This window comes from Streptomyces corynorhini, assembly GCF_003346515.1.
In the GTDB taxonomy this organism is placed as follows: domain Bacteria; phylum Actinomycetota; class Actinomycetes; order Streptomycetales; family Streptomycetaceae; genus Streptomyces; species Streptomyces corynorhini.
This window is the reverse complement of record NZ_QQNA01000140.1, coordinates 1-57,671: the sequence shown is the minus strand read 5'-3', so window position 1 is coordinate 57,671 and position 57,671 is coordinate 1. Positions and strand designations below refer to the sequence as shown.

Sequence of the window (57,671 nt, the reverse complement as noted above, 5' to 3'; positions counted from 1 at the left end):
ACGGCCGGAGTACCACGATCCGGCCAACGGCAAAGACTTCACCAACCGGTACGAACGACGCAGCGGCCCGTACGGCGGATGTGCCGTACGGACCGCTGCTGATCGGTACCGGAGCGCTGCTGATCCGGTACCGGAGCGCTGCTGGGGGTGGTGCCGGGCCAGTGCCGGGGGTGGTATCGGAGCGCTGCTGGGGGGAGTGGTGCCGGAGCGCTGCCGGGGGTGGTGCCGGGCCGGTGCCGGAGCGCTGCCGAGTCGGGCGCTCCCCCGGGGTGTCTCGTCCTCGGGTCAGTGGTTGCGCGGGAAGCCCAGGTCGACCCCCGCCGACGTGTCGGAGGGGTCGGGCCAGCGCGTGGTGACGACCTTGCCGCGCGTGTAGAAGTGCACGCCGTCATTGCCGTAGATGTGGTGGTCCCCGAAGAGGGAGTCCTTCCAACCGCCGAACGAGTGGTAGCCGACGGGGACGGGGATCGGCACGTTCACGCCGACCATCCCCGCCTCGATCTCCAGCTGGAAGCGGCGGGCGGCGCCGCCGTCGCGGGTGAAGATGGCCGTACCGTTGCCGAACGGCGAGGCGTTGATGAGACCGACGCCCTCCTCGTACGTCTCCGTACGGAGCACGCAGAGCACCGGTCCGAAGATCTCGTCGCGGTACGCGTCGGAGTCGGTGGAGACCTTGTCCAGCAGGGACAGGCCGATCCAGTGGCCGTCCTCGTGGCCCTCGACCGTGTATCCCGTGCCGTCCAGGACGACTTCGGCGCCTTGGGCCGCCGCGCCCGTGACATAGCCGGCCACCTTGTCACGGTGGGCCTTGGTGATGAGCGGGCCCATCTCCGAGGCGGGGTCGGCGCCGGGGCCGATCTTGATCTTCTCCGCGCGCTCGCGGATCTTGGCGACCAGTTCGTCGCCGATGGCGCCGACCGCGACCACGGCCGAGATCGCCATGCACCGCTCCCCCGCCGAGCCGTACGCGGCCGAGACCGCCGCGTCCGCCGCCGCGTCGAGGTCGGCGTCCGGCAGGACCAGCATGTGGTTCTTGGCGCCGCCGAGGGCCTGCACGCGCTTGCCGTTGGCCGAGGCCGTCGTGTGGATGTAGCGGGCGATCGGCGTGGAGCCGACGAAGGAGACCGCCGCCACGTCCGGGTGCGCGAGGAGCGCGTCCACCGCCACCTTGTCGCCGTGCACGACGTTGAGCACCCCGTCCGGCAGTCCGGCCTCCGCCGCCAGCTCCGCCAGCAGGTTGGCCGCCGACGGGTCCTTCTCGCTGGGCTTGAGTACGAAGGTGTTGCCGCACGCGACGGCCAGCGGGAACATCCACATCGGCACCATCGCCGGGAAGTTGAACGGGGTGATGCCCGCGACGACGCCCAACGGCTGGCGGATCGAGGAGACATCGACCCTGCTGGAGACCTGGGTGGACAGCTCGCCCTTGAGCTGGGTGGTGATCCCGCAGGCCAGCTCGACGATTTCGAGACCGCGCGCCACCTCGCCCAGCGCGTCCGAGTGCACCTTGCCGTGCTCGGCGGTGATCAGCGCGGCGATGTCGTCACGGCGCGCGTCGAGCAGCGCCCGGTACCGGAAGAGGACCGCCGTGCGCTGGGCGAGCGAGGAGGTCCCCCAGGTCGCGTACGCGGCCTTCGCGGCGGACACCGCGCTGTCGACCTCCTCGGTGGACGCGAGGGCGACCTGGGTGGTGACCGCGCCCGTCGCCGGGTCGGTGACCGGCCCCCAGTTGCCCGACGCGCCCTCGACGCTCTTGCCACCGATCCAGTGATTGACGGTCTTCATTCTTCGTTCTCCCTCACAGATGGCGGCGACGGGCTGCTGCGAACCGTTCGTACTCCTCGCGGGCCGAGACGGCGGACGTACGCGTCGCGGTCTCGGCCACGGGAACATCCCACCACGCCTGGGCCGGCGGGACGCCCGACACTGTGTCTGCCGTTTCGGTCTCCACGTAGACACATGTGGGACCGTCGTGGGCGCGCGCCTCCGCCAGGGCTTCGCGCAGGTCATCGACGGTCTTCGCGCGGATCGTCCGCAGGCCGAGCGAGGCGGCGTTGGCCGCGAGGTCGACGGGCAGCGGGGCGCCGGTGTACGTGGCGTCGGCGGCGCGGAACCGGTAGGCCGTCCCGAAGCGTTCGGCGCCGACCGTCTCGGACAGGCCGCCGATGCTGGCGTAGCCGTGGTTCTGGAGGATCACGACGTTGACGGGCAGCCCCTCCTGGACCGCCGTGACGATCTCGGTGGGGTTCATCAGATACGTACCGTCCCCGACGAGCGCCCAGACCGGCCGGTCCGGCGCCGCGAGCTGGACGCCGATGGCCGCCGGAATCTCGTATCCCATGCAGGAGTAGCCGTATTCGACGTGGTACTGGTCGCGCGAGCGGGCCCGCCACAGCTTGTGGAGATCGCCCGGGAGCGATCCGGCGGCGTTGATGAGGATGTCCTCGTCGGTGACGAGCCCGTCGAGCACGCCGAGGACCTGGGCCTGGGTGGGCCGTACGGCATCCCGCCGTTCCTGGGCGGGCCGTACGAGATCCCCGGCGCCGCCGCCCCCGGTCTTCCCGTCCCCGGCCCTGACGTCGGCGGCCTTCTCGTCCCCGGCCCCGCCGCTCCCGGCCTTCTCGTGCCCGGTCCCGCTACCCCCGGCCCGGCCGTCGGCGGGCTCTGCCGCACTGCCGGTGAACGCGGTCCGGACTCGTTCCTCCCAACGGGCCTTGCCCTCGCGGAACTCCGCCGTGTAGGCGGAATCGACCCGATGGCCGGTCAGTCCCGCGGCGAGCTGCTGGAGGGCGGTACGGGCGTCCGCCACCAGGGGGTGGGCGGCGAGTTTGTGGGCGTCGAAGCCGGTGACGTTGAGGTTGAGGAAGCGGACCGCCGGATTCTGGAACAGCGTGGCCGAGGCGGTGGAGAAGTCGGACCAGCGTGTGCCGACGCCGATCACCAGGTCCGCCGTCCTGGCCAGATCGTCCGCGGTGGCGCTGCCGGTGTGGCCGATGCCGCCGACATCGGCGGGATGGTCGTGGCGCAGCGACCCCTTGCCCGCCTGCGTGGAGGCGACCGGCATACCGGTCGTCTCGGCGAACGCGGCCAGCGCTTCCTCGGCCGCGCTGTAATGGACGCCGCCGCCCGCGACGATCAGCGGACGGCGCGCCGCCCGTACCAGCCGTACCGCGTCCGCCAGTTCGTCCGGGTCCGGCGCCTGCCGCCGGACCCGCCAGATCCGCTCGGCGAAGAACTCCTCGGGCCAGTCGTACGCCTCCGCCTGTACGTCCTGCGGCAGGGCGAGGGTGACGGCTCCGGTCTCGGCGGGGTCGCCGAGCACCCGCATCGCCGCCAGCGCGGCCGGGATCAGGGCCTCGGGGCGGCTGACCCGGTCGAAGTACGCGGAGACGGGCCGCAGCGCGTCGTTGACGGACACGTCCCCCGCGGACCGGACTTCGAGCTGCTGGAGCACCGGATCGGCGGGGCGGGTGGCGAAGGTGTCGCCGGGGAGCAGCAGCACGGGGAGGCGGTTGATGGTGGCGAGAGCGGCGCCGGTGACGAGGTTGGTGGCGCCCGGACCGATGGAGGTGGTCACGGCGTGGGCGGAGAGACGAGTGCTCTGGCGGGCGTAGCCCACGGCCGCGTGGACCATGGACTGTTCGTTTCGTCCTTGCAGGTACCGCATGTCCGGGGCGGCCTCCACCAGGGCCTGGCCGATGCCCGCCACGTTCCCGTGCCCGAAGATGCCCCAGGTGGCGGCGATGAGCCGCTGCCTGTGGCCGTCGCGTTCCGTGTACTGCCGGGAGAGGAAACGGATCAGCGCCTGGGCGACGGTCAGTCGGCGGGTGGCGGGGCGGAGGCCGTCGGCGCGGCGGGCATCAGGGCGGCGGGCATCGGAGCCGAGGGCGTCCGCGGCGTTGTCGGGGGCGCCGGGGCCGGTGAGGTCGGGGTCCGTGGTCATCGTGCGCTCGCCTCCGCTCCGTACAGCGGGAGTCTCGGATCGACGCCGAGCGCGGGCCAGGTGTCCCTGATCCATCCGTGCTCGGGGTGGTCGCTGATGAGCCACTCCCGGGTCCGCCCGGGGCCCGCCATCACATTGAGGTAGTACATGTCGCGGCCGGGCGGGGCGATGGACGGGCCGTGCCAGCCGTCCGGGATGAGGACGGTGTCCCCCGTTCGGACCTCGGCGAGCAGGTCCGTGCCGCCGGGGCGGGACGGCGAGACCCGGTGGTAGCCGACGCCGCCGTCCTCGACCTCGAAGTAGTAGATCTCCTCCAGCTCGGACTCGACGCCGGGGAGGTCCTCGTCGTGTTTGTGCGGCGGGTAGGAGGACCAGTTGCCGCCGGGCGTCAGCACCTCGACCGCGATGAGCCGGTCGCACGCGAAGACTCCGGCGGCGGCGAAGTTGTTGACCTGCCGGGAGCAGTCGCCCGCGCCCCGCAGCTCGACGGGAACCTCCGGCGCGGGGCCGTAGCGAGCGGGGAGCTTTCGCTCGCACTTCGCTCCTGCCAGGGCGAAACGGCCTCCCGCACCGGAGGCGATCTGCGCATGGGCGTCGCGCGGTAGATAGGCGAAGTCGGTGACTCCGCCGAAAACGCTTTCTCTGCCCTGCAGTTCAAAGGATTCACCTTGGGTGTGCACGGTGCAACCACCCGTGAGCGGAAGCACGATCCACTCGCTGTCCCCCGTGTCCAGCGAGTGGGCGGCGCCCGGCGCCAGTTCCAGTACGCGCAGACCGCTGTGCGACCAGCCGGCCCGTTCGGGGCCGATGTCCAGCGCGTAGGGCCCGGCGGCGGAGGCTCCCGCGGGCACGTGGCCCTCGTACGGTTTCGTTGTCATGAGGTCTCCGTACCCTTCAGAGGAGTCCGACCGCAGTGTCGACGGCCCCGGCCACGTCCCCGTCCGCCGGATAGAGCAGTGAGCGGCCCACGACGAGCCCCTGGACGGTGGGCAGCCGCAGCGCCGTGCGCCATTTCTCGTACGCGCCTTCCTGGTCGTCCCCGATCTCGCCGCCCAGCAGGACGGCCGGCAGGGTCGAGGTCTCCATCACCCGCGCCATGTCGTCGGGGTCCCGGGTGACGGGAACCTTCAGCCAGGTGTACGCCGAGGTACCGCCGAGCCCCGAGGCGACGGCGATCGAGCGCGTCACGGCTTCGGCACTCAGGTCGGTACGGAGGCGGCCCTCGACGCGGCGGCACAGGAACGGCTCGACGAAGAGGGGCAGTCGGCGCTCCGCCATGGCGTCGACGGCGCGGGCCGCCGTGTGGAGGGTGTCGAGGGAGCCGGGGTCGTCGTAGTCGATACGGAGCAGCAGCTTGCCCGCGTCGAAGCCGAGCCGGGCGAGGTCTTCGGGGCGGTGCCCGGTGAACCGGTCGTCCAGCTCGAAGGAGGCTCCGGCGAGGCCGCCGCGGTTCATCGAGCCGACGACGACACGGTCCTCCAGGGCGCCGAGGAGCAGCAGGTCGTCCAGGATGTCGGCGGTGGCCAGGACGCCGTCGACGCCGGGGCGCGACAGGGCGAGACAGAGCCGTTCCAGCAGGTCGTGACGGTTGGCCATGGCCAGCGGGCTGTTGCCGACGGCGAGGGCGCCGCGCGCCGGATGGTCGGCGGCGATGATCATCAACCGGCCGGTGGACCCACCGGTGGAGCGCAGCAGCGGCCGTCGCACGCGGCGGGCGGCGGCCTCGGCGACGGCCTCGGGGTGGTGCGTACGGAGCCGGACCAGCTCGGTCACGTCGACGCGGCTCACCGGAGGCTCCCGGTGTCCTGCTCCGGGACGCGGCCCGCCGCGAGGACTTCCGTGACCTCGCTGTCGTACGGCATCGCGGAGGAGCAGGCGAGCCGGCCCGCGACGAGGGCGCCCGCCGCGTTGGCGTACCGCATGAGGCGCTCCAGGTCCCAGCCTGCCAGCAGCCCGTGGCAGAGGGCGCCGCCGAACGCGTCCCCCGCGCCCAGTCCGTTGACGACATCGACGGGCACGGGCGGCACTTCGGCGCGCGTGCCGTCCCGGTGGAGGGCGAGCACGCCCTTGGGGCCCTGCTTGACCACGGCCAGCTCGACCCCGGCGGCCAGCAGCGCCCGCGCGGCGGCCTCGGGGTCGCGCTCGCCGACGGCGACCTCGCACTCGTCCAGGTTTCCGACGGCGACGGTGGCGTGCCGCAGGGCCCGCGCGTACAGCTCGCGCGGGTCGGGGGTGTCGGGCGCGGCGGGAGCGGCGGAACCAGCGGCAGGGGCGGCGGGCGCGGCGGAACCAGCGGGAGCGGCGGAACCAGCGGGAGCGGCGGGAGCGGCGGTGGGCCGTTCTGGCCAGAACATGGGGCGCCAGTCGAGGTCGAAGACCGTGATCCCCGATTTCGCGCGCGCCTCCAGGGCGGCGAGCGTGGCGGAACGGCTGGGGTCGACGCAGAGCCCGGTACCGGTCATCCAGAAGATCCGGGCGGACCTGATCGCGTCGAAGTCCAGTTCACGCGGGTGGATCTCCAGGTCGGGAGCCTTGGGCTGCCGGTAGAAGTAGAGCGGGAAGTCGTCCGGGGGAAAGATCTCGCAGAAGGTGACGGGGGTCGGATACCGCTCGACGCCGGTCACCCAGCGGTCGTCGACCTCGAACTCGCGCAGCGCCTGATGGACGTAGTCACCGAAGGCGTCCTGGCCGGTACGGCTGATGACGGCGGCGCGGCGCCCCAGTCTCGCGGACGCGACAGCGACATTCGTCGCGGAGCCGCCGAGGAACTTGCCGAAGGTCTCGACCTGCGCCAACGGGACCCCGATCCGCAGTGGATAGAGGTCGACGCCGATCCGGCCCATGGTGATCACGTCGTACGGCACGGGCATACGTGTCCCTTCGGATGCGACGGTCGGCCCCATTCCAGCACCCGGGTCCAGGCCGGAGCCGGGGCCGGAGCCGGAGCCGGGCAGAGCGGCCCGGCAGGACCGCGCACGGGTCCGGTACGGGTGCCGGTCCGGGGCAGGGTCCGGTGCCGAACACCACCTTGCTGGTCTCGCCGGAGCCCTGTCAATATTTTGTCCTTACATCCGGACGAAGTCTTGACACTGTTTCCTGACGGCCGGAAAGCTGACCGGTATGACCTCCTCCGTGCCCACGTTGAGCCGTATCCGGGTCGGGTCGGCCCCCGACTCCTGGGGTGTGTGGTTTCCCGACGATCCCCAGCAGGTCCCCTGGCACCGCTTCCTCGACGAGGTCGCCGCGGCCGGGTACGAGTGGATCGAGCTGGGGCCCTACGGCTATCTCCCCTCCGATCCCGGGCGGCTGGGCGAGGAGACCGCCCGGCGCGGGCTCAAGGTCTCCGCCGGGACGGTCTTCACCGGGCTGCACCACGGCCCCGCCGTCTGGGAGAAGACCTGGGACCATGTCGCGGACATCGCCGCGCTCACCCGGGCGATGGGCGCGGAGCATCTGGTGGTGATCCCGTCCTTCTGGCGGGACGACAAGAGCGGCGAGGTCCTGGAGGACCGCACGCTCACCGCCGGTCAGTGGCGTGACCTGACGGCCCAGACCGAGCGCCTCGGCCGCGAGGTACGGGACCGGTACGGGCTGAGCGTCGTCGTCCACCCGCATGCCGACACCCATATCGACAGCGAGGAGAACGTCAGCCGTTTCCTCGACGCGACCGATCCCGAGCTGGTCTCGCTCTGTCTGGACACCGGGCACTACGCGTACTGCGGCGGCGACAGCGTCAAGCTGATCGAGACGTACGGTGAGCGGATCGGCTACCTCCATCTCAAGCAGGTGGACCCGGAGATCCTGGCGGGTGTCGTGGCGAACGGGGTGCCGTTCGGACCGGCCGTCGGCCGTGGCGTGATGTGCGAGCCGCCGTCCGGCGTTCCCGCGCTGGAGCCGGTCCTGGCGGCGGCGCAGCGGCTCGGCGTGGATCTGTTCGCCATCGTCGAGCAGGACATGTACCCGTGCCCGCCCGACAAGCCGCTGCCCATCGCCACCCGCACCCGCCGCTTCCTGCGCGGCTGCGGCGCGTAGGCCCGCAGAGCGGCCCCCGCGCCGGCCGACGTCGTCAGCGCCCCCTGGCCCTGCCCCTGTCCTCCGTCGTCAGACCCGCGCCCGGTCCCGGTCGGGGTCCGCGTCCCGGTCGGAGTCCACGTTCCGGTCGGAGTCCGCGTCCCGGTCCGGTTCGCCGACCGGAGGGTCCCGGGGCGCTTCGGGCGCGGGCGCCGGGCCGCCGCTCTCGCTCAGGCCGAACCGGTCGTGGAAGCGGCGCAGCGGCCCCGGCGCCCACCAGGTCGCCTTCCCTGTCAGCTTCATGACGGAGGGGACCAGCAGACTGCGCACCACCATCGCGTCCATGAGGACCGCCAGGGCGAGGCCGAGGCCCAGCATCTTGGTGTTGGTCACCCGTGAGGTGCCTATCGCCACCATGACGACGGCGAGGATGACCGCCGCGGCCGTGATCAGTCCGCCGGTCCGGCTGACGCCGAAGACCACCGCGCCTTCCTGGTCACCGCTCCGGTCGTACTCCTCCTTGATCCGGGAGAGCAGGAAGACCCCGTAGTCCATGGAGAGCCCGAAGGCGACACAGAACATCACGACCGGCACGGTCGTCTCTATGTCTCCGGTGGACGTGAATCCGAGCGGTCCGGAGAGATGGCCCTCCTGGAAGACCCACACCATGGCGCCGAACATGGCCGTGAGGCTCAGCGCGTTGAGGACGACCGCCTGGATCGGTATCAGCACGCTGCCGGTGAGCAGGAAGACCAGCACGAGGGTGACCACCACGATGATGCCCAGCGCCCACGGCAGCCGGTCGGCGATGGCTCGCTGGGAGTCGACCAGCATGGCGGCGGTGCCCGTGACCGAGGTGTCGAAGGGCGCGGGCTCCGCGCGGATGTCCTTGACGAGCTGCTGGGTGTCCTGGCTGACCGCCTCCCCCTTCGGCAGCACCGTGAAATATCCGTGCGCGCCGGAGGTGACGGGCCCGTCGACGCGCAGTACGTCGGGCAGGGCCGCTATCCGGGTGCGGTAGTCGGCGTATTGGGCAGCGGTGGCCGAGCCCTCCGTGAACACTTCGAGTCCGCCGCCGGGGTTGCCGGGGAAGCCGTCCCTGATCTCTTCCTGAACCATCCGGGAGTTGGCGCTCGCGGGAAGCTGCCGGTAGTCGGCGGTGCCGAATTCGGCCCCGAGGAAGGGCAGTCCCAGCAGGACGAGGACGGCGGTCGTACCGAGGGCGAAGAACGGCGCCCTGCGCATCACGAGCTTCGCCACACGCCCCCAGCCGGCTCCTTCCTCGGCGGCGGCCCGCTCCGTCGACTCCGCCGTACGCCGGCCCCGGCGCAGCAGCCGCCGCAGGTCCAGGGCGTTGACCCGGTGGCCCAGCAGCATCAGTGCGGCCGGCAGCAGAATCAGCGCGGCGGCCGCGGCCAGCAGGACCACGGCTATCCCCGCGTAGGCGAAGGAGCGCAGGAAGTACTGGGGGAAGACCATCATGGCGGCCAGGGAGACCGCCACGGTCAGCGCCGAGAACAGCACCGTGCGGCCGGCGGTGCGCAGTGTGATCCCCAGGGCGTCCCGCACCTCCGCGCCCCCGGCCAGCTCCTCGCGGAATCTGCGCACGATGAACAGGGCGTAGTCGATGGCCAGTCCGAGCCCGAGGGCCGTGGTGAGGTTCTGCGCGAAGATCGAGACATCGGTGATCTCGGTGAGCCCGCGCAGCACCGCGTTCGTCCCCAGGATGGCGACGATGCCGACGCCCAGGGGCAGCAGGGCGGCGATCGCGCTGCCGAAGACCATCACCAGCAGTACCAGCGTGACCGGGAGGGCGATCATCTCGGCCCGCAGGAGGTCCTCCTGGATGGTCTCCTGCATCTCGTGCTGGACGGCGATGGGCCCGCCGACCGCGACCTTCAGGACTCCCTGCGTTCCGCGGTAGTCGGGGGCTATCCGGTCCAGGACCGCCGCCGCGCTCTTCTCGTCCCCCTGGATCCTCGCCGCGATCAGTGCCTCCCGCCCGTCCTCGGCGCGCAGCGCGGGAGCCTTGGTCTGCCAGTAGGACCCGACTCCGGTGATCCCCTTCTCCGCCGCGAGCCGCTCGGTGAGCCGCCCCGCCGCCGCGGCCACGGCGGGGTCGTCGACACCGCGGCTTCCGCTGTCGACCAGGAGCAGCAGATTGGGCTGGGAGGCGGGGAACTCGCGTTCCAGCGCCTTGGTCGCGTAGGTCGACTCGGCGTCCGGGGCCGCCCAGCCACCGCTGCCCATACGATCGGCGACGCCGCTTCCCGCGAACACGGCGAGTGCCGTGATGACCAGGGTGAGCAGCAGGGACAACCTCGGGCGCGCGGTGACGAACCGGGTCCAGCCCCCCAGACGCGATCCCGTGTTGACTTCGGACATCGTGCGGTGTCCCCTTCACCGTGACCCGTTGCACGGGTCGGCCATTGTCATAGAATTGAAAACACGAGCGACCGCTCGCATAACTAGAATGCGAGCGACCCCTCGTGTTTGTCAACCGATCCAGGAAAGCCGGGGACCGACATGCCGGAGGAGAAGAGCGGCGGCGGCACATCGACGGTCAGACCACGCCGCCGCCAGGCACGCGGCGAGCGCCGGATCGCCCAACTCCTGGAAGCCGCCGCCCGCGTCTTCTGCACCTCCGGCTACACGGCGGCGAGCACCAGCTCCATCGCCCGGGAGGCGGGCGTCTCCCCCGGCACCCTCTACCAGTTCTTCCCGAACAAGGAGGCCATCGCCATCGAGTTGGGCGACCACCTCCTGGCCCGCTGGCACACCACCTACGGCGAAGCGCTCACACAGGCCCATCTCGAACTGCCCCTGGCCGAGCTGCTGGACGCCGTCCTCGACCCGCTGATCCAGTTCAACTTCGAGAACCCGGCCTTCGGCGTCCTGATGCAGTGCACCGACGTCCCCGGCAAGGTCACGCTGGAGCACGAGAACCTCCACACCTCCGCGCTCGCCCGGGTCGAGGAGATCCTCCGCGGCCGCCTTCCCGACGCGGAGGAGGCCGACATCAAGCGGATCGTGCGGATGACCTTCTCCATCTTCAAGGGCGGCCTGGACCTGACCCTCGCCGCCGCACCCGAGGAGCGGGACACGTACAGCGCCGAGCTGAAGACCGTCCTCCACCGCTACCTCGACCCGATCATCGGATCCGCCTGAGGCCGGGGCATGGACTCCCAGGATTCACTCCATACCCCCTAGGGGTACAGTCGAGGATGCGCCGGCGGAATGCGCCCCACGCACCCCCGGCGAACCATGGAAAGCGCGTCGATCGCGCCAAATCCCCGACAAGGAGAACGCCATGACCGCCGAGACGAAGAGCCAGTCCACCGAGGCCACCGACTCCCGCCCCTCCACGCCCGACGGCACGGAGGGGATCACCACCGTCTACCAGGTCACCGGCATGACGTGCGGACACTGCGAAACCGCCGTCACCAGCGAGATCTCCGGCATCGAGGGCGTCACCTCCGTCCGGGCGTCGGCCGCGACCGGCGACGTGACCGTCACCTCCCGGTCCCCCCTGGACGAGACGGCCGTACGCGCCGCCGTCGACGAGGCGGGATACGAGCTGGCGAGCCAATCTTGATTCGACCAGGCAATCCCAGGCCCAACCCGGCCCAGCCCTGCGTTTGCCTGGTTACCACCCCACCCCACCTTCGTTCCTCCACATGACCCACAAGTCCTTCACAAAGAGATCTAGATCACATAGATTGTGGGGTAACCATTAGGCCATCTCGCGTGTCTAAGAGGACGATGCCGGAAGAACGTCTTGGGGGACGTTCGACGGGATCGCTGGGGATGTCTTGGGGGACATCCCAGGCAAGCGATTGGCCGGGGCACGTGCACGGGGAGCTTTGAGCGGCCCTCCCGTACGTACCCCGGTCCGACCGCGAGTAGCCGTTCTGGTTACGGCAGACGCCCGGCCCGGATCCCGTGGGGGGAATCCGCTCCGGGGATATGGAAAGCGCCCCGCTCGCCGACCCGTGGGGGGATCGGTGGGCGGGGCGCTTTTCGCCTTCGTCGCTCCGGACTCCGGCGTCAGCGGCCTTCGACCGGAACGAAGTCGCGCAGGACCTCGCCGGTGTAGATCTGGCGCGGGCGGCCGATACGGGAGCCGGGCTCCTTGATCATCTCGTGCCACTGGGCGATCCAGCCGGGCAGCCGGCCGAGCGCGAACAGCACGGTGAACATCTCGGTCGGGAAGCCCATGGCCCGGTAGATCAGACCGGTGTAGAAGTCCACGTTCGGGTAGAGCTTGCGCTCGACGAAGTAGTCGTCGGCCAGCGCGTGCTCCTCGAGCTTGAGCGCGATGTCGAGCAGCTCGTCGGACTTGCCGAGCGCCGAGAGGACATCGTGCGCCGCCGCCTTGATGATCTTCGCCCGGGGGTCGAAGTTCTTGTAGACGCGGTGCCCGAAGCCCATGAGCTTCACGCCGTCTTCCTTGTTCTTCACCTTGCGGATGAAGGTGTCGACATCGCCGCCGGACGCCTGGATGCCTTCCAGCATCTCCAGCACCGACTGGTTGGCGCCACCGTGCAGCGGGCCCCACAGGGCGCTGATGCCGGCGGAGATCGAGGCGAACATGTTCGCCTGCGACGAGCCGACCAGCCGCACGGTGGAGGTCGAACAGTTCTGCTCGTGGTCCGCGTGCAGGATGAGCAGCTTGTCGAGCGCGGAGACCACGACGGGGTCCGGCTCGTACTCCTGCGCGGGGACCGAGAAGGTCATGCGCAGGAAGTTCTCGACGTACCCGAGGTCGTTGCGCGGGTAGACGAAGGGGTGACCGATCGACTTCTTGTACGCGAACGCCGCGATGGTCGGCAGCTTGGCGAGCAGCCGGATCGTGGAGAGATGACGCTGCTTCTCGTCGAACGGGTTGTGGCTGTCCTGGTAGAACGTCGAGAGCGCGCTGACCACGGAGGACAGCATCGCCATCGGGTGGGCGTCGCGCGGGAAGCCGTCGTAGAACCGCTTGACGTCCTCGTGCAGCAGCGTGTGCTGGGTGATCTCGTTCTTGAAGGTGGCCAGTTCGTCGACCGTCGGCAGCTCGCCGTTGATCAGCAGATACGCCACCTCGACGAAGCTGGAGGACTCCGCCAGCTGCTCGATCGGATAACCGCGGTAGCGCAGGATGCCCTGTTCGCCGTCGAGATAGGTGATCGCGGACTTGTAGGCGGCGGTATTGCCGTAGCCGCTGTCCAGAGTCACCAGACCGGTCTGAGAACGGAGCTTCCCGATGTCGAAGCCCGTATCGCCGACGGTGCTGTCGATCACCGGATAGGTGTACTCGCCGTCGCCGTACCGCAGTACTACCGCGTTGTCGCGTTTCTCGCTCACGTCATCCCTCACCGACGTAGTGCCTCTTCTTCGAGGTGCCCTGACTGTCTCTACCATCCCCCATTTGGCTCAGGAGAGTGCACTCGGGGTCGGCCATTAGGCCTTTTGGCGGCACTCAGTGCCGCCAACCAGCTCATCCTGCCCCGTTCGCCCCAGTTGTGGGAAGTCACGGTGCCGAAAGTCCCCTGAGCCTGTGGTCGAGCGCGGTGCAGCGCCTACCCGCCGAAACGGTACGTACCGCCTGCCCTATGGCCTTTCTGGAGCCGACCAGGACAACGAGCTTCTTGGCGCGGGTCACCGCCGTGTAGAGCAGATTGCGCTGGAGCATCATCCAGGCACCGGTGGTGACCGGGATGACCACGGCCGGGTACTCACTGCCCTGGGAGCGGTGAATGGTCACGGCGTACGCGTGCGCCAACTCGTCCAGCTCGTCGAAGTCGTACGGCACCTCCTCGTCCTCGTCCGTCAGCACCGTCAGCCGCTGGTCGTCGGCGTTGAGCGCGGTGACGACGCCGACCGTGCCGTTGAAGACGCCGTTCTCCCCTTTCTCATAGTTGTTACGGATCTGGGTCACTTTGTCACCGATGCGGAAGACCCTGCCGCCCAGGCGCTTCTCGGGGAGGTCGGGCCTGCCCGGAGTGATGGCCTGCTGGAGCAGCCCGTTGAGCGTGCCCGCACCGGCCGGGCCCCGGTGCATCGGCGCCAGGACCTGGACGTCGCGGCGCGGGTCCAGCCCGAACTTGGCGGGAATCCGCCGCGCCGCGACATCGACCGTGACCCGCCCGGCGTCCTCCGTCTCGTCCTCCACGAACAGGAAGAAGTCCGGGAGTCCCTCGGTGAGGGGCTGGACCCCGGAGTTGATGCGGTGCGCGTTGGTCACCACCCCGGACTGCTGTGCCTGCCGGAAGATCCGGGTGAGTCTGACCCTGGGCACCGGACCGCCCTCGGCGAGCAGATCGCGCAGCACCTCGCCCGCCCCGACCGAGGGAAGCTGGTCCACGTCCCCGACGAGCAGCAGATGCGCGCCCGGCGCCACCGCCTTGATCAGCTTGTTGGCCAGCAGCAGATCCAGCATCGACGCCTCGTCGACCACCACCAGGTCGGCGTCCAGCGGGCGGTCCCTGTCGTACGCGGCGTCTCCGCCCGGCCGCAGCTCCAGCAGCCGGTGGACGGTGGACGCCTCCGCTCCGGTCAGCTCGGCCAACCGCTTGGCCGCCCGCCCGGTGGGAGCCGCCAGGACGACCTTGGCCTTCTTGGCCCGCGCCAGCTCGACGATCGAACGGACCGTGAAGGACTTCCCGCAGCCGGGTCCGCCGGTCAGCACGGCGACCTTCTCGGTGAGCGCGAGCCGGACCGCCTCCTGCTGCTCGGGGGCCAGCTCGGCCCCCGTACGCCCCGCCAGCCAGCTCAGCGCCTTGTCCCAGGCCACGTCCCGGAAGGCCGGCATCCGGTCCTCGCCGGTGCGCAGCAGCCGCAGCACCTGGGCGGAGAGGGACAGCTCGGCCCGGTGGAACGGAACCAGGTAGACGGCCGTGACCTGCTCCACCCCGTCCGGCCCTGGAACCCTCTCCTTGACGACCCCCTCGTCCTCGGCCGCCAGCTCGGCGAGGCACTCGATGACCAGGCCCATGTCCACCTGGAGCAGCTTGACCGCGTCCGAGATGAGCTGCTCCTCGGGCAGGTAGCAGTGTCCCTGGTCGGTGGATTGCGACAGCGCGTACTGAAGGCCCGCCTTGACCCGCTCCGGACTGTCGTGCGGAATGCCGACGGCCTGGGCGATCCGGTCGGCGGTGAGGAATCCGATGCCCCAGACGTCGGCCGCCAGCCGGTACGGCTCGCCCTTGACCACGGAGATCGAGCCGTCCCCGTACTTCTTGTAGATGCGCACCGCGATGGAGGTGGAGACACCGACCCCCTGAAGGAAGATCATCACTTCCTTGATGGCCTTCTGCTCTTCCCAGGCGGCCCCGATCATCTTGGTCCGCTTGGGGCCGAGACCGGGCACCTCCACGAGCCGCTTCGGCTCGTTCTCGATGATGTCGAGGGTGTCGACGCCGAAGTGTGTGGTGATCCGGTCGGCCATCACCGGGCCGATCCCCTTGATGAGACCCGAGCCGAGGTAGCGGCGGATGCCCTGGATCGTGGCGGGCAGGACCGTGGTGTAGTTCTCCACCGTGAACTGCTTGCCGTACTGGGGATGCGATGCCCAACGCCCCTCCATGCGCAGCGACTCGCCGGGCTGGGCGCCGAGCAGGGAGCCGACCACGGTGAGGAGATCCCCGCCACGGCCGGTGTCGACCCGGGCGACCGTGTACCCGTTCTCCTCGTTGGCATAGGTGATGCGCTCGAGGACCGCTTCGAGCACCGCCATCGCTGGATTGGACATGCTCAGACGCTACCGCCCGGCTCCGACATCGCGGCGGGCCTGTGGACAACTCCCCCACCGCACGCGCACGCGGCGCCGCTCGCGCACTGATCGGGGCCCGGTCCACCGGACCGGGCCCCGCACGCTCCCCCCTCCAACAGAGCCTTCCAATCCCCCCGGATTCATCCCCCGAAAGCCCTGTTGACGTATACGACTCACGTCACCCCGGAAGGGTTGCACGGTTCCGCAGAGTTATTTCCCCGGTCCGCCGCGAGGGCTCGCGCGGACGGCCGACGCCATCAGTGCCTGTTTTCGATCCTTGGCGAGCTTTTGGCCAGCTCAGAATTCGAACGAGGCTAGGAGGATCGGTCGATCATGTGGAGGCATCCACGCTCGCCGAGCAGGTAGCTGGAGAGATCGCAGACTCGGTGGCGAGGCCGATCAGCTCATCCAGCCGGTCGTGCGCCCTGGTCAGGTCGTCGATCTGGGTCCGGATGCGGTCGCGTTCGTCCTTGAGTCGCTGTGTCATCCGTGGGGTCGCGACGAGGGTGTCCAGGAAGGGCAGGACCTGCAAGATCGCTTTGCTGCTCAGCCCGGCCGAGTAGAGAAGCTGGATGAACTTCACCCGCTCAACGGCGGACTCGGGATACTGCCGGTGGCCGCTGGGGCTGCGGTCGGCGATGACGAGCCGCTGCTCTTCGTAGTACCGCAGCGCACGGACGCTGACCCCAGCGCCTTCGGCCACTTTTCCGATACGCATGGCACCTCCCGGGCGGAACGGACTTGATCCTCACGTTGACGTGAGGTTTTAGCGTACGTCCTATGAACATTTACGGAGCCACTGCGCTCGTCAGCGGAGCCAACCGCGGCATCGGCCGTCATCTCGCTGCCCAGCTCGTCGAACGGGGCGCGAAGGTCTACGCGACCGCCCGTCGACCCGAGTCGATCGACCTCGACGGTGTCGAGGTCCTCGCCCTGGACATCTCCGACCCCCTCGCCGTCGCGGCGGCAGCCCGCGCGGCGGGCGACGTCAACCTGCTCGTCAACAACGCCGGAATCGGCGGAGGCACCCTGCTCGGTGACCTGGACGCTGTCCGTGCTGCACTGGACGTCAACTTCTGGGGCACGCTGTCCATGGCCCGCGCCTTCGCGCCGGTCCTCGCGGCGAACGGCGGGGGCGCGATGGTGAACATCGCCTCGTCGGCGTCCTGGTTCGTCTTCCCCGGCAGCAGCGCCTACGCGGTCTCGAAGGCCGCCGTCTGGAGCATGAGCAACGCCCTGCGCCAGGAACTGGCCGGGCAGGGCACGAGCGTCACTTCGGTGCACCTCGGAGCGGCGGACACCGACATGATGAAGGGCTACGACGTACCCAAGATGGACCCGGCCGATGTCGCCCGTATCACCCTCGACGGTGTCGAGGCCGATGCGTTCGAGGTTGTCGTCGACGACTTCACCGCGATGGTCAAGGCGTCGCTGGGCAAGGATCCTCGCGACTTCGACAAGCAGTTCCAGCAGTTCCTGGACTCCTGACCACAGCCAGGAACCCCGGACGGAGGAGTTTCGGTGGCGGGGCCGGGGGCTGCGGCTGTCGGGTCAGCCCCGTTGCCGCCTGTTGCGCAGACGTAGTCGCGGTGGTGGTGCGAGAATCGGGCGGGCGGAGACCCGTGTGGGGTCTGGGTGGGGCTGCTGACCGTCAGTGCCAAGAGGATCAGTCGCGTTGGGCTTCGCGGGAGGCCGGCTGTCCGCTCCTGCGGGAGCTTCTGCGGGTGATGCGCCTGGTCATGAGAGTGATCGCGGCCCAGGCGATCAGCGATTCCGAGTGCTGGATGAGCCGTTCGTAGTCGCGGGCGTGCCGGCGGGCGTGCATGACCCAGGCGTGTGAGCGTTCGACGACCCAGCGCCGGGGCAGGACGACGAAGCCGGGGGTGTTCTTCGGACGGCTGACGGTCTTGATCGTCAGGTTCAGGTATGTCTTCGCCCAGGTCACGAGCTGTCCAGCGTAGGCGGAGTCGGCCCAGACGATGGTGATCTCGGGGTGCATCAGCCGCAGCCGGAACAGCACTTCCTTCGCCGCGTTGCGGTCGGTCATGTCGGCCGGGGTGACCATGACGAACAGCGGCAGGCCCTTGGTGTCCACGACCAGGTGCCGCTTGCGGCCGTTGATCTTCTTGCCCGCGTCGTAGCCGCGGGAGTCCTTGCCGACGGTCTCGGCGGCCTTGACCGACTGGGAGTCGATGACGGTGGCCACCGCCCCGGGCGCCCGGCCCATCTCACGGCGGATCCGCTTGCGGAGCTGGTCACGGATCTGTCCGACGACGCCGCAGGCTGCCCAGCGGGCCATGAACCCGTAACACGTGCGCCAGGGCGGGAAGTCCTTGGGCAGGGCCCGCCACTTGCATCCGGTATCGACCACGTAGCGGATCGCGTCCACGATTTCTCGGCGGGGGTGCTTCTCCGGACGGCCGCCGGCCGGAGTCTCGCAGGCCGGGACCGGCAGCAGTGGTTCGATCAGCGCCCACTCGTCGTCCCAGGTGTCCGAGGGGTAGCAGCGCCTGCGCGGCAACATTCCCTCCCTCAAAGACTCGGTGGGTCCGGCCGCGAAGCGGCCGGACCCACCGATCAGGCGTCGGCGTCGGTGTAGTCAGCGATGACGTCGAGCGTGGACTCGACCGAGTTGAGCTGGGTGTTGAGATGTTTGATCCACCGGCCTTTGGGCTGGAGGACGGCGTGCGGGGCGACGGTTCCGGTGATGAACCGGCGGATCTCGGTGAGCTTGCCCCGGATGATCGCGACCTCGTATACCTGGAGTTCGGCGGGGTCGGCGCAGAACTTGTAGCCGTGCTTCAGGGTCCAGATCAGGGGAGGCCAGCCGCGTTCGGTGATGATGTCCCGCAGGCAGGCAAGCCCCGCGCGGGTCTGGTGGGGTGAGAGTTCGCTGGATCTGACCAGTTGGGGAAAGGTCAGACCGGCCGGCCTGGCTTCGAAGAGCACGAACCGGACGGTGTCGGCATGCCGCTGGGCCGCTGGCGACCTGCGCTCGGAGGCACGGGGCATCGGCTATTCACCCTGCAGGAGCTTGGCCAGTTCGCCGTCGACGTCGACCTTGCCGGTGTCCACGGCCGTCTCGATCCAGTCCAGCGTCGCCCTCACGCGGGCGACGTTCTCGTGCACGATCACGCGTTCGTCGTCGCCGAGCTGGCGGTCGCGCATCCCGGGAACGACCCGGCCGGCCGCCGCGACGAACGCGTGGCAGGCGGTGACCAGGTCCAAGAACTCCACCGACCGGTCGATGTTGCGGATCGCGGGAGCGACCGGACTGGTCTCCTCGAAGTGCTCACGGGCCTGCCGGCCCTGGTCAACCTGGGCCCGGTTGACCTGGTGGCGGGCGGTGTCGTCCGACATGGCCTTGAAGGCGACGTCCGGCCTGCGCAGCAGGCCGGTGGTTACCTCGGCCGCGACGTGTTCGTCGCGGGTCAGCTCCTCGACGACCTTCACCTTGTCCGCCTTGGCGACCCGGGCGACGACCGCGGGGCGCCGCAGGAAGTCCGGGGCGACCGCGGCCGCGACCTGGTCCTCGCGGGTCAGTTCCTCCACGACCCGGACCTTGTCCTCGTCCCTGACCTGCGCGACAACCTCCGGCCGTCGCAGCAGGTCGCCGGTGACACGTCCCGCGACCTCGTCGTCCTTGGCGAGTGAGTGGATCGCGCTGACCTTCTCCTGCGGAGTGACGGGCTTGACGACCTGGCGTCCGACACGCCGGTTGGCCTCGTCCGGCGTCCAACGAGACTTACCCTCAGGCGGGTTGAGGATGGTGGTGAACCGTTCCTCGTCGTCGGCGATGGCCGCGAGGATGTTGTGGACCGTGAACGACACCGCGGCGACCCGCCGGTCCTTCGGCCACTTCGACGCGGTCCACCGGGCCTTGTCCACCATCGCGTAGGACAGCCCGATGTCCTCGGCCAGGCGGAACAGCGAGTCCTTGACCCTGAACAGCGAGTCGCTTCGCTCCTGGCCGCCGGCCTCGCGCATCGGCTCGACTTCGAGTGCGTAGTCGCCGATCGTGAACTGGATCCGGCTGGCAGTCTCCACGAGTTTCCGCAGCTCGGCCACGATCTCCGCGTACCGGTTCGCACTGACGCTGCCGACCTTGTCGGCGATCTCGACCTCTTCGGTCATGGGCTTCTCACCCTCAACTACAGGCCGCGGCATGGCACTTGGGGCCGTGTCAAGACGCAGCCCGCCTCTCGACCAAGAGTCAGACCGGAAATCCTAAGATCACAACGATCGACCGGAAGTGACCGGAATCTGATCGAAGATGCGATTCGGGCGCGTTCGCGTTGCGGTCACTGTGACCGTTCGCCGAACGATTCCTTTCGGGCCCGCCAGGCCCTCGTGACGCATCGCCGCGAGCAGTAGACCGCGTTCGAACGGCGGTCCACACCCGCGACCCAAGTAGTCCCGCACTCGGGACACTCGGCCCGGCCGGCGCCATCCAGTTCCGCAGCCACCCGCTTACGCAACCGCAGGTCGCGACGCCAGTGTCTGGCACGACATGCCGTAGAGCAGAACCTCGCCCGAGGCGGAGCGCTCGGCCTCAGTCGACTCCCACACCCCTCACACGCACGCTCCACAGCCTGCCCGGCATCCTCGGACACCCAGCCAGCCTAGGGCACAAAGCTACTCAAAACCTGGGATCGAAAACAGGCACTCAGCGCGGGCAACAGCACGGGGGAGATCCGCGCAGGACGAAGCAACCGGCGAGCGGCCGGAACGGGGCGGTCCGCGCGGCGTTGACCAGCACGCGGACGGTACGGCGGGCCGCGCCCCGAGGCGCCGCCGGGCGTCCGGGCCGGCCGGGACGCTACAGCGCGTGGGCGAGATACCGCCGGGTGACCTCCGTGAGCAGTTCGACGCCGTCCCTCGCCCAGAGTTCGTCGTTGAACAGCTCCACCTCGATGGCTCCCGTGTAGCCCGCCGCGTCCACCCGTTCGCGCCAGGCGCGCATGTCGATCGCGCCGTCGCCGATCTGGCCCCGGCCGTTCAGCACGCCGGCCGGAAGGGGAGTGATCCAGTCGGCCAGCTGGAAGGTGAAGATCCGTTCCGCGGCGCGCGCGACGGCGGCGGGAGCCCGGTCGTCCCACCAGATGTGGTACGTGTCCACGGCCACCCCGACCTGGTCGGCGGGGAAGCGTTCCGCCAGGTCGAGCGCCTGGTCGAGGGTGGAGACCACGCAACGGTCGGACGCGAACATGGGGTGCAGGGGCTCGATCGCCAGCCTGACGCCCTGCCGTGCCCCGTACGGCGCCAGTTCGGCCAGCGCGTCCGCGATGCGCTCCCGGGCGCCGCGCAGGTCCTTGTCGCCGTCGGGAAGGCCGCCGGAGACCAGCACGAGGGTGTCGGTGCCGAGCGCCGCGGCCTCGTCGATCGCGCCGCGGTTGTCGTCGAGCGCCTCCTTACGGAGGACGGGATCGACGGCGGTCAGGAATCCGCCCCTGCACAGCGTGGTGACCGCGAGGCCCGCGTCGCGTACGAGCCGCGCCGCGGCCTCGACCCCGTACGCCTGAACGGGTTCGCGCCACAGCCCGACACCCGGTACACCCAGGCGTACACAGGTCTCGGTCAGCTCGGGCAGCGACAGCTGCTTGACGGTCATCTGGTTGATGCTGAAGCGCGTCAGGCCGTCGGCCGTACCGGTCACTGCTCGACTCCGTACACGGTGAGGAGGGACGTCATCCGGGTCGCGGCCAGCGCCGGATCGGGGAACAGCCCCAGGCCGTCGGCCAGTTCGTACGCCCGCGCCAGATGCGGCAGTGAGCGGGCGGACTGGAGGCCGCCGACCATGGTGAAGTGGTCCTGGTGCCCGGCCAGCCAGGCCAGGAACACCACACCCGTCTTGTAGAAACGCGTGGGCGTCTTGAAGAGGTGCCGCGACAGCTCGACGGTGGGGTCGAGGAGTGCGCGGAATCCCGCCGTGTCGCCCGTGTCCAGGACCCGTACGGCTTCCGCCGCCAGCGGCCCCAGCGGGTCGAAGATCCCGAGCAGCGCGTGGCTGAAGCCCTGGTCGTCGCCCGCGATCAGCTCGGGGTAGTTGAAGTCGTCGCCGGTGTAGCAGCGCACGCCCTTCGGCAGCCGACGGCGCAGCGCGACCTCGCGGTCCGCGTCGAGCAGCGAGATCTTGATGCCGTCGACCTTGTCGGGGTGCTCGGAGATGACCTGGAGGAACGTCTCGGTGGCCGCGTCGAGATCGGCGCTGCCCCAGTAGCCGTCCAGCGCGGGATCGAACATCGGGCCGAGCCAGTGCAGAACCACCGGTTCCGAGGACTGCCGCAGGAGGTGGGCGTAGAGGCCGAGGTAGTCGTCCGGGGACGACGCGGCGGCAGCGAGGGCGCGGGAGGCCATCAGGATGGCCTGTGAGCCGCTCTCCTCCACCAGGGACAGCTGTTCCTCATAGGCGGCGCGGACGTCGGCCAGGGAGTGCGTTCCCGGCCCCAGTTGGTCGGTGCCCACGCCACAGGCGATCCGGCCGCCCACGGCCTTCGCCTCGGCGGCGGAGCGGCGGATCAGCTCGGCGGCGCCCGCCCAGTCCAGGCCCATACCGCGCTGCGCGGTGTCCATGGCCTCCGCGACCCCGAGGCCGTGCGACCACAGGTGTCGGCGAAAGGCGAGGGTGGCGTCCCAGTCGACGGCGGCGGGCGCGTCCGGGCTGCTGTCCGCGTACGGGTCGGCGACCACATGGGCGGCGGAGAAGACCGTACGGGAGGAGAGCGAAGTGCCGGCGGCGGTGAACCGGGCCGGTTCCGCGCGTGGGTTGTACGCGCGCGTGCCGCCACCGGGCGAGGGCAGCCGGAGGGCGCTCACAGCGTCAGCTCCGGTACGTCGAAGCGGCGGCCCTCGGCCGAGGAGCGCAGCCCCAGCTCGGCCAGCTGGACGCCGCGCGCGCCCGCGAGAAGGTCCCACTGATACGGCTCGTCGAGCACGACGTGGCGCAGGAACAGCTCCCACTGCGCCTTGAAGCCGTTGTCGAACTCGGTGTTGTCCGGCACTTCCTGCCACTGGTCGCGGAAGGACTCGGTGACGGGCAGATCCGGGTTCCAGACCGGCTTGGGCGTGGCACTGCGGTGCTGGACACGGCAGTTGCGCAGCCCGGCGACCGCGGACCCGTGCACGCCGTCGACCTGGAACTCGACCAGTTCGTCGCGGTTGACGCGGACGGCCCAGGAGGAGTTGATCTGCGCGACGGCGCCACCGTCGAGTTCGAAGATCCCGTACGCCGCGTCGTCCGCCGTCGCCGCGTAGGGCTTGCCCTGCTCGTCCCAGCGCCGCGGGATGTGGGTGGTGATGTGCGCCTGGACGCTCAGGACCCGCCCGAACAGCTCGTGCAGGACGTACTCCCAGTGCGGGAACATGTCGACGGCGATGCCGCCGCCGTCCTCGGAACGGTAGTTCCAGGAGGGGCGCTGCGCGTCCTGCCAGTCGCCTTCGAAGACCCAGTAGCCGAACTCTCCCCGTACGGAGAGGATCTCACCGAAGAATCCGCCGTCGATGAGGCGCTTGAGCTTGAGCAGGCCCGGCAGGAAGATCTTGTCCTGTACGACGCCGTGCTTGATCCCGGCGGTGCGGGCCAGTCGGGCCAGTTGGAGGGCGCCTTCGAGATCCGTCGCGGTCGGCTTCTCGGTGTAGATGTGCTTTCCGGCGTCGATCGCCTTCTTGAGTGCCTCGACTCGGGCCGAGGTGACCTGCGCGTCGAAGTAGACGTCGATCGTGTCGTCCGCCAGGACGGCGTCGAGGTCGGTGGACCATTCGGTCAGGCCGTGGCGCTCTGCGATCTCCTTGAGGGCGTGGTCACGGCGGCCGACGAGGACGGGTTCGGGCCAGAGCACCTCGCCGCCGCCGAGATCCACTCCGCCCTGTTCGCGGATCGCGAGAACGGAACGGAGCAGATGCTGCCGGTATCCCATCCGACCCGTGACGCCGTTCATGGCGATCCGCACTGTCCTGCGTGTCACGAAATTCCCTCCATACAGCCGTAGCAAGCGCTTTCTATCCGGTAAGAAGCTAGCCTGCGACAGCGGCCCGGACAAGTGCCCCGCCGCGATCTCTCCCTCGATCCCACCCGTAGCCCCTCGGAACCACCTCGGAGGAAAGCGATGACGGTCACGCTGGCGGATGTGGCGGCCCGCGCCCGGGTCTCACCGGCCACGGTCTCCCGCGTGCTGAACGGAAACTATCCGGTCGCCGCCACCACCCGTGAGCGCGTCCTGCGGGCCGTGGACGAGCTGGACTACGTACTGAACGGGCCCGCCAGCTCGCTCGCCGCCGCCACCTCCGACCTGGTGGGCGTTCTCGTCAACGACATCGCCGACCCGTTCTTCGGGATCATGGCCGGGGCGGCGCAGGCCGAGATCGGCGGGCAGGAGGGGACCGGACGGGCGGGCGGCGAGAAGCTCGCCGTCGTCTGCAACACGGGCGGGTCACCCGAACGGGAACTGACGTATCTGACCCTGCTCCAGCGCCAGCGGGCGGCGGCCGTGATCCTGACGGGCGGGGCGCTCGAAGACCCTCGGCACATCGCCGCGATGACGACGAAGCTGGCGAAACTCGCCGACGCCGGTACCCGGGTGGTGCTGTGCGGGCGTCCGCCGCTGCCGGGGAGCGAGGCGATCGTGGCGGCGCTGGCCTTCGACAACCGGGGCGGCGGACAGCGGCTGACGGAGCATCTGCTCGCGCTGGGGCACCGGACGATCGGCTACGTGGCCGGCCCGGCGGAGCGGACGACGACCCGGCACCGGCTGGAGGGACACCGCGCGGCGCTGCGGGCGGCGGGACGGGACGACGGGGCGGGCACGGACGGGCGGGAGTCGCTCACGGTGCACGGTCCTTACAGCCGCCGCTCCGGGTACGAGGCGACGCTGGAGCTGCTGCGGCGGGCGCCGGACCTGACGGCCGTGGTCGCCGCCAACGACACGGTGGCGCTGGGGGCGTGCGCGGCGGTGCGCGACAAGGGGTTGCGCATCCCGGAGGACATCTCGGTGGCCGGCTTCGACGACCTGCCGTTCTCGGTGGACGCGACGCCGGCGCTGACGACCGTGCGGCTGCCGCTGCACGAGGCTGGAGGACGGGCGGGACGGCTGGCGATGGGCATGGAGACCCCGCCGCCGGGCGGGATCGCGACCATCGCGGCGGAGCTGATGGCGCGGGCGTCCACGGCGCCGCCGAGGACGGACTGAGGCAGTCGGGAGCGCGGCGGTCGGCCAGCCGGTCGGTCGGCCAGTCGGCCGGTCAGTCGGTCAGTCGGACCGATGGTTCCGGGGTGTCGGGGGCGGAGGGCCAGGGCGCGGGCACGTGGGATTTGGCGAGTTGACGCCAAGGGGCACAGCACCCCTTGCCGGACGCCGCCGGAACGCCGTAGCGTTGACTCAGTCAAAGAAAAACGGGAGAAGGCTGGCGGGGATCATGGCCGTTCAGGAAGTTCGCGCGTTCAACCGCTTCTATACGAATCTCATCGGCGCGCTCGACTACAGCAAGCACCTCTACACGCCGTACACGCTCACCGAGTCGCGCGTGCTGTACGAGCTGGCCCACGCCACGCGCACGGACGCCGCGGACCTGCGCGCCGAGCTGTCGCTCGACGCCGGATACCTGAGCCGACTGCTGACCAAGTTCGAGCGGGACGGCCTGGTCGGACGTGCGCCGTCCGAGCAGGACGCGCGGCGCCAGCGGATCACCCTGACGCGACAGGGCCGCGAGGCCGCGGCCCTGCTCGACGAGCGGTCGCGGGATGCGGTCGGCTCGCTGCTCGACCGGGTCGAACCGGCCCGGCGGCCCCAGCTCACGGACGCGATGCGCACCGTGCGCGACATCCTCCAAGACACCCCGGCCTCGATACCCGGGCGCGGCGAACCACTGCTGAGGGACCCGGTGCCGGGCGAGCTGGGCTGGATAGTGCAGCGGCACGGCGCGGTGTACGCGGCGGAGTACGGCTGGAACACGGAGTTCGAGGGGCTCGTCGCCCGTATCGTCGCGGACTTCGCCCAGCACCACGACCCTCAGGTGGAGCGGGCCTGGATCGCCGAGCTGGACGGCAGACCGGTGGGGTCGGTGATGTGTGTACGGGACGATGCCACGAACGCCACCGCGGAGGCGAACGTGGACACGGGCACGGACACCGGCAGGGGCACGAGTAGGGGCACGGGCACGGGCGCCGACGCCTCGGGGATACGGGACGAGACGCCCGGCACCGCGCGGCTGCGGCTGCTGCTGGTCGAGCCCGGGGCCCGGGGGCACGGCCTCGGGCAGCGGCTGATCGGGACGGTGGTGGATTTCGCCCGGCAGGCCGGGTACCGGGAGGTGACGTTGTGGACCAATGACGTCCTGACCACAGCCCGCGCCCTCTACGAGCGCGCCGGATTCACACTCGTCTCCGAGCGACCTCATCACTCCTACGGCGCCGAACTGATAGGCCAGGACTGGACGCTCCCCCTCCGGGAGCCGGCCGTACCCCAGGAAGGGACAGCACCATGAAGTTCGCCTTCTCCACTCTCGGAGTACCGGGCCAGCCCATATCCGAGGTGGTCGCGCTCGCCACCGCGAACGGCTTCCAGGGCGTGGAGCTGCGCGCCCATCCGGAGGAGCCCGTGCACCGGGGCCTGGGGCGGCGGGACCGGGCGGCGGTGGTCGAGGAGTTCAAGCGGGCCGATGTCGAGATCCTGGGGATAGCCGGGTACCCACGAGTGGCGAGCGCGACGGTGGACGAGGAACAACTGCGCCAGGAGATGGACGACTTGCTGTCGTTGGCGCGGGATCTGGGCGCACCGTACCTGCGGGTCTTCCCGGGCGGTGGCGAGCAGTCGGCGGCGGAGGCCGACGCGACGGCCGCGCGACGGCTGGCCGCAGCGGCGGAGACGGCGGCTGACTCCGGTGTACGGATCCTTCTGGAGACGCACGACTCCCACCGCACGGGCGCGGACGCGGCCCGCGTGGTGGGGCTGGTCGGACACCAGTGGGTGGGGGCCCTCTGGGATGTGATGCACACCTGGCTGGGCGGTGAGGATCCGGTCACCACCCATTCCGTACTCGCTCCGCATCTGGGCTATGTCCAGGTCAAGGACATCGCCTCGGCGCAGGACACCACGCCGCTGGCCCTGGGTGCCGGAGTGCTGCCGCTGGGCAAGTGCCTCGCCCTGCTCGACGAGGACAGCTGGGTCTGCTGGGAGTACGAGAAGCGCTGGTATCCGCAGGCGGAGGAGCTACCGGGGCTGCTGGCGGCCGGCCGGGTCCACTTGGAGGGGCTGGCCGGCGGGCACGGCTGAGCAGCCGAGCAGCGGGGCGACCAGGCAGGGGAGGCAGAAGGAGCGGCACGGCGGCGGGTCCGGGGCGGACGGCCGGGCCAGGAGGGGCCATCACGGCCTACCCGCGGTCGACGCTTCCGCCGCGCCGCCGCCCCGGGGGGGGCGACTCTCGCTGGCGCCTCCTGGCCGGGCCAGGAGGGGCCATCACGGCCTACCCGCGGTCGACGCCTCGGCCGCGCCACCGCCCCGGGGGTCCGCTCTCGCTGGCGCCTCCCTTCCGCCCTCGCCCAGCGTCTGCAGCGGAAGGGCCCAGGAGGATCACCGGGTCAGCTCGCCGTCCGGACCGCGCGAGGCGGAGGCGACGGGTGCGGGCACGTCGAGTGCCGGAGCCGATCCACGGCGGGCCGATCCATGGCGGGCGGCTCCGCGCGGGCCGCTCCGTGGGAGGGAGGTGAGCGCCACGCCTCCCACCAGCAGCGCCGCCGCGCACCAGCGCGCCGGGCTGATCGATTCGTCCAACAGCAGGGCGGCGGAGGTCATCCCGGAGACCGGCACGAGGAGGGAGAAGGGCGCCACGGAGGAGGCCGGGTAGCGGCGCAGCAGGAAGCCCCAGACGCCGAAGCCGAAGACGGTCGTGACCCACGCGACGTACAAGATGACAGCGGCGCCGCCGGTATCCAGCTCGCGCAGCGCGGCCAGGTCGGCAGCCGGTCCCTCGAAGAGCAGCGAGAGAGCGAGCAGCGGCAGTACGGGGACGGTCGACACCCACACCATGAAGTTCAGGGCGTCCGGCGGGGCAGCCTTGCGGGTGAGCACGTTGGAGACGCCCCAGCACGCCGCGGCGGCGATGACCAGGGCGAAGGCGAGCAACGGCCCGGAGGTCCCTTCGTCCACCGCCGCGACGGCGATGCCCGCCAGCGCGACGCCCATGCCGAGCAGCCGCACCCGGCCGGGCCGCTCGCCGAGGGCGAGCGCGGCGATCAGCGCGGTGAAGACCGCCTGGATCTGGAGGACGAGCGACGACAGACCGGCCGGCATGCCCCGGTCCATACCGACGAAGAGCAGCCCGAACTTCGCGACACCGAGCGTGAGACCGACCCCCATCACCCACTTCCAGGCGACCTTCGGTCGCCCCACGAAGAAAACGGCGGGCAGCGCCGCCACCAGGAACCGCAGCGCCGAGAAGAGGAGCGGCGGAAAGTGTCCGAGGCCGATCTCGATGACGACGAAGTTGACGCCCCACAGGGCGGCGACAAGAACGGCGAGAGCGATATGTGTCGTGCGCATACGGAGATCGTCACCGAGCCAAACCATTTAGCACCAGCGCGAATAACTTCATGGTTGAATTCAGCATTGCTTACGAGTGCGGGAGGTCGCCCTACGCTGCCCACGACGCCTCCCCGTCCCCGCACCCGCCCCCGCGACCTCGCGCCCGCCCTCACCTGAACCCGCGCCTCTCGCACCCGCCGTCGCACCCGCAGGACCACGATCACAGCCACAGCCACACCCACGACCACGACCGCGCTCACGACCGCGACCCCAGGGGGAACCCATGCTCGATCTCGCCCGGCTGCGCGCCCTGCACGCGGTCTCCGTCCACGGTTCCGTCGCGGCGGCCGCCGCCTTCCTCGGCTACACCCCCTCAGCCGTCTCCCAGCAGATCACCAAGCTGGAACGGGAGACGCGCACCGTCCTGCTGGAGCGGCGCGGCCGGGGCGTGGCGCTCACCGAGGAGGCGCACCATCTCGCGGCCACAGCGGAGGAGTTGCTCGTCATCGTGGAGCGGGCCGAGACGACGCTGGAGGAGCGCAGAGGGCAGCCGACCGGACAGCTCACCGTCGGGGCCTTCGCCTCCTCGGCCCGCGGGCTGCTCCCGGGCGTGCTGGCCGAACTGGCCGCGCTGCACCCCACGCTCGATGTGCGCCTGCGGGAGATCGATCCGCACCTGTCCATCGACCTGGTGGCGCGCGGCGCGATCGACCTGGCGGTCGCGCACGACTGGGACATCGCCCCGCTGCCCGCCCCCGAAGGCGTGGAGCAGGCGTTCCTGGGCGACGATCTGTGCGACGTGCTGGTCCCGGCCACGCACGCGCTGGCGGCCCGGTCCTCGATCAGCAGGCAGGACCTGGGCGGGCAGCGCTGGATCTGCCAGCCGCCGGGGACGGTCTGCCACGACTGGCTCGTCCGTACGTTGCGCGCGGCCGGCTGGGAGCCGGACCTCGCCCACCAGGCCGAGGAGAACCACACCCAGCTGGCTTTGATCCGGGCGGGGCTGGGGATCGCGATGATGCCGCGCCTGGGCCGGGGGCCGCTCCCCGAGGGGGTGCGCGCCGTCACCCTCGACCCGGTGCCGGTGCGGCGGCTGTACGCGCTGTGGCGTACGGGTGCGGCACGGCGCCCCGCCGTCACCGTGACCGTGGAGACGCTGCGGCGGCACTGGCCGACGGTCTCGGCCGCCCCGGCGCCTTCGTAACCTCTCGACGGCGCCCCTCCCTCCGCGGACCCCGGCCCGGGGCGGCGCGTCCCTTGACTGGCAATTATTTTCCGGATATCCGTAAATCCTGGAAGTTTTCTTCACTTCCCTCGCGCCACATGGCCGGAAGGAGCACCAGTGCACGACCGGACCATCTCCAGACGCGCTCTCCTCACCGCGACCGCCGTAGCGGCGGCCGCCGTCTGCGCCACGGCTCTCCCCGCACATGCCGTGCCCGGCCCCATCCCGTCCCGCCGGTACCCCGACCGGCTCCGGCGGCTCGTCTCCAGGATGAGTCTGGAGGAGAAGGTGGGCCAGCTCTTCGTGATGCGGGTGTACGGACACTCCGCCACCGATCCCGACCGCGCCGACGCCGACGCCAACCTCGCCGAGATCGGGGTGCGCACAGCGGCCGAGTTGATCTCCACCTACCACGTCGGCGGCATCATCTACTTCGCCTGGGCGCACAACACCCGTGACCCGCACCAGATCGCCGCGCTCTCCCGGGGCATCCAGCGCGCGGCCCTCGCCCAGCGCACCCCCGTACCGCTGCTGATCTCCACCGACCAGGAGCACGGCGCCGTCGCCCGGATCGGCAAGCCCGCCACCCTGCTGCCGGGCGCGATGGCGCTCGGCGCGGCCCGCTCGCCCGACGAGGCGCGCGAGTCCGCGCGGATCGCCGGGGCGGAGCTGGCCGCCATGGGCATCAACCAGAACTACGCGCCCGACGCGGACGTCAACGTGAACCCGGCCAACCCCGTCATCGGTGTCCGGTCCTTCGGGGCCGATCCGCAGGCCGTGGCGGGTCTGGTCACCGCGCAGATCAGGGGCTACCGGAGCGCGGGCGTCGCCACCGCGGCCAAGCACTTCCCGGGCCACGGCGACACGACCGACGACAGCCATTACGCGTTGCCGACCATCCACCACACCCGCGAGCAGTGGACCGAGTTGGACGCCCCGCCGTTCCGGGCCGCGATCGCCGCCGGGGCCGCCTCGATCATGACGGCGCACATCGTCGTCCCCGCGCTCGATCCCAGCGAGGACCCGGCGACGCTCTCGCACCCCATCGTCACCGGCGTCCTGCGCGAACAGCTCGGCTACGACGGCGTGGTGATCACGGACGCGCTCGACATGAAGGGCGTCCGGCAGAAGTACGGTGACGACCGGGTGCCCGTCCTCGCTCTCAAGGCCGGTGTCGACCAGTTGCTCAATCCACCGGACCTCCGGCTCGCCCGGGACGCCGTGCTGGCCGCCGTCAGGAGCGGCGAGCTGACCGAGCGGCGGATCGAGGAGTCCGTGCTGCGGATCCTCGCGCTCAAGGACCGGCTGGGTCTGTTCCGCGATCCGTGTCCTCCGCGCGGGAGCGTGGACCGTACGGTCGGCACCCCGGCGCATCTGGCCACCGCCGACCGGATCGCGGAGGCGACCACGACCCTGCTGGTCAACAAGCGGGGGCTGCTGCCGCTCAGCCGGAGCCGGGAGCGGAATCTGCTGGTCGTCGGCGCCGAAGCGGCCTCGCCCTCGGGCACCACCGGCCCGCCGGTCACCGTACTGGCCACCGCCCTGACCGAGTTGGGCTTCACCGTCACCGCGCTGGCCACCGGCACGGCACCGACCGCGGCGCGGATCGACGAGGCGGTGGCGGGCGCGCGCGGCAAGGACGCGGTGGTCGTGGCCACGTACAACGTCACGGCGGCCAGTGCGCAGCGCACGCTGGTGAGCGCGCTGGCCGCGACCGGTGTGCCGGTCGTGACGCTGGCCGTCCGCAATCCCTATGACATCGCCCAGTTGTCCGGGGTCACGGCCTCCCTCGCCGCGTACTCCTGGACAGATGTGGAGGTGCGGGCCGCCGCCCGGGTCATCGCGGGCCGGGCCCGGCCACGGGGTCGGCTTCCCGTGCCGGTGCGGCGCGCGGACGACCCGGCACGGGTGCTGTACCCGATGGGACACGGGTTGACGTACTGACCGCGCTCACGCGCAGAGCACATGACGCTGCCCACCGACCGCTGCCCACCGTCGTCCGTTCCCCACCGGCCCACCCGGCACACCGACCCACCGCCGCACTCGGCCAACGCCCAACGCCCACCGCCCGTCGTCCACCGGCTCACGGCGAGCGGCGGACGACGGGCGGTGGCAGAGCGGGGGCTCACGCGGCGGTCACGGCCGCAGCGTGTTCCGGCGGTCCAGCTTCTGCTTGTCCAGTTCGGCGTCGAACTTCGCCAGCGGCTTCGCCCGCGTCTCGTCCTTCTCCACGGCGGCCGGGGCGACGCCCGCCCACTCCAGGATCCGCGCCGTCGCCTTCGCCCGCTGCTCGGGGACGAGTCCGGCGACATTGGCGCCGTGGTTGGCGCCCGGCGCGACATACACGTAGCTGTCGCGCGCGCCGTGGCCCAGGCGGAACTGCTTGGAGCCCCACGGGTCGTTCTGCCCGTACACGAACAGCATGCGGTTCGCGTGGTGGCGGACCCAGTTGTCGACGTCCGGCATCACGCGCGGGTCGAACTTCATCGGGATCTCTTTGGGCACGAAGCTGCGCGGCGGCTGGTAGCCGTAGCGGCTCAGCTCGGCCAGCTTCGGCTGCTTGATGGTGGGCCAGCCCAGCTGGGTGCCCGCCTGGTAGTAGTACGGCGTGTACGTCGCCAGGCTCTGGTCCGTGGGCGCGGAGAAGCCGGAGATGGCGTCGACGCTGTCGTAGATGACGTCGTCGGACGCGGTGGCCGGCGGGATGCTGTCGCAGTCGTCGAGGCGACCGTACTGCCAGAAGGCCCAGGCGTAGTCGAGCACGACGGCCTCGTACGCCTTGTCGAACGAGCCGATGGTGTCGAAGGTGGCGCCCTCGGCCTCCGCCCACTCCTGGTACTTCTTCTTCAGCGGTACACGGCGGATGAGCGCCTCACGCTGCACGGCGGTGAGCTTGTCGCGGCACTCCTCGGTGCCGACGGTCTCGAAGAAGCGGTCGTACGCCGAGTTGTCGCCGTTCGCGACACCGTTGGGCGCGACGTACGCGACGACGCCGTCCATGTCGCGCGGGTAGAAGCGCTCGTAGTAGGTGGCGGTCATGCCGCCCTTGGAGCCGCCGGTGGCGAGCCAGTTCTCGCTGTAGATCTTCTTCAGCGCGGTGAAGACGCGGTGCTGGTCAGTGGCCGCCTGCCAGATGTCCAGCTTGGACCAGTCGGCGGGCTGGGGGCGGGACGGGGTGAAGAAGCGGTACTCCAGCGATACCTGATTGCCGTCGACGATCCGGGTCGGCTCGCTGCGGCTGGGGCTGGTGGAGACGTTGTAGCCGCTGGTGAAGAAGACCGTGGGGCGGCTGGTGTCCTTGTGCAGCAGCGTGATGCGCTGCTGGAAGGTGCCCTTGGAGGGGCGCCGGTGATCGACCGGCTGGGTGTAGTTGAGAACGAAGTAGCGGTAGCCGTCGTACGGCTTCTCCTGAATCAGACTCATCCCCGGGATCGCGAGGATTCTGTCCTTGATATCAGTGGTGTCGTTGGTGTCGACGGTGTCGGTGGCGGTCTGCTGGTCCGCACTCCGATCGGCGGCGGTGGCCGCACCTGCGGTGGCCACCGTGCCTATCAGCAGCACCAGCGACAGCACCCATCTCAGCGCCTTGCCCATTCACGCTCCCTGTGTTCATGACAGACGCCGTGAACCTAACCGGGCCACCGGGGGGACCGCCAGTCCCCAGGGCCGTTGGAGCGCGTTTCTCAGCAGAGTATCCAGCCGGTCGAGACGGACGTGCCCGACACCGAACCGGTCGCCCGCACGCACCGGTTCAGGGCGTGCACCGTGACCGGGCCCGCCTGCCGCGTGAACTGTCCACGGTCCAGCACCGGGTTGCCGCCACGCGACTGAAGGCTGATCGACATGGAGCGCTTCTTGCCCGGTTTCTTCGCGACGGTGACCGCGCAGGCGTAGTCGCGGCCCTTGTAGACGCGCACCTCACCGGTGGAGAAGGGTACGGTCCGCAGCGGTCGCCCCGAACAGACCGAGGCCGCGCGGGCGGCCGGAGCACCCGGGTCGGCCACCAGGGCGCCGGCGGCGATCAGGATCGCGAAACCGTACGCCAGCGCCCCCTTGCCCGCGGCCACCACCCCGGCTCCGGCCCCGGCCCTCGCTCCGGTCTTGACCCCGGCTTCGCCACTGGATCCGGCTACCGTCCCGATTCCGGTTCCAGCCCACCCGAACAAAGCTTCCCTCCCTGGCGTTCTTTGCGTACATACGTACGACGCCTGTGGCCGGAGGATGGTTGCGACGCTTCCTCTTCCGCTCCGGGATCCGGCGCCCGCGCACCGCCGTCTCACCTCGCCACAGCCGCCTCTTCGGCCTCGCCGTCACCGATGAAGCTGCGCCACAGCGCGGCGTACCGGCCGTCCAGCGCGAGCAGTTCCTCGTGCGTACCGTCCTCCACGACCCGCCCGTGGTCCATCACGACGACGCGGTCGGCGCGCGCCGCGGTCGTCAGCCGGTGCGCGACGACGAGGGTGGTACGCCGGCCGACCAGCCGATCGGTGGCCTGGTTGACGAGCGCCTCGGTCGCCAGGTCCAGCGCCGCGGTCGCCTCGTCGAGCAGCAGTATGTCCGGATCGACCAGTTCGGCGCGGGCGAGGGCGATCAGCTGGCGCTGCCCCGCCGAGAGGTTGCGGCCGCGTTCGGCGACCTCGTGCAGATAACCGCCGTCGAGCGTGGCGATCATCTCGTGCGCGCCGACCGCCCGCGCCGCCGCCTCCACCCGGGCATCGCTCGCCTCGGGATTCCCGTAGGAGATGGCGTCACGGACCGTACCGGCGAAGAGATACGGCTCCTGCGGTACGACGCCGAGCCGGTGGCGGTACGCGGCGAGGTCCAGCTCACGCAGGTCCGTACCGTCCGCCCGCACCCGGCCGGTGGTCGGGTCGTAGTACCGCGCGACCAGTTTGACGAGGGTGGACTTGCCCGCGCCGGTCTCGCCCACGAAGGCGACGGTCTGACCGGCCTCGATCCGCAGGTCGATCCCGGTGAGCGCGTTGCCCTCGCCCCCCGCGTTCCCCTGGCTGTTCCCCTGGCTGTTCTCCTGGCTCCCCGCGCCTCCGTCGCTCCCGGCGCTCCCGGCGCTCCCCGCACTCCCGTCACTTCCGTCACTTCCGTACGCGAAGTGCACGTTCTCGAAGAGGATCTCGCCGCGCAGGGATCCCACGTCCAACGGCTTCTCCGCCGCACGGGTCGAGGTGCGCTCGCGCAGCAGTTCCTGCACGCGACCGAGCGAGACGGTCGCCTGCTGGTAGCCGTCGAAGACCTGGGAGAGCTGCTGCACGGGTGCGAAGAACAGGTCGATGTAGAGGAGGTAGGCGACCAGCGCGCCGGTCGTCAACGTGCCGGCCTCCACCCGTCCCGCGCCGACGATCAGCACGGCGGCGGCGGCCACCGAGGACAGCAGCTGGACGAAGGGGAAGTAGACCGAGATCAGCCACTGCCCGCGCACCCGGGCCGCACGGTAGTGGTCGCTGCGGGCGGCGAACCGCTCGGCGCCGTCCTGCTCGCGCCGGAACGCCTGCACGATCCGCAGCCCGGAGACGGACTCCTGGAGATCGGCGTTGACCGCGCCGACGCGCTCACGGGCCAGTTCGTACGCCTGGACGCTCTTGCGACGGAAGAAGACCGTACCGATGATCAGCACGGGCAGTGTCGCGAAGACGACCAGGGCCAGTTGTACGTCGATGACGACCAGTACCACCAGGATGCCCGCGAAGGTCACGACGGAGACGAACGCGGTGACGAGTCCGGTCTGGAGGAACGACGACAGCGCGTCGATGTCGGTCGTCATCCGCGTCATGATGCGCCCGGTCAGCTCGCGCTCGTAGTAGTCGAGTCCGAGCCGCTGGAGCTGCGCGAAGATCTTGAGCCGCAGTGCGTACAGGACGCGCTCACCGGTACGGCCGGTCTTGCGCGTCTCGCCGATCTGCGCGGCCCACTGGACGAAGACGACGAGCAGGCCCAGCGCGGCGGCCGCCCACACCGCGCCGAGCGCGAGGCGCTCCACGCCCTCGTCGATGCCGTGCCGGATGAGGACCGGCAGCAGGAGGCCCGCGCCCGCGTCGACGGCGACGAGCGACAGGCTGAGCAGCAGCGGCAGCCCGAACCCGCGCAGCAGCCTGCGCAGCCCGTACGACTCCTCGGCGGCGACCGCGCGGCGCTCGTCGACGGCGGGGGTGTCGGTGGCCGGGGGCAGCGCCTCGACCAGGGCCAGCATCTCGGGGGTGGAGCCGGAAACGGAACCAGAACCGGAACCGGAACCCGAAGGGGAGCCGGAGCCCGAAGGGGCACGGGAAGCGGGATCGGGGCTCGCACCGGAAGTGGCTACGGAAGCTGTTCCGGAAGCGACGCCGGGCGCGGAGGAGCCGTCCTCGCGTCGTTCGCCTGGATACCGTTCTCCGGGACATCGCTCGCCAGGACATCCCTCGTCGCGTCCCCACAGGGCCGGGGTCACTCCGCGCTCGGCGTCGAACTCGGCGTCCATCTCCTGCTGGAGCGCGCGGGCCTGCGCCACCGACTCGCTCGACGTGTCGTCCCGCGCCGCCGCCGCGAGCGGGGTGTGGCCGGGCGAGACGCCGTCCAGCTCGCCCGGCTCGGTCAGCAGCCGCCGGTAGAGAGCGGACCGTTCCCGCAGTTCGTCGTGGGTGCCGATGTCGGAGAGCCGGCCGCCGTCCAGTACCGCGATACGGTCGGCCAGGCCGAGCGTGGAGCGGCGGTGGGCGATGAGCAGCGTGGTGCGCCCGGCCATCACCGCCCGCAGCGCGTCGTGGATCTCGTGCTCCACCCGGGAGTCGACGGCGGAGGTGGCGTCGTCCAGCACGAGCAGCCGGGGGTCGGTGAGGATCGCCCGCGCCAGGGCGATGCGCTGGCGCTGCCCGCCGGAGAGCGTGAGGCCGTGCTCGCCGACCGTCGTGTCGTACCCGGCGGGGAGGTCGGTGATGAACTCGTGCGCCCGTGCGGCGCGGGTGGCGCGGAGGATCTCCTCCTCGGTGGCGTCCGGCTTTCCGTACGCGATGTTGGCGCGGATGGTGTCGGAGAAGAGGAAGCTGTCCTCCGGTACGAGTCCGATGGCGGCGCGCAGCGAGTGGAGCGTCAGCTCGCGCACGTCGTGGCCGCCGACGAGGACGGCGCCGCGCGAGACGTCGTAGAAGCGGGGCAGCAGGAGGGAGACGGTGGACTTGCCGCTGCCGGAGGCGCCGACGACGGCGACGGTCTCGCCGGGGCTCACCGTCAGCGAGAAGCCGTCGAGTACGGGTGAGCCGTCCTCGTAGGAGAACGCCACGTCGTCGAACTCGACCGACGCCTCGGCGTCCGCCGGCAGCTCCTTCGTCCCGTCCTGGAGGGTGGGCTCGGTGTCGATCAGCTCCAGCACCCGCTCCACTCCGGCGCGCGCCTGCTGGCCGACCGTCAGGACCATGGCGAGCATCCGGACCGGGCCGACGAGCTGGGCCAGATAGGTGGAGAAGGCGACAAAGGTGCCGAGTGTGATCTGTCCCCGGGTGGCCAGCCAGCCGCCGAGCGCCAGCATCGCGACCTGGCCGAGCGCGGGGACGGCCTGGAGGGCGGGTGTGTAGCGGGAGTTGAGCCTGATGGTGCGCAGCCGGGCGGCGAAGAGTTCGCGACCGGCTGTGCGGAGCTTGCCGGTCTCCTGCTCCTCCTGTCCGAAGCCCTTGACGACCCGGACTCCGGAGACCGCTCCGTCCACCACCCCGGCGACGGTGGCGGCCTGCGCCTGCGCGTACCAGGTGGCGGGGTGCAGCCTGGCGCGGCTGCGGCGGGCGATGAACCAGACGGCGGGGGCGACGGCCAGGGCGATCAGGGTCAGCGGCGGCGAGAGCCACGCCATGATGCCCAGCGAGATCAGGAACAGCAGGACGTTGCCGATGGTCATCGGCAACATGAAGAGCAGGCTCTGGATGAGCTGGAGGTCGCTGGTGGCACGGCCGATGACCTGTCCGGTGGACAGGGTGTCCTGGCGGCGGCCGTCGAGGCGGCCGATCGTCTCGTACATCTCCGTACGGAGGTCGTGCTGTACGTCGAGGGCGAGCCGGCCGCCGTAGTAGCGGCGGACGTAGGTCGCCGCGTAGACGGCGAGGGCGGCGACGAGCAGCAGGCCGGTCCAGACGAGGAGGGAGCGGCTGCCGTCGCCGATCACGTCGTCGATGACCACCTTGGTGATCAGCGGTACGAGGGCCATCACCGCCATGCCGACGAGCGAGGAGCCGAGGGCGAGCACCACATTGCGCCGGTACCGCCACGCGTATCCGGTCAGCCGTCGTGCCCAGCCTTGTTCGCCCGCCGCCACTGATGCCTCCTGATCGTCCCCGGCCGATCGCACTGATCTGCCGGAAGGCACCAACGCGGGTGGTTGCGGATTTCATCCCTCCGCAACAAATGCCGTCCTTCGGTCCTACGTCCTTCGGTCCTAGGTCTCGCGGCCAGGGCTGCGGCTCTACTTCCCGTCCGGGGTGGGCGGCATGGACTCGTACGAGGCGGACGGTGTGGTGAGGACCGGGACGGCGGTCTTGGCGACCGTCGGGTAGAGGCCCTTGTGGATTGCCTTCGCGACGGCCTGGATGGTGTTGACGCCGTCGTTCATCGTCTTGTTGTCGTGGGTGAGCACGGAGAGCGTGTAGTCGTGGCCCTTGCCGGTGAACGCGCCGATGCTGTGCACGCGCCAGCCGTGAGTGGAGCGCTGGAGCCAGCCGTTCTTGAGGTGGACCTTGGCGCTGGTGGGGGCGCCTGCCGGGACGCCCCAGCGCTGGGAGGGGACGACCTTGTTCATCCGGTCCAGCATGTACGCGCGCGACGCGTCGGTCAGGACGGTGTTCTTGGCGGTCACCAGGGAGAGCAGCTGCTTCTCGTCGTCGGCGGTGATCTGGGTCAGCCCCCAGTAGCCGCCGGTCCCTGGGACGGTGCGGGTCATCTTCGCGGCCTTGAGGAAGCCCTTGACCCTGGTGAGGCCCAACTGCTTCCAGAGCGTGCTGGTCGACGCGTTGTCCGACTTGGTGATCATCGCCGTGACCAGGTTCTTCTCGCTCGTCGTGAGGGCACGCCCGGTCTTCTGCGCGTCCCAGAGCAGGGTGGCCAGGACCGTGACCTTGACCACACTCGCCGAGTCGTACTGCTGCGTGGCGCGCAGCGTGCAGCGCGTGTTGGTGGTGCGGTCGTGGAGGGAGAGCGCGGTGGTGGACTTCCGGCCCTTGAGCGCGGCGGTGATGTCCTTGGACAGCTTGGCCGCGAGGCCCGCCTTGCCCGAGGTGCAGGCGACGGACGGGGTCGCGGCGGCGGCGGGTGCCGCCGTCGCGGCCAGCGGTACGAGTACGGCGCCGACGAGGGCGGCGGAGAGCACGCCCCGGGCACGCCGGGGTATTCGCTGGTCAGTCATGAAGAGTCCCGCCCCTGTTACGTCTGGCGCTACGGTCACAGCCGTACGCCCTTGACGGCGCACGCGCAGACATGATGCACGGGGAACGGAAAAGGTTGTATGGCGCCGGACACAACGCCGCATTCGTCACGTACGGCCGCGTCCGGCCACGGGTCAGCCGGGCGGCACCGGCCGACCGGGTGTGTCGCAGTCCACAGTCAGGCTATGGCGCAGCCCACAGCCAGGACGTGGCGGAGCCCACAGCCGCCCCGGAGCCGAGGTTCGTCAGCGCGCGGCGGCCGTGTTCGGGCGTCGGAGCCCGCGCTGACCGGCTCGGAGCGCGCCCTCAGGCGTCCAGATGGGTCGGGGCGAACATCTTGAGTACGGCGGGCAGCACCACGACCGAGGGCCCCGGCGCGGCCAGCGCCTTGGCGAGGTCGTCGCGCAGGCCCTCCGGGGTCGTGCGGACCGCCGGGACGCCGAAGGACTCGGCGAGCGCGACGAAGTCCGGCCGCGACAGCTCCGTCGCCTCGGCGGCGGAGGACTCGCCGAAGGCGTCGGTCATGTACGCGCGCAGGATGCCATAGCCGCCGTCGTCCACGATCAGCCAGGTCACCGGCAGATCGTACTGGCGGGCGGTGGCCAGCTCGGCGATCGAATACATCGCCCCGCCGTCGCCCGAGACGGCGAGCACCGGCTTCGTACGGTCGGCGGCGGCAGCGCCGAGCGCGGCAGGGAAGCCGTAACCGAGGCCGCCGGCGCCCTGGCCGGAGTGCATCGGGCCCGGCCAGGCCGACCAGGCCCAGTAGGCGAGGATCGTCATGTCCCAGAAGCTGGGGGACGCGGCGGGCAGCGCCTCGCGGACCGAGGCGAGCACCCGGCGCTCCAGCGCGAGGTCCTGGGCGGCGATCCGCTCCCGTACCTTCGCCAGCACCGTACGGACGGAGGCGGCCGCGTCCGGGTCGTGCCGCTCCTCGACCGAGTCCAGCAGCGCGGACAGCGCGTTCCGCGCGTCGGCGTGGATACCGAGGGCGGGGTGGTTGGACTCCAGCTTGCCGAGGTCCGCCTCGATCTGGATGACGCGGCCGCGCGGGCGGAAGGTGTGGTAGTTCGAGGAGAGTTCGCCGAGGCCGGAGCCGACCACCAGCAGGACGTCGGCGGCCTCCAGGAAGTCGGTGGTGTGCCGGTCCTCCAGCCAGGACTGGAGCGAGAGCGGGTGCTTCCAGGGGAAGGCGCCCTTGCCGCCGAAGGTGGTGACGACCGGCGCGTCCAGCTTCTCGGCGAGCGCGCGGAGCTTGCCGGCCGCGTCGGACCGTACGACCCCGCCGCCCGCGACGATCACCGGACGCTCGGCGTGCGACAGCGCGTGCGCCGCGACGGCGGTCAGCTCGGGGCGGGGCGGCAGCTCGCGCGGGGTGGCGTCCATGGCGGTGACGGGCGGCAGGGAGGTCTCGGCAAGCAGCACGTCCTGTGGGATCTCCACCCAGACCGGGCCGTGCGGAGCGGTCAGCGCGGACTCCCAGGCGGCGGCGATCGCGGACGGGATCTGCGAGGCGGCACGCACGGGGTGGACGGATTTGACGATGTCGCGGAAGGACGCCTGCTGATCGCGGAGTTCATGCAGGTAGCCGTGGCGTCCGCCGCCGAGACCGGCCGCCGGGACCTGGCTGGAGACGGCGAGGACGGGGGCCGAGGCCGCCGCCGACTCCTGGAGCGCGGCGAGGGCGGTGAGCGCGCCGGGACCGGTGGAGAGCAGCAGCGGGGCGACCTCGCCGGTGATCCGGCCGTACGCGTCGGCGGCGAACCCCGCGTTGTTCTCGACGCGCAGGCCGACGTAGTCGAGGGGGGAACGGCGCAGCGCGTCGAACATGCCGAGCGCGTGCTGTCCCGGCAGCCCGAAGACGGTGGTGGCGCCGAGGCCGTAGAGGGTCTCGACGACGAGGTCGCCGCCCGTGCGGCCGGGAGGAGGGTTGAGCGCGGCGGCCGTCTGCTCTGGGGTGAAGGGCGGGGTGTCGTGGTCGTGGTCGTGCATTACGCCGCTGTCCTTCCGTCGGCGCTCTCGCGGCCGGCCGCGATCTGGCGGGACATGATCGTCGTCAGCTCGTACGCCGTGTGGGAGGCGGCGACCGAGGTGATCTCCGCGTGATCGTACGCGGGCGCGACCTCCACGAGGTCGGCCGAGACGAGGTGGCAGGAGGCCAGCCCACGCAGGATCTCCAGCAGCTCGCGCGAGGTCAGCCCGCCGGCCTCGGGCGTGCCCGTGCCGGGCGCGTGCGCCGGGTCCAGCACGTCGATGTCGATGGAGATGTACAGCGGGCGGTCCCCGATGCGCTGCCGCAGCTGGTCGGCCACCTCGTCCACACCCCGGCGCATGACGTCGGCCGAGGTGACGATGCCGAAGCCCATCTTCGCGTCGTCGTCCAGGTCCCGCTTCCCGTACAGCGGGCCGCGCGTGCCCACGTGGGACAGGGCCTCCGTGTCGAGGATGCCCTCCTCGACGGCCCGGCGGAACGGGGTGCCGTGGGTGTATTCGGCGCCGAAGTAGGTGTCCCAGGTGTCCAGATGGGCGTCGAAGTGGAGCAGCGCGACCGGGCCGTGCCGCTTCGCGACCGAACGCAGCAGCGGAAGCGCGATGGTGTGGTCGCCGCCGAGGGTCATCAGCCGGGCGCCGGTCCCGAGCAGCTCGTCGGCCGCCGCCTCGACGGTCTCGACGGCCTCCTCTATATGGAACGGGTTGGCCGCGATGTCCCCGGCGTCCGCGACCTGCGCGAGCGCGAACGGCGAGGCGTCCTGCGCCGGGTTGTACGGACGCAGCAGCCGCGACGCCTCCCGGATCGCGTTCCCGCCGAAGCGGGCGCCGGGCCGGTAGGAGACCCCGGAGTCGAAGGGGACGCCGACGACGGCCACATCGGCGCGGCCCACCTCGTCGAGCCGGGGCAGCCTGGCGAACGTGGCCGGTCCCGCGTACCTGGGGACACGGGAGGAGTCGACAGGACCGCGCGGGCGGCTGTCGGGGGTGGCGTGTCCGTGTCCGTTGCTGCTCATCGTCGGGCCTCTCCGGGTGTCACTGGTGTTCCGATGTGTCGTGTGTGCCTGGTGCATCTGATGCGCCTGGCGTGTCCAGTGCATCTGATGCGCCTGGTCTGCCTGGCATGCATGGTGTGTCTGGCGTGCATGGTGTGTCTGGCGTGCATGGTGTGTCTGGCGTCTGTTGCGTCTCCGGCGTTCCGGTATCTCTGGTGCGGCTCCGCACTGCTTTGAGTCGCTCTGCTAAGAATGAACCAGACCACTGACAGCGGGCTTCTCGGGATCTCCCGGTCCGTCGTCCCCTGTGGAAAACTCCCCCGCGAGCCGTCGGCGCCACTCGGCCAGCACCGCCTCGTCCGTCGGCTTCGTCACCAGGCTGCCGATCAGATAAGCGACCAGGGAGGACAGCAGTCCATAGGAGATGGGCTCGTTGGCGAGGATGCCGTACCCGGCCATCAACCCGATGACGGCCCCACCACCGACGAGCACGGCGGCGAGCGCGCCGTACACCGTGCCGCGCTTCCAGAGCAGACCGCCCAGGATCGGTACGAGCAGCCCGCCGACGAGGAGGTTGTACGCGACGGTCAGCGCCTCGACGACGTTGTTCAGCGCGATCGCGATGACCACGACCCCGACGCCCATGGTGAGGATGAACAGACGGTTGCCCCTGACCTCGTCACCACCGGCCCCGCCCCCAGGCCGCTCCGCCGACGTCCGCCGGGGCCGCAGCCTCGACCAGATGTCGTTGTTCGCGACGGTCGCACAGGCGATCAGCGCGCCGGACGACGTCGACATCACGGCCGCGAGGGCGGCGGCCAGCACCAGTCCCCGTACGCCGATGGGCAGTTCGTCCTTGACGATGGTCGCGAACGCGTCGTCCTGACTGCCCAGATTCGGGTAGAGCACCTTCGCGGCCGTCCCGATCACCGCTCCGGCCAGCGCGTACACCAGGCAGTACGTACCGGCGACCGTGCCGCCCCAGCGCGCGACCTTGGCCCCGCGCGCGGTGAACACCCGCTGCCAGATGTCCTGTCCGATCAGCATCCCGAAGGTGTAGATGAGCACATAGGTAAAGATGGTCTCGCCGCCGATGCCGAACGGCGCGAAGTACTCCGTCGGAAGCTTGGCCCGCATCTCGCCGAAACCGCCCGCCTTGACCACCGCGATGGGCAGCAGGAGCAGCAGCACCCCGATGGTCTTGACGACGAACTGCACCATGTCCGTGAGCGTGATCGACCACATGCCGCCGAGCGTCGAGTACGCGACGACGATCGCCCCGCCCAGGATGATCGCCACGGTCCGGTGCAGGTCGAACAGCACGTCGAAAATCGTGGCGTAGGCGATGGTCGAGGTGACCGCGAGCATCAGCGTGTACGCCCACATCACCACGCCCGAGATGACCCCCGCCCGGCCGCCGTAGCGCAGATCGAGCATCTCGGAGACGGTGTAGACCTTCAGCCGGGCGATCCGCGCGGAGAAGAAGACCGAGAGGGCGAGCAGCCCGAGGCCGATGGTGAAGACCATCCAGGCGCCGGAGAGTCCGTACTTGTAGCCGAGGCCGACCCCGCCGATGGTGGAGGCGCCGCCCAGCACGATCGCCGCCATGGTGCCGGAGTACATCGCGGGCCCCAGACGGCGGCCCGCGACCAGGAAATCGCTCTTGGACTTGGCCCGGCGCATGCCCCACCAGCCCATGGCCAGCATGCCCACCAGATAGACGACGATCACCGCGTAATCGACAGCCATGGGCTTCTCCGTCCCGCTTCGCCCCTCACCAATGTGTGGGTCATGACGGTAGGTGGCCGGAAAGCGGCGCTGAAGTGTACGTTTCATCCATTCTTTCCGCCGCTGATGGATGGACCATCCATGCCGGACCCCGCCACGCCCCCGTCCGCTCCACCCACCCCGCCCACTCCGCCGGTCCCGCCCACCGCGCCGGTTCCGCTGGCGGCCCTCCTCGCGGACCGGGCCCTCGGGCTGCGCCCGATCGCCGGGCCCGACGACGCCGGATCGCGGTCCGTGCACTGGGTGCACACCTCGGAGATGGCCGATCCGTACCCGTATCTGCTCGGCGGCGAGCTGTTGCTGACCGCCGGTGTGCAGCTCACCGACGCGTCTGCCGACGAGTACGCGGCACGGGTGGTCGAGGCGGGCGCCGCCGCGCTGGGCTTCGGGGTGACGCCGGTGTACGACACGGTGCCGACCGCGCTGATCGAGGCGTGCGACCGGCACGGTCTGCCACTGCTGGAGGTCCCGCCGCACACCCGGTTCACGACGGTGGCGCGCGCGGTGTGGCGGCTGATGGCGGAGGCGCGCCACCGCGAACTGCGCCGGGTGACGGACGCGCAGCAGGGCCTGGCGTTCGCCGCCGCCCGCCCCGACCCGGTACCGGCCGTCCTGCGGCAGCTGGCGGTACGGCTGAACGGCCGCGCGGTGCTGTTCGCCCCGGACGGCGCGGAGCTGTACGTGACGGGCCGCACGCCGTCGCCCGGGGCGCGCACGGCGCTCGCCCGGCTGGCCCGGGTGGTGCGCACCGGTCCCGCACCTCGCGTCGGTCCCGCTCCGCACACCGGTCTCTCGCCCGACACCGGTCTCTCACCTCACACCGGCCCTGTCCCGCACGCCGGTCTCTCACCTCACACCGGCCACACTCCGCACGCCGGTCTCTCGCCTCACACCGGCCACACTCCGCACGCCGCCCCCGCCTCGGCGGCCCTCCCCACCTCGGCGTCCGCCCCCACCTCGGCGACCGCCCCCACCTCGGCGACCGACACCGTCGGCCGCTCCCACCTCGCCGCCTACGCGCTCGGCGGTGGCGGCGAGGGACTGGTCCTCGGAGTGGCCGCCGAGACCCGGGAGGCCGGGGACCACACCATCACCGGCGTCGCCGTCGTCCTGCTGTCCCTGCTCACCGCGCCCCACCAGAGCGCGGCGGAGGCCGGCCGCTCGGCGGCGCTGGTGCGGCTGCTGCTGGGCGGCGCCCCCGCCGAAGCCGCGCCCCTGCTCGGTCCCGGCCCCTGGACCGTCGTGCACGCGCGCGGGGGCGGCACCCCCTTCGCGGCGGGCGCGCTCGCGGCGTCGCTGGGCAGCGCGCTGGCCGACACGGACGGCGACACGGTCCGTATCCTCACCGACCGCGAGGTCACCGCCAGAACGGGCTGGACGCTCGGCGTCAGCACCCCGGCCGCCGCCGAGGACCTCGCCACCGCCGACACCCGTGCGCGGCGCGCCCTGCACCGCGCCGAGGCGACCCGTACTCCGCTCGTACGCCACCACGAGGCGGGCTTCGCCGACCTGTTCGCGCCCGACGAGGCAGCAGCGCACGCCCGCGCGCAGCTCGCCCCCCTCACCGGCCCCGGCGGCTCCCCCGCACTGGTCGAGACCCTGCGCACCTGGCTCTCCCTGCACGGCGGCTGGGACCGTACGGCCGTCGCCCTGTCCGTCCACCGCAACACGGTCCGCCAACGCATCGCCCGCTGCGCGTCCCTGCTGGACGCGGACCTGGACGACGCCGACGTACGGATGGAGCTGTGGTTCGCGCTGCGCCAGTTGTGACGGCTCGTGCGGGCGGCACTGTCAGCTCACCACCTCCCGCACACAGTCCCAAGTACGACATGGAACCGTCATTCCTGAAAGAATTCGAAAAGCACGTAAAGATTCACAACTACAATGGACCCAACGGGGCCCCACGGCTGGAGTTCGAAATCCCCGTGAGCAAGCTGAGTCGATTCAACGAATTAACTCAAAATCGAAGTTGGATTTCCATATTCGGAGGACCGGAATGACGTTCCAAAATCATCAGGAAATTGACGTTACCGTGGTCGCGGTCGCCCCGGTGGGGGCGCGGGTAGAAGTCAACGGCGAGGCCGGATTCATCGACCAGGTGAAGCATCCCTCCTGGTGGGACGAGAATATCGCGCCACCTCTGGTCGGGGACCAACTGCACGCGGTCGTGCTCGACGCGAGGCGGGAGCCACCTCGGTTCAGCGATCCGCACTCTTCGACAGCAGAGCGTTTACCACGACTTCCCGCGCCTCACCATCGGACTGGGGCCACTTCCAGTCCGACAGCAACTCTTTTCACTTTGTGCCACAGCGCCGAGTTCTCCGTCCTGGCCAACGGCCTGATCAACCGGCGCCGCCGCCCGCCGAGCCCCCCATCGCGCCACAGTGCGCTCCGCGCGCGCTGTGGCGCGCACAACCGCTCCGCGCCTCGTCGGACCCTGGACACCTGGCCGAACCCCCGGGTAACTTTGACTGAGCAAGCGCTTAGATCCGTAACCTGAGCCATCCATTGAACAACCCCGACGGCGAGCAACCACCTACGCGAGAGCGGCGGCGGGTTGGCCGCAAAGGAGACCGCACCGTGCGCCGTACCGTGTACAACGAGGACCACGAGGCGTTCCGGGAGACCATCCGCGCCTTCATCGAGGCGAAGGTCGTCCCCGTCCACGACGAGTGGTACGCGGCGGGCCAGGTGCCCCGCGAGTTCTACTACACCCTTGGTGAGCTGGGCATCTTCGGCATCGAGGTGCCCGAGGAGTACGGCGGCGCCGGCGAGGAGTCCTTCAAGTTCCAGGCGATCCTCTCCGAGGAAGTCGCGCGCGCGGGCGTCTCGTTCGGCGGGTCGAGCGTCCATGTCTCGCTCTGTCTGCCCTACCTCAAGGCGTACGCCACCGAGGAGCAGAAGAAGCGCTGGCTGCCGGACTTCATCAGCGGCCGGGCGATGTACGCGATCGCCATGACCGAGCCGGGCACCGGGTCGGATCTGGCCGGGATGAAGACCACCGCGAAGCTCTCCGAGGACGGCACGCACTACGTGCTGAACGGTGCGAAGACGTTCATCACCGGCGGCGTCCACGCGGACCGCGTCATCGTCTGCGCCCGTACCGCCGCATCATCGCCCGAGGACCGGCGTTTCGGGATATCGCTGCTGGTCGTGGATACGAAGTCGGCGGGATACGCGGTCGGGCGCAAGCTCGACAAGCTGGGGCTGCGGACCTCCGACACCGCCGAGCTGTCGTTCACCGACGTCAAGGTGCCGGTCGAGGACCTGCTCGGCGAGGAGAACAAGGGCTTCGCGTACCTGGGCCAGAACCTGCCGCAGGAGCGCCTCGGCATCGCCTTCGGCGCGTACGCGCAGGCTGCCGCGGCGGTCAGGTTCGCGCAGGCGTATGTGAAGGAGCGGACCGTCTTCGGGCAGAGCGTCGCGTCCTTCCAGAACACCAAGTTCGAGCTGGCGGCCTGCAAGGCCGAGGTGGACGCGGCGGAGGCCGTCGTGGACCGTGCGCTGGAGGCGCACGACCTGGGCGAGCTGTCGGCCGCCGAGGCCGCCTCCGCGAAGCTGTTCGCCACCGAGGTCGCGCACCGCGTCATCGACAAGTGCCTCCAGCTGCACGGCGGCTACGGCTACATGAACGAGTACCCGATCGCCCGGCTGTACGCGGACAACCGGGTCAACCGGATCTACGGCGGCACCAGCGAGGTCATGAAGATGATCATCGCCAAGTCGATGGGGCTGTAAAAGCCTGTCATGTCCCCCGACGACAGTCCCGACGCCCTTGAGGATCTCCTCGATCTGCTCGACCTGGAGCGGATCGAGGAGGACATCTTCCGCGGACCGAGCCGCTCCGCGATCGTCCCGCGCGTCTTCGGCGGCCAGGTGGCCGCCCAGGCGCTGGTGGCCGCGGGCCGTACGGTCGCGGCCGACCGTACGGCGCACTCCCTGCACGCGTACTTCCTGAGAGCGGGCGACCCGGACGCGCCGATCGTCTACACCGTGGACCGGATCAGGGACGGCCGTTCCTTCACCTCGCGCCGGGTCGTCGCGATCCAGCACGGGCAGCCGATCTTCCATCTCTCGGCGTCGTTCCACACGGACGAGGACGGTCTGGAGCACCAGTCGGAGATGCCGGCGGTGCCGGATCCTGAGACCTTGCCGACGGCCGCCGAGTCACTGCCGGAGTACGCCGGGGTCGTGGGCCAGGGCGTCGTGGACCGGCTGCTGAAGGCGCGGGCGGCGGTCGATCTGCGGTACGTGGACACGCCGCCGTACGGGAGCGTCGGGGAACGACGCGAGCCGCGTTCGCGGGTGTGGTTCCGTACCGCAGGGAAGCTCACGGACGATCCCCTGCTGCATCTGTGTCTGGCGACCTATGTCTCCGACATGACGCTGCTCGATCCGGTGCTGTTGGCCCACGGCAGGGGCGGCTGGATGACCGGGGACGTGGTGGGCGCGAGCCTGGACCACGCGATGTGGTTCCACCGGCCGTTCCGGGCGGACGAGTGGCTGCTGTACGACCAGATGTCGCCCACGTCCCACGGTGGACGCGGGCTGGGGCAGGCGCGGATCTTCACGCGGGACGGCAGGCTGGCGGTCTCCGTGGTCCAGGAGGGTGTGATCCGGGTACCGCACGAACCGCACGACGACTGACTCCGCCCGGCTGCGCCCGGCTGCGCCCGGCTCGGACGACCGGCTGCGCCCGGCTCGGACGCCCGGCTGCGACTGACTCGGACGACCGGCTCGGACGACCGGCTTCCGCTGACCCGGGCGGGCCCGGGAACGCGCTCACGAAGGTGCCCGTGACAGCCTCTGTGAAGGCTTACGGAGGCTACCGAGGCCCGTGGCGGGGCTCAGATCAGCCCGGCTTCGTTCAGCAGGTACGCGGTCATCGGGTCGTAGAAGCGCGGGTCCGTCACATGGTCGTCCAGCGGGACGGTCACCTGGAGCGTGCCCTCCGCCTCCGCGAGGAAGAGCGCCGGGTCGTTGCAGTCGGCGTAGCCGATGGAGTCCAGCCCGCGCTGGCCCGCACACCCCGCCCAGCCGTGGTCGGCGACCACCAGGTCGGGGTGGGGGCGGCCGTCCCGCTCCAGACCGTCCAGGATCGCCCGCATCGGCTCCGGGGAGTGAGTGTGCCAAAGGGTCGCGCCGCGCTCCAGCATCGCGACGTCGGCGAACTGGAAGACCATGCCCTCGTCCGCGGTGAGCCCGCCCGGAATCCGTACGATCTCGCACCCGGCCGCGCGCAGGGCGTCCGCCGTCTGCCGGTGGACATCGAGCAGGCCGCCAGGATGGCCGGTCGCGAACAGCACGCTCTCCCGGCCCGAGGCGGCCTTGCGCAGCCTGGCGGCCATCCGCTCCAGCGCGTCCACGGTCAGCTCGGGATCGATGGTGTCCTGGCCCGACCGGTGCTCCGGATCGTCGCTGACCCCGCATCTCTCGGCCATCACGGCGAGCACGTCCTGCTCGTCGGTCCAGCGGTCACCCAGCTCCAGGCCCAGCCAGTAGTGGCGGTCGCCGTTGGCGAGCTTGCGGTAGTGGGAGAGGTTGTTGTCGCGCGGCGTGGCGACGTTTCCCGCGATTCGGGTACGGACGAGGTGCTCGACGAGGGCGGCGCGGCTGGGTATGGACATGGTGCCCATTGTGCCGTCAGACGATGGCGGTGCGCCGGGCGTACCGGCAGCCGGACGCGCGGTACCGCCCATCCGCGGCGTGGCCGGTACCGAATACCCCCTTGGGGAGTGGTGCGCGGGCTCCCCGTACGTTGCTCGTAGTTCCTCATGTTCCGCGCGACTTGGGAGTGACCTGTGGCAGCATCACCCGACCTCGGCCGGCCGGTGGCGGACTTCGCCCTGCCGGGCGGTGTCCTCGACGGCGACACCTTCGTACGGCGGGACTACCGCCTGTCGGAACGGGGCGGCCATCCTCTGGTCCTCGCGTTCTACCCCGGCGACGACACGACCGTCTGCACCAAGCAGCTGTGCTCGTACTCCAGCGGTCTGGAGACCTTCACCGACCTCGGAGCCGAGGTGTGGGGGATCAGTCCGCAGGACGTCGACAGTCACGAGGCGTTCGCCCGTAAATACGATCTGCGGATTCCGCTGCTCGCCGACACCGACCGGTCCGTCGCACAGGCGTTCGGGATCGCGGCGCGTGGGATCGGGGTGCGCCGGTCGGTGTTCCTGATCGGTTCCGACGGGGCGCTGCACTGGAAGCACGTGGCGCTGCTCGGCGTGACGTTCCAGCCGGTGGAGACGCTGGCGCGCGAGCTGGCGGCGCTCAAGGCCGCCTGAGCCGAGCGCTCTCCCGTTCCAGGGGGCGCCTGCCGTGGGCCGAGGCCGGTGTCAGGCGCCTTCGCCGTCGGGGCGCCGGTCGCCGTCGCCGCCGCCATCGCGGTCCTCGCCGTCCGCGCCGCCGCCGCCATGGCGGTCCGCGCGGTCCGCGCGGTCCTCGCGGTCCTCGGCAAGCGCGGCGAACGCGCCGTGGGCGAGGCGGCGCAGCAGCGACTCGGTCGCCGCGCGCCCCGGCGTACCGCCGCCGTACGGGCCGAGGCGCGGGGTGGAGTTCAGCAGGCCGAAGACGGCGTGGACGGCGCCGCGCGCCCGCGCCTCCGGGACGTGCGGATACAGCTCCCGTACGACCGTGACCCACAGCTCGACGTACTGCCGCTGGAACTGGCGCACGAGCCTGCGGTCGCTGTCCCTCAGCCGGTCCAGCTCGCGGTCGTGGAGGGTGATCAGCGGGCGGTCGTCGAGGGCGAAGTCGATATGGCCGTCGATCAGCGCGGCGAGCAGGGCCGCCGGATCGCCGCCGGGGCCCGCTTCGCGCACCCGCAGCCTTCCGCCGTCCAGCAGTCGGCTGCTGATGCCGACCAGCAGTTCGGCGAGCATCGCCTCCTTGCCCGGGAAGTGCCGGTACAGACCGGGCCCGCTGATACCGACGGCGGCCCCTATCTCGTCCACGCCGACCCCGTGGAAGCCGCGCTCGGCGAAGAGGCGCGCCGCCTGTTTGAGGATCTGCTCACGGCGGGTCGGGGCCGCGGTCCTGGTGCTCATGGGAAATCATTCTAGACGGCGGGGTTAGCGAGCGTTAACGTGGAGATACTGAAGTTAACGATGACTAACTCCGCTGGGCCGGGAAGAGCCGGCCAGGCGGGCAGGCCAGGCGGACAGCTCCGGCCGACAGCGCCGGGCGGACAGCGCCGGGGCAGGCACGGCCATGCGGTCAAGGCCATGCGGGCAGGGCCGAGCGGACACGGCCATGCGGTCAAGGCCATGCGGGCAGGGCCGAGCGGAAAGACCGAACCGAAGAGAGACCGAAGGAAAGAGAGAGGGGCGGGGAGAGCGATGCGGCAGGCACCGGTGCTGGCGAGCACCGCCGATCCGGCGGCGAGTTCCTGGCGGGCCAACGAGGCGGCCCACGAGGAGCTGGCCGACGGGCTGCGCGCCCGGCTGGCGGCGGCGCGGCTGGGCGGTGGCGAGAAGGCCCGCGCGCGGCACACGGCGCGCGGGAAGCTGCTGCCGCGCGACCGGGTGGACACGCTGCTGGACCCCGGCTCCCCCTTCCTGGAGCTGGCACCGCTCGCGGCGGAGGGGATGTACGGAGGGGCGGCCCCGGCCGCCGGGGTGATCGCGGGGATCGGCCGGGTCAGCGGCCGGGAGTGCCTGGTGATCGCCAATGACGCCACGGTCAAGGGGGGCACGTATTACCCGCTGACGGTGAAGAAGCACCTCCGCGCCCAGGAGGTCGCCCTGGAGAACCGGCTGCCGTGCCTCTATCTGGTGGACTCCGGCGGGGCCTTCCTGCCGATGCAGGACGAGGTCTTCCCCGACCGGGACCACTTCGGGCGGATCTTCTACCACCAGGCCAGGATGTCCGGCGCGGGCATCCCCCAGATCGCCGCGGTGCTCGGTTCCTGCACGGCGGGCGGCGCGTACGTTCCGGCGATGAGCGACGAGGCCGTGATCGTGCGCGGCCAGGGGACGATCTTCCTGGGCGGGCCGCCGCTGGTGAAGGCCGCGACGGGCGAGGTCGTCACGGCGGAGGAGCTGGGCGGCGGCGAGGTCCACTCCCGTACGTCGGGGGTCACCGACCATCTCGCGGAGGACGACGCGCACGCGCTGCGGATCGTGCGCACGATCGTCTCCACGCTCCCGGAGCGCGGGGCGCCGCCCTGGTCCGTGGAGCCGGTGGAGGAGCCCAAGGCGGATCCGGCGGGGCTGTACGGGGTGGTGCCGGTCGACTCCCGTACGCCGTACGACGTGCGCGAGGTGATCGCCCGTGTGGTGGACGGCTCGCGGTTCGCCGAGTTCAAGGCCGAGTTCGGTACGACGCTGGTCACCGGCTTCGCGCGGATCCACGGCCATCCGGTCGGGATCGTCGCGAACAACGGCATCCTGTTCTCCGAGTCGGCCCAGAAGGGCGCGCACTTCATCGAGCTGTGCGACCAGCGCGGCGTCCCGCTGCTCTTCCTCCAGAACATCTCGGGCTTCATGGTCGGCCGGGACTACGAGGCGGGCGGCATCGCCAAGCACGGCGCGAAGATGGTCACGGCGGTGGCCTGCGCGCGCGTGCCGAAGCTGACGGTCGTGATCGGCGGCTCGTACGGCGCGGGCAACTACTCGATGTGCGGCCGGGCCTACTCCCCCCGCTTCCTGTGGATGTGGCCGAACGCCAAGATCTCGGTGATGGGCGGCGAGCAGGCCGCCTCCGTTCTCGCGACCGTCAAGCGCGACCAGATCGAGGGGCGCGGCGAGCAGTGGCCGGCCGAGGCCGAGGAGTCCTTCAAGGACCCGATCCGCGCGCAGTACGAGTCCCAGGGCAACGCCTACTACGCGACCGCGCGGCTCTGGGACGACGGGGTGATCGACCCGCTGGAGACCCGGCAGGTGGTGGGGCTGGCCCTGACGGCGTGCGCCAACGCCCCGCTGGGTGAGCCGGGCTTCGGCGTCTTCCGGATGTGAGAGCGGCCATGGGAGCGGGAGAGCGCCAGGCGGAGGGCCTTGGAGCAGGAGAGAGCCAGGGAGAGAGCCAGGGAGCGGGCCTTGGAGTGGGCCTTGGAGCGGGAGAGGGCCAGGGGAGCGGGAGAGTGAGGGCGGGAATGTTCGACACGGTTCTGGTCGCCAACCGCGGTGAGATCGCGGTCCGCGTCATCCGCACGCTGCGGGAGCTGGGCGTGCGCTCGGTGGCGGTGTTCAGCGACGCGGACGAGGACGCCCGGCATGTGCGGGAGGCCGACACGGCCGTCCGGATCGGCCCGGCCGCCGCGTCGGAGAGCTACCTCTCGATCGACCGGCTGCTGGCGGCGGCCGCCCGTACGGGCGCGGAGGCGGTCCACCCCGGCTACGGCTTCCTCGCGGAGAACGCGGCCTTCGCGCGGGCGTGCGCGGACGCGGGGCTGGTGTTCATCGGGCCGCCCGCCGCCGCCATCGAGCTGATGGGCGACAAGATCCGCGCCAAGGAATCGGTACGGGCGGCCGGGGTCCCGGTGGTGCCCGGCTCCTCGGGCAGCGGGCTGAGCGACGCCGAGCTGGCGGACGCGGCGGGCGCGCTCGGGATGCCGGTGCTGCTGAAGCCGTCGGCGGGCGGCGGCGGCAAGGGCATGCGGCTGGTGCGCTCCGAGTCGGTCCTGGCCGAGGAGATCGCGGCGGCCCGCCGAGAGGCGCGCTCCTCCTTCGGCGACGACACCCTCCTGGTGGAGCGGTGGGTGGACCGCCCGCGCCATATCGAGATCCAGGTCCTGGCGGACTCCTTCGGGAACGTGGTGCATCTGGGCGAGCGCGAGTGCTCGCTCCAGCGCCGGCATCAGAAGGTCGTCGAGGAGGCGCCGTCCGTCCTGCTGGACGGGGCGACCCGGGCGGCGATGGGCGAGGCGGCGGAGCGGGCGGCGCGCTCCTGCGGGTACGCGGGCGCGGGGACGGTCGAGTTCATCGTCCCGGGCCGGGACCCCGCGTCGTACTTCTTCATGGAGATGAACACCCGCCTCCAGGTCGAGCACCCCGTCACCGAACTGGTCACCGGCCTGGACCTGGTGGAGTGGCAACTGCGCGTCGCCGCCGGGGAGCGGCTCCCCTTCGCGCAGGACGACATCACCTTCACCGGCCACGCGGTGGAGGCCCGGCTGTGCGCCGAGGATCCGGCCCGCGACTTCCTGCCCTCGGGCGGTACGGTGCTGGCGCTGCGCGAGGCGGACGGCGCGGGCGTGCGGACGGACTCGGGGCTGGACGAGGGCACCGAGGTCGGCTCCCGGTACGACCCGATGCTCGCCAAGATCATCGCTCATGGGCCCGACCGGCCGACGGCTCTGCGCCGACTGCGCGCGGCCCTCGCCGAGACGGTCACCCTGGGCGTCCCGACCAACGCGGGGTTCCTGCGCCGACTGCTGGCCCATCCCTCGGTGGTCGCGGGCGACCTGGACACGGGGCTGGTCGAGCGCGAGGCGGCGGGGCTGGTGGACGGCGCGGTCCCGCCGGAGGTGTACGCGGCGGCGGCCGCGGTCCGTCAGGCGGGGCTGGCGCCGGTCCCGGCCGTCGCCCCGGGCGCGGGGTGGGTGGACCCCTTCTCCGTACCGAGCGGCTGGCGGCTGGGCGGCGAACCGCTTCCGGTGACGCACCGGTTGCGTATCGCGGGACATGAACCCGTCGCTCACCGGATGCGGCCGGAGGACCGGTTCCGGGTGGGGCCCGGCCGGGTCACCGTCACCGTGGACGGGGTGACGCACACCTTCCACCGGGCCGGTGACTGGCTCGGCAGGGACGGCGACAGCTGGCACGTCCAGGACCACGACCCCGTGGAGGCGGCGCTGCGCGGCGCGGCCGCGGGCGCGGGGGCCGGTTCGCTGACGGCGCCCATGCCGGGGACCGTCACCGTGGTGAAGGTGGCCGTCGGGGACGAGGTGACGGCCGGTCAGAGCCTGCTGGTCGTGGAGGCGATGAAGATGGAGCACGTCATCTCCGCGCCGGTCGCCGGCACCGTCAGCGAGCTGGACGTCACGCCTGGTTCGACGGTCGCCATGGACCAGGTGCTGGCCGTGGTCACCCCGGCGCCGACCGCCGCGGTCGGCGCGGTCGGCGCGGCTGCCGCCACCGATCTCATCGACCCCGGAGACACCGCCGCCACCGGCCCCGGGGGCATCGGCACCACCCACAGCGCCAGCACCACCAGCGCCGCCACCAGCGCCGTCCCGGAGGAGGGGTCATGACCGACGGGCTGCCCATGGCCGTCCCCGCGCCCGGACTGCCCTCCCGGGTCCGTATCCACGAGGTGGGCGCGCGGGACGGGCTGCAGAACGAGAAGGCGACCGTACCGACCGAGGTCAAGGCGGAGTTCATCCACCGGCTCGCGGACGCCGGGCTGACCACCATCGAGGCGACCAGCTTCGTGCACCCCAAGTGGGTGCCCCAACTGGCCGACGCCGAGGACCTCTTCCCGCTGCTCGGCGACCTGCCCGGCGTCGAGCTGCCCGTCCTCGTGCCGAACGCGCGCGGGCTGGAGCGCGCCCTCGCCCTCGGCGCCCGCCGGATCGCGGTGTTCGGCAGCGCCACCGAGTCGTTCGCGCGGGCCAATCTCAACCGGTCCGTGGACGAGTCGCTCGCCATGTTCGCGCCGGTGGTCGCGCGGGCCCGCGAGGAGGGCGTCCATGTCCGCGGCTATCTCTCCATGTGCTTCGGCGACCCGTGGGAGGGCCCGGTGCCGGTCGCGCAGGTCGTGCGGACCGCCGGGGCCCTGCTGGACATGGGGTGTGACGAGCTGAGCCTCGGCGACACCATCGGCGTCGCCACCCCCGGCCATGTGGCGGCTCTGCTCACCGGGCTGGCCGAGCGCGGCGTGGCGACCGGGGCGCTCGGGGTGCACTTCCACGACACCTACGGCCAGGCCCTCGCCAACACCCTGGTCGCCCTCCAGCACGGGGTGACCACCGTGGACGCCTCCGCGGGCGGCCTCGGTGGCTGCCCGTACGCGAAGAGCGCCACCGGGAACCTCGCCACCGAGGACCTCGTGTGGATGCTCGACGGCCTCGGTGTCGACACCGGGGTCGACCTCGGCCGGCTCACCGCCACCAGCCTCTGGCTGGCCGGGCGACTGGGCCGTCCCAGCCCGTCCCGTACCGTCCGCGCGCTGGCGCCGGATCAGGCGCAGTCCCCCGAGGAGTGACCCCCGCCATGTCCCTGGACCACCGGCTCTCCGCCGAACACGAAGAACTGCGCCGCACCGTGGAGCAGTTCGCCCGCGATGTGGTCGCGCCCAAGATCGGCGACTACTACGAACGGCACGAGTTCCCGTACGAGATCGTGCGGGAGATGGGGCGAATGGGGCTGTTCGGGCTGCCGTTCCCCGAGGAGTACGGCGGCATGGGCGGTGACTACCTCGCCCTCGGTATCGCCCTTGAGGAGCTGGCCCGGGTCGACTCCTCGGTGGCGATCACCCTGGAGGCGGGAGTATCGCTCGGCGCCATGCCGGTGTACCGCTTCGGTACGGAGGAGCAGAAGCGCGCCTGGCTGCCGAGCCTGTGTTCGGGCGAGCAGCTCGGCGCGTTCGGGCTGACCGAGCCCGACTGCGGCTCCGACGCGGGCGGCACCCGCACCACGGCCGTGCGGGACGGCGACACGTGGGTGATCAACGGCAGCAAGTGCTTCATCACCAACTCCGGTACGGACATCACCGGCCTGGTCACGGTCACGGCCGTCACCGGCCGCAAGGAGGACGGCCGCCCGGAGATCTCGGCGATCATCGTGCCGTCCGGCACGCCCGGCTTCACCGTCGGCGCCCCGTACTCCAAGGTCGGCTGGAACGCGTCGGACACCCGCGAGTTGTCCTTCACCGATGTCCGGGTCCCGCTGGCGAATCTGCTCGGTGCGCAGGGGCGCGGGTACGCGCAGTTCCTGCGCATCCTGGACGAGGGCCGGATCGCGATCTCCGCGCTGGCCACGGGGCTCGCCCAGGGATGCGTGGACGAGTCCGTCTCGTACGCGAAGGAGCGGCACGCCTTCGGCCGGCCGATCGGGGCCAACCAGGCCATCCAGTTCAAGATCGCCGACATGGAGACGCGCGCGCACATGGCGCGGATCGGCTGGCGGGACGCGGCCTCGCGGCTGACCCGGGGCGAGCCGTTCAAGAAGGAGGCCGCCATCGCGAAGCTCTATTCCTCGACGGTCGCCGTGGACAACGCCCGTGAGGCCACGCAGATCCACGGGGGCTACGGCTTCATGAACGAATATCCCGTGGCCAGGATGTGGCGGGACTCCAAGATCCTGGAGATCGGCGAGGGCACGAGCGAGGTCCAGCGGATGCTGATCGCGCGGGAGTTGGGCCTGACCGGCTGAGAGACGGGCGGGCGCCCCGGCGCCCGCCCCACCGGCGTCGGGCAGACCGGTCGGAGGCCCCCTGGGCGAGCGTGTGAGGTTAGGCTAACCTACCCTCCGAACCGCCCATCGACCGGACAACTGGACGCCCGGAGAGCTGATCACCATGCGCGAGCCCCGCGCCCCCTCCCCGACCGCCGACGCGGACGGCACGGCCGCCGAGCGGCCGCCCCGGACGGCCGGGGCGAAGCCGCACATCAGGGTCCTGACCGGCGCGACCGGCCAGGGCCTCTTCCACGTCTCCCGGGGTTCCTCCGAGGGCCCGAGCCGGGAGAACGCCGCCCCGCACGCCACCGTCCGGCACCGCGCGCCGCGATCCGCGTCGCCCCGGGAGCGACGGACCGCCGCCAGGGCGGGCGAGGTCCGGGTCGGCCAGACCCGGGCGGGCGAGGTCCGGGCGGACGAGACCCGGGCGGGCGAGACCCGGGCGGGCGAGGTCACCGCACGGACCACCGAGCCCCTCTTCCCGTACGACACGTGCGCCCCGATTCCTGACCATCCGGCCCAGGCCGTCGAGACCGCGAAGAAGGTCGGCTGACCCATGACGATCACTGAGACCGCCCCCCGGCAGACGGCCGCGGTGAAGCCCGCCGCCACCACCGCCGCCACTACCGTCCCCGCCGCCACCGCCGCAGCCACCACCTTCCCCGCCGCCACAGCAACTACCGGCACCGCCACCGGCACCTCCCCCTCCCCCGCCCC

At 71.0% G+C, this 57,671-nt stretch carries 42 protein-coding genes and 1 pseudogene; 18 read left to right on the top strand and 25 right to left on the bottom strand.

The features are described 5' to 3' along the window. Nucleotides 1-285: 285 nt before the first annotated feature. From mmsA to iolC, 5 genes are read right to left on the bottom strand one after another with little or no spacing between them, the layout of a single operon-like run. Nucleotides 286-1,785 (bottom strand): CoA-acylating methylmalonate-semialdehyde dehydrogenase, encoded by a 1,500-nt coding sequence (mmsA, locus tag DVH02_RS18415; protein WP_114624911.1) that lies wholly within the window; start codon nt 1,783-1,785, stop codon nt 286-288. Nucleotides 1,786-1,798: 13 nt separating this feature from the next. Then, entirely contained in the window at nt 1,799-3,943 is a 2,145-nt protein-coding gene (iolD, locus tag DVH02_RS18410) for a 3D-(3,5/4)-trihydroxycyclohexane-1,2-dione acylhydrolase (decyclizing) (protein WP_114624910.1), read from the bottom strand. Then, the gene (gene iolB, locus DVH02_RS18405; protein WP_114624909.1) at nt 3,940-4,821 is read right to left on the bottom strand and encodes a 5-deoxy-glucuronate isomerase; all 882 of its coding nucleotides are present in this window, start codon (nt 4,819-4,821) and stop codon (nt 3,940-3,942) included. The genes iolD and iolB overlap by 4 nt, the downstream gene beginning before the upstream one ends. 16 nt (nt 4,822-4,837) lie before the next feature. After that, the gene (locus tag DVH02_RS18400; RefSeq protein WP_114624908.1) at nt 4,838-5,731 is read right to left on the bottom strand and encodes a Cgl0159 family (beta/alpha)8-fold protein; all 894 of its coding nucleotides are present in this window, start codon (nt 5,729-5,731) and stop codon (nt 4,838-4,840) included. Continuing rightward, nucleotides 5,728-6,813, bottom strand: coding sequence for a 5-dehydro-2-deoxygluconokinase (iolC, locus tag DVH02_RS18395; RefSeq protein ID WP_114624907.1), 1,086 nt, complete (start codon nt 6,811-6,813; stop codon nt 5,728-5,730). The genes DVH02_RS18400 and iolC overlap by 4 nt, the downstream gene beginning before the upstream one ends. A 250-nt stretch (nt 6,814-7,063) precedes the next feature. On the opposite strand from iolC, the gene DVH02_RS18390 reads away from it, so the two are divergent. Beyond that, nucleotides 7,064-7,975: a sugar phosphate isomerase/epimerase family protein gene (locus tag DVH02_RS18390; RefSeq protein ID WP_114624906.1), complete on the top strand. Its 912-nt coding sequence runs from the start codon at nt 7,064-7,066 to the stop codon at nt 7,973-7,975. Between the two features lie 69 nt (nt 7,976-8,044). On the opposite strand, the gene DVH02_RS18385 is transcribed toward DVH02_RS18390, so the two are convergent. Beyond that, a complete protein-coding gene (locus tag DVH02_RS18385) occupies nt 8,045-10,339 on the bottom strand; it encodes an MMPL family transporter (RefSeq protein ID WP_114624905.1) in 2,295 nt (764 codons plus the stop codon). 141 nt (nt 10,340-10,480) lie between these two features. Between DVH02_RS18385 and DVH02_RS18380 the strand changes: the two genes are divergently transcribed. Together DVH02_RS18380 and DVH02_RS18375 are read left to right on the top strand one after the other, a co-directional pair. After that, nucleotides 10,481-11,122, top strand: coding sequence for a TetR/AcrR family transcriptional regulator (locus DVH02_RS18380; protein ID WP_114624904.1), 642 nt, complete (start codon nt 10,481-10,483; stop codon nt 11,120-11,122). 142 nt (nt 11,123-11,264) lie between these two features. Next, complete coding sequence (locus tag DVH02_RS18375; RefSeq protein WP_114624903.1) at nt 11,265-11,549, top strand: heavy-metal-associated domain-containing protein; 285 nt, start codon at nt 11,265-11,267, stop codon at nt 11,547-11,549. Nucleotides 11,550-12,001: 452 nt separating this feature from the next. On the opposite strand, the gene DVH02_RS18370 is transcribed toward DVH02_RS18375, so the two are convergent. From DVH02_RS18370 to DVH02_RS18360, 3 genes are all read right to left on the bottom strand, one after another. Then, nucleotides 12,002-13,300 carry a citrate synthase gene (locus DVH02_RS18370; RefSeq protein WP_114624902.1) on the bottom strand — a complete coding sequence of 433 codons (1,299 nt, stop codon included), beginning with the start codon at nt 13,298-13,300 and terminating at the stop codon, nt 12,002-12,004. A gap of 166 nt (nt 13,301-13,466) precedes the next feature. Continuing rightward, the gene (gene recD2, locus DVH02_RS18365; RefSeq protein WP_114624901.1) at nt 13,467-15,686 is read right to left on the bottom strand and encodes an SF1B family DNA helicase RecD2; all 2,220 of its coding nucleotides are present in this window, start codon (nt 15,684-15,686) and stop codon (nt 13,467-13,469) included. Between the two features lie 352 nt (nt 15,687-16,038). Next, nucleotides 16,039-16,425 carry a MerR family transcriptional regulator gene (locus tag DVH02_RS18360; RefSeq protein WP_114624900.1) on the bottom strand — a complete coding sequence of 129 codons (387 nt, stop codon included), beginning with the start codon at nt 16,423-16,425 and terminating at the stop codon, nt 16,039-16,041. 62 nt (nt 16,426-16,487) lie between these two features. On the opposite strand from DVH02_RS18360, the gene DVH02_RS18355 reads away from it, so the two are divergent. Further along, a complete protein-coding gene (locus DVH02_RS18355) occupies nt 16,488-17,195 on the top strand; it encodes an SDR family oxidoreductase (RefSeq protein WP_114624899.1) in 708 nt (235 codons plus the stop codon). A 221-nt stretch (nt 17,196-17,416) separates the two neighbouring features. Here DVH02_RS18355 and DVH02_RS18350 read toward each other — a convergent pair. From DVH02_RS18350 to DVH02_RS18320, 6 genes and pseudogenes are all read right to left on the bottom strand, one after another. After that, nucleotides 17,417-18,231, bottom strand: a pseudogene (locus DVH02_RS18350) (IS5 family transposase); the annotation flags it as partial. A gap of 53 nt (nt 18,232-18,284) precedes the next feature. Beyond that, entirely contained in the window at nt 18,285-18,719 is a 435-nt protein-coding gene (locus DVH02_RS18345; RefSeq protein ID WP_114624897.1) for a RacP protein, read from the bottom strand. Between the two features lie 3 nt (nt 18,720-18,722). Beyond that, nucleotides 18,723-19,841 carry a DUF6192 family protein gene (locus tag DVH02_RS18340; protein WP_114624896.1) on the bottom strand — a complete coding sequence of 373 codons (1,119 nt, stop codon included), beginning with the start codon at nt 19,839-19,841 and terminating at the stop codon, nt 18,723-18,725. Between the two features lie 685 nt (nt 19,842-20,526). Continuing rightward, on the bottom strand, nt 20,527-21,318 hold the full coding sequence (locus tag DVH02_RS18330; RefSeq protein WP_114624916.1) for a sugar phosphate isomerase/epimerase family protein: 792 nt from the start codon (nt 21,316-21,318) through the stop codon (nt 20,527-20,529). 41 nt (nt 21,319-21,359) lie between these two features. Beyond that, the gene (locus tag DVH02_RS18325) at nt 21,360-22,523 is read right to left on the bottom strand and encodes a dihydrodipicolinate synthase family protein (RefSeq protein WP_233518305.1); all 1,164 of its coding nucleotides are present in this window, start codon (nt 22,521-22,523) and stop codon (nt 21,360-21,362) included. After that, nucleotides 22,520-23,671, bottom strand: coding sequence for a Gfo/Idh/MocA family protein (locus DVH02_RS18320; RefSeq protein ID WP_114624894.1), 1,152 nt, complete (start codon nt 23,669-23,671; stop codon nt 22,520-22,522). Before DVH02_RS18320 ends, DVH02_RS18325 begins: the two co-directional genes overlap by 4 nt. A 141-nt stretch (nt 23,672-23,812) precedes the next feature. On the opposite strand from DVH02_RS18320, the gene DVH02_RS18315 reads away from it, so the two are divergent. From DVH02_RS18315 to DVH02_RS18305, 3 genes are all read left to right on the top strand, one after another. Then, nucleotides 23,813-24,892, top strand: a complete 1,080-nt coding sequence (locus DVH02_RS18315) for a LacI family DNA-binding transcriptional regulator (protein ID WP_114624893.1) — start codon at nt 23,813-23,815, stop codon at nt 24,890-24,892. Nucleotides 24,893-25,118: 226 nt separating this feature from the next. Continuing rightward, nucleotides 25,119-26,186, top strand: a complete 1,068-nt coding sequence (locus DVH02_RS18310) for a helix-turn-helix domain-containing GNAT family N-acetyltransferase (protein ID WP_114624892.1) — start codon at nt 25,119-25,121, stop codon at nt 26,184-26,186. Next, nucleotides 26,183-26,974 (top strand): sugar phosphate isomerase/epimerase family protein, encoded by a 792-nt coding sequence (locus tag DVH02_RS18305; RefSeq protein WP_114624891.1) that lies wholly within the window; start codon nt 26,183-26,185, stop codon nt 26,972-26,974. Before DVH02_RS18310 ends, DVH02_RS18305 begins: the two co-directional genes overlap by 4 nt. A 297-nt stretch (nt 26,975-27,271) precedes the next feature. Here DVH02_RS18305 and DVH02_RS18300 read toward each other — a convergent pair whose 3' ends face one another. Beyond that, nucleotides 27,272-28,240, bottom strand: a complete 969-nt coding sequence (locus DVH02_RS18300; protein ID WP_114624890.1) for an EamA family transporter — start codon at nt 28,238-28,240, stop codon at nt 27,272-27,274. Between the two features lie 265 nt (nt 28,241-28,505). Here DVH02_RS18300 and DVH02_RS18295 point away from each other — a divergent pair, with 265 nt between their 5' ends. Both DVH02_RS18295 and DVH02_RS18290 read left to right on the top strand, forming a co-directional pair. Continuing rightward, nucleotides 28,506-29,426 carry a LysR family transcriptional regulator gene (locus DVH02_RS18295; protein ID WP_114624889.1) on the top strand — a complete coding sequence of 307 codons (921 nt, stop codon included), beginning with the start codon at nt 28,506-28,508 and terminating at the stop codon, nt 29,424-29,426. A 138-nt stretch (nt 29,427-29,564) separates the two neighbouring features. After that, the gene (locus tag DVH02_RS18290; RefSeq protein ID WP_114624888.1) at nt 29,565-31,391 is read left to right on the top strand and encodes a glycoside hydrolase family 3 protein; all 1,827 of its coding nucleotides are present in this window, start codon (nt 29,565-29,567) and stop codon (nt 31,389-31,391) included. Between the two features lie 192 nt (nt 31,392-31,583). Here the strand turns inward: DVH02_RS18290 and DVH02_RS18285 are convergent, their stop codons facing one another. The 7 genes from DVH02_RS18285 to DVH02_RS18250 form a co-directional block, all read right to left on the bottom strand. Then, nucleotides 31,584-33,041, bottom strand: coding sequence for a S28 family serine protease (locus DVH02_RS18285; protein ID WP_114624887.1), 1,458 nt, complete (start codon nt 33,039-33,041; stop codon nt 31,584-31,586). A gap of 89 nt (nt 33,042-33,130) precedes the next feature. Then, entirely contained in the window at nt 33,131-33,514 is a 384-nt protein-coding gene (locus tag DVH02_RS18280) for a hypothetical protein (RefSeq protein ID WP_233518304.1), read from the bottom strand. A gap of 209 nt (nt 33,515-33,723) precedes the next feature. Then, entirely contained in the window at nt 33,724-37,740 is a 4,017-nt protein-coding gene (locus tag DVH02_RS36215) for an ABC transporter ATP-binding protein (RefSeq protein WP_233518303.1), read from the bottom strand. Nucleotides 37,741-37,887: 147 nt separating this feature from the next. Beyond that, nucleotides 37,888-38,823 (bottom strand): serine hydrolase, encoded by a 936-nt coding sequence (locus DVH02_RS18265; RefSeq protein WP_114624886.1) that lies wholly within the window; start codon nt 38,821-38,823, stop codon nt 37,888-37,890. Between the two features lie 325 nt (nt 38,824-39,148). Then, a complete protein-coding gene (locus tag DVH02_RS18260; RefSeq protein ID WP_114624885.1) occupies nt 39,149-40,834 on the bottom strand; it encodes a thiamine pyrophosphate-binding protein in 1,686 nt (561 codons plus the stop codon). Then, on the bottom strand, nt 40,834-41,847 hold the full coding sequence (gene speB / locus DVH02_RS18255) for an agmatinase (protein WP_114624884.1): 1,014 nt from the start codon (nt 41,845-41,847) through the stop codon (nt 40,834-40,836). Before speB ends, DVH02_RS18260 begins: the two co-directional genes overlap by 1 nt. A 225-nt stretch (nt 41,848-42,072) precedes the next feature. Beyond that, entirely contained in the window at nt 42,073-43,575 is a 1,503-nt protein-coding gene (locus tag DVH02_RS18250) for a sodium:solute symporter (RefSeq protein WP_114624883.1), read from the bottom strand. Nucleotides 43,576-43,695: 120 nt separating this feature from the next. Between DVH02_RS18250 and DVH02_RS18245 the strand changes: the two genes are divergently transcribed. The 3 genes from DVH02_RS18245 to tesB all read left to right on the top strand — a co-directional run bounded on the left by DVH02_RS18245 (nt 43,696) and on the right by tesB (nt 48,261). Then, a complete protein-coding gene (locus DVH02_RS18245; protein WP_233518302.1) occupies nt 43,696-45,384 on the top strand; it encodes a PucR family transcriptional regulator in 1,689 nt (562 codons plus the stop codon). An 810-nt stretch (nt 45,385-46,194) separates the two neighbouring features. Next, a complete protein-coding gene (locus DVH02_RS18235; protein WP_114624881.1) occupies nt 46,195-47,352 on the top strand; it encodes an acyl-CoA dehydrogenase family protein in 1,158 nt (385 codons plus the stop codon). Between the two features lie 9 nt (nt 47,353-47,361). Next, nucleotides 47,362-48,261 carry an acyl-CoA thioesterase II gene (gene tesB, locus DVH02_RS18230; protein WP_114624880.1) on the top strand — a complete coding sequence of 300 codons (900 nt, stop codon included), beginning with the start codon at nt 47,362-47,364 and terminating at the stop codon, nt 48,259-48,261. A 200-nt stretch (nt 48,262-48,461) separates the two neighbouring features. Here tesB and DVH02_RS18225 read toward each other — a convergent pair whose 3' ends face one another. Next, on the bottom strand, nt 48,462-49,241 hold the full coding sequence (locus DVH02_RS18225; RefSeq protein WP_114624914.1) for a phosphatase: 780 nt from the start codon (nt 49,239-49,241) through the stop codon (nt 48,462-48,464). Nucleotides 49,242-49,415: 174 nt separating this feature from the next. Between DVH02_RS18225 and DVH02_RS18220 the strand changes: the two genes are divergently transcribed. Beyond that, nucleotides 49,416-49,901, top strand: a complete 486-nt coding sequence (locus DVH02_RS18220; RefSeq protein ID WP_114624879.1) for a peroxiredoxin — start codon at nt 49,416-49,418, stop codon at nt 49,899-49,901. Between the two features lie 51 nt (nt 49,902-49,952). On the opposite strand, the gene DVH02_RS18215 is transcribed toward DVH02_RS18220, so the two are convergent. Further along, a complete protein-coding gene (locus tag DVH02_RS18215) occupies nt 49,953-50,663 on the bottom strand; it encodes an SACE_7040 family transcriptional regulator (RefSeq protein WP_114624878.1) in 711 nt (236 codons plus the stop codon). Nucleotides 50,664-50,954: 291 nt separating this feature from the next. Here DVH02_RS18215 and DVH02_RS18210 point away from each other — a divergent pair, with 291 nt between their 5' ends. From DVH02_RS18210 to DVH02_RS18190, 5 genes are all read left to right on the top strand, one after another. Further along, nucleotides 50,955-52,571, top strand: coding sequence for a carboxyl transferase domain-containing protein (locus DVH02_RS18210; protein ID WP_114624877.1), 1,617 nt, complete (start codon nt 50,955-50,957; stop codon nt 52,569-52,571). Nucleotides 52,572-52,708: 137 nt separating this feature from the next. Next, on the top strand, nt 52,709-54,808 hold the full coding sequence (locus DVH02_RS18205; protein WP_114624876.1) for an acetyl/propionyl/methylcrotonyl-CoA carboxylase subunit alpha: 2,100 nt from the start codon (nt 52,709-52,711) through the stop codon (nt 54,806-54,808). Continuing rightward, the gene (locus DVH02_RS18200) at nt 54,805-55,761 is read left to right on the top strand and encodes a hydroxymethylglutaryl-CoA lyase (protein WP_114624875.1); all 957 of its coding nucleotides are present in this window, start codon (nt 54,805-54,807) and stop codon (nt 55,759-55,761) included. The genes DVH02_RS18205 and DVH02_RS18200 overlap by 4 nt, the downstream gene beginning before the upstream one ends. 8 nt (nt 55,762-55,769) lie before the next feature. Further along, nucleotides 55,770-56,930: an acyl-CoA dehydrogenase family protein gene (locus tag DVH02_RS18195; protein WP_199566336.1), complete on the top strand. Its 1,161-nt coding sequence runs from the start codon at nt 55,770-55,772 to the stop codon at nt 56,928-56,930. Between the two features lie 145 nt (nt 56,931-57,075). Further along, nucleotides 57,076-57,507, top strand: coding sequence for a hypothetical protein (locus DVH02_RS18190; RefSeq protein WP_114624873.1), 432 nt, complete (start codon nt 57,076-57,078; stop codon nt 57,505-57,507). Nucleotides 57,508-57,671 lie beyond the last annotated feature (164 nt).

Coding starts and splice junctions, on each gene's coding strand:
- DVH02_RS18245 (WP_233518302.1), top strand. CDS start 43,696: ATGCCGGACCCCGCCACGCCCCCGTCCGCTCCACCCACCCCGCCCACT.
- tesB (WP_114624880.1), top strand. CDS start 47,362: ATGTCCCCCGACGACAGTCCCGACGCCCTTGAGGATCTCCTCGATCTG.
- DVH02_RS18225 (WP_114624914.1), bottom strand. CDS start 49,241: ATGTCCATACCCAGCCGCGCCGCCCTCGTCGAGCACCTCGTCCGTACC.
- DVH02_RS18375 (WP_114624903.1), top strand. CDS start 11,265: ATGACCGCCGAGACGAAGAGCCAGTCCACCGAGGCCACCGACTCCCGC.
- DVH02_RS18265 (WP_114624886.1), bottom strand. CDS start 38,823: ATGACTGACCAGCGAATACCCCGGCGTGCCCGGGGCGTGCTCTCCGCC.
- DVH02_RS18285 (WP_114624887.1), bottom strand. CDS start 33,041: ATGGGCAAGGCGCTGAGATGGGTGCTGTCGCTGGTGCTGCTGATAGGC.
- DVH02_RS18360 (WP_114624900.1), bottom strand. CDS start 16,425: ATGCGTATCGGAAAAGTGGCCGAAGGCGCTGGGGTCAGCGTCCGTGCG.
- DVH02_RS18300 (WP_114624890.1), bottom strand. CDS start 28,240: ATGCGCACGACACATATCGCTCTCGCCGTTCTTGTCGCCGCCCTGTGG.
- DVH02_RS18385 (WP_114624905.1), bottom strand. CDS start 10,339: ATGTCCGAAGTCAACACGGGATCGCGTCTGGGGGGCTGGACCCGGTTC.
- DVH02_RS18355 (WP_114624899.1), top strand. CDS start 16,488: ATGAACATTTACGGAGCCACTGCGCTCGTCAGCGGAGCCAACCGCGGC.
- DVH02_RS18205 (WP_114624876.1), top strand. CDS start 52,709: ATGTTCGACACGGTTCTGGTCGCCAACCGCGGTGAGATCGCGGTCCGC.
- DVH02_RS18215 (WP_114624878.1), bottom strand. CDS start 50,663: ATGAGCACCAGGACCGCGGCCCCGACCCGCCGTGAGCAGATCCTCAAA.
- DVH02_RS18345 (WP_114624897.1), bottom strand. CDS start 18,719: ATGCCCCGTGCCTCCGAGCGCAGGTCGCCAGCGGCCCAGCGGCATGCC.
- iolB (WP_114624909.1), bottom strand. CDS start 4,821: ATGACAACGAAACCGTACGAGGGCCACGTGCCCGCGGGAGCCTCCGCC.
- DVH02_RS18315 (WP_114624893.1), top strand. CDS start 23,813: ATGACGGTCACGCTGGCGGATGTGGCGGCCCGCGCCCGGGTCTCACCG.
- DVH02_RS18200 (WP_114624875.1), top strand. CDS start 54,805: ATGACCGACGGGCTGCCCATGGCCGTCCCCGCGCCCGGACTGCCCTCC.
- DVH02_RS18260 (WP_114624885.1), bottom strand. CDS start 40,834: ATGCACGACCACGACCACGACACCCCGCCCTTCACCCCAGAGCAGACG.
- recD2 (WP_114624901.1), bottom strand. CDS start 15,686: ATGTCCAATCCAGCGATGGCGGTGCTCGAAGCGGTCCTCGAGCGCATC.
- mmsA (WP_114624911.1), bottom strand. CDS start 1,785: ATGAAGACCGTCAATCACTGGATCGGTGGCAAGAGCGTCGAGGGCGCG.
- DVH02_RS18340 (WP_114624896.1), bottom strand. CDS start 19,841: ATGACCGAAGAGGTCGAGATCGCCGACAAGGTCGGCAGCGTCAGTGCG.
- DVH02_RS18195 (WP_199566336.1), top strand. CDS start 55,770: ATGTCCCTGGACCACCGGCTCTCCGCCGAACACGAAGAACTGCGCCGC.
- DVH02_RS18305 (WP_114624891.1), top strand. CDS start 26,183: ATGAAGTTCGCCTTCTCCACTCTCGGAGTACCGGGCCAGCCCATATCC.
- speB (WP_114624884.1), bottom strand. CDS start 41,847: ATGAGCAGCAACGGACACGGACACGCCACCCCCGACAGCCGCCCGCGC.
- DVH02_RS18330 (WP_114624916.1), bottom strand. CDS start 21,318: ATGACCGTCAAGCAGCTGTCGCTGCCCGAGCTGACCGAGACCTGTGTA.
- DVH02_RS18390 (WP_114624906.1), top strand. CDS start 7,064: ATGACCTCCTCCGTGCCCACGTTGAGCCGTATCCGGGTCGGGTCGGCC.
- DVH02_RS18210 (WP_114624877.1), top strand. CDS start 50,955: ATGCGGCAGGCACCGGTGCTGGCGAGCACCGCCGATCCGGCGGCGAGT.
- DVH02_RS18190 (WP_114624873.1), top strand. CDS start 57,076: ATGCGCGAGCCCCGCGCCCCCTCCCCGACCGCCGACGCGGACGGCACG.
- DVH02_RS18250 (WP_114624883.1), bottom strand. CDS start 43,575: ATGGCTGTCGATTACGCGGTGATCGTCGTCTATCTGGTGGGCATGCTG.
- iolC (WP_114624907.1), bottom strand. CDS start 6,813: ATGCCCGTGCCGTACGACGTGATCACCATGGGCCGGATCGGCGTCGAC.
- DVH02_RS18380 (WP_114624904.1), top strand. CDS start 10,481: ATGCCGGAGGAGAAGAGCGGCGGCGGCACATCGACGGTCAGACCACGC.
- DVH02_RS18310 (WP_114624892.1), top strand. CDS start 25,119: ATGGCCGTTCAGGAAGTTCGCGCGTTCAACCGCTTCTATACGAATCTC.
- iolD (WP_114624910.1), bottom strand. CDS start 3,943: ATGACCACGGACCCCGACCTCACCGGCCCCGGCGCCCCCGACAACGCC.
- DVH02_RS18295 (WP_114624889.1), top strand. CDS start 28,506: ATGCTCGATCTCGCCCGGCTGCGCGCCCTGCACGCGGTCTCCGTCCAC.